Here is a 55,976-nt window from a genome sequence, read left to right as displayed (position 1 = left end):
CCAGGAAGGCCGCCAGCCCCAGGTAAGGCGCTTTCACCAGCCTGGCTTTCCTCGCCCAGGCGTTGGGCCAGAGGCAGGGCCGCAAGCCGCGCCTTCAGGGCCACTGAGCCGCCAAACAGCACCAGGCCGCCAACGAGAGGGGAGAGGCTGCCGCCGAAGTTGTTGGCCACACCCACAATGCTAACCCGGGCCGCCGCGCTGCGTGGCGCGCCAAGCACCGACACGTAAGGGTTGGCCGCTACCTGCAGCAGCGTAATGCCCGCGCCCAGCACCGCCAGCGCCGACAAAAACAACCCGAAGGCCCGCGAATCAGCGGCCGGAATGAAGAGGAGCGCGCCGCCGGCCATCACCAACAGGCCCACCACGATGCCGCGCTGGTAGCCCAATTTTTTCAGGACAAAGCCCGCCGGCAGCGACATCAGGAAATACGCCCCGAAAAAGGCGAACTGCACGGCCGTGGACTGAAAGTCGGTGAGCTGGCAGATGTCCTTGAGGTAGGGCATCAGCACGTCGTTGAAGTTGGTGACGGCGCCGAACAGGAAGAACAGCGTGGTCATCAGCAGCATGGGCCCGGCGTAGGAACGGGTGGGTGCGGCGGTGTTGGTAGGAGTGGTAATGGGGGCGGTGGCCATGTTGGGAGTTTTTGGGTGGCTAAAGGTAGAAATAAGTGGCACTCTGTTTCCGGAGCCCGACCTTTGCCCCCATGCACCTTACCGCCACCACCCAGTTCGGCCTGGAAGAATTGCTCGCCGACGAGCTCTACCACCTCGGGGCCGACATCACGCACATCGGCTCGCGCGCCGTCGAGTTTATCGGCGACCACCGCCTGCTTTACGAAGTGGCTTTGTGGAGCCGGCTGTCCATGCGCCTGCTGCGTCCGTTCGCCGCCTTCCACGCCCCCGACGAAAAAGGCCTGTACCGCGAAGTGAGCCGCATCGATTGGGCTGATTTTATCGGTCCCGGTCAAACCTTCGCCATCACGGCGGTGGTGAACCGCTCAACTTTTGAGCACTCGCTGTTCGTGGCCCAGCTCACCAAAGACGCCATCGTGGACCAGTTCCGGGAGCGCACCGGCAGCCGGCCCGACGTGGACACCCGCAATCCCGACATCCGCCTGCACCTGCGCATGTCGGAAAACGAAGTCATCCTCAGCCTCGACGCGGCCGGCGACTCGCTGCACCGCCGCGGCTACCGCCAGCACACCAACGAAGCGCCCCTGAACGAAGTGCTGGCCGCCGGCCTGGTCCTGCTCTCGGGCTGGGATGGCAAAAGCCCCTCATCGACCCCATGTGCGGCTCGGCCACCATCCTCACCGAAGCCGGCCTGCTGGCCCAGCGCATCGCCCCCGGGCTGTTTCACCAAGGCAAGTTTGGGTTTGAAAACTGGTACGACTTCGACTCCGAGCTCTGGACCCAGGTGCGCGAAGAAGCCAAGGCCCAGCGCCTCGAAGAGCCCCAGGCCTACATCGCCGGCTCCGACCTCGACCCCAAGGTCATCGACATGGCCGCCTCCAACATCACCGCCGCCGGCCTGGAAGACTGCATCCGCCTCTCGGTGCGCGACGTGAAGGACGCCACGCCCCCAAAAACCAGGAGCCCGGCATCGTCATCACCAACCCGCCCTACGGCGAGCGAATAGGGGAGGAGGCCGAAATGGCCGCGCTCTACAAAACCATCGGCGATGCGCTGAAGGCAAACTTCCAGGGCTACGATGCCTTCGTGTTCACCGGAAATCTGGAAGCAGCCAAGAGCATTGGGCTCAAAACAGCCCGCCGCACGCCGCTCTACAACGGGCCGATTGACTGCCGCTTGCTGAAGTACGAGCTGTACCGCGGGTCGCGGCGGGAGCCGAAGGCGGTGTAAGCGCCGGGCCGGGGAACCTCACCCCGGCCCCTCTCCAAAAGAGAGGGGAGCCTAACGTAGGTGCATAGCCGGTGCCCCCTCTTTATTGGAGAGGGGTCAGGGGTGAGGTTCCCACGCGCTTCCTAACTTTCCCATATGGAAGAGCCCACCCGCAAGCTCGGCGGCCCACAAGAGCACATCTTCACTACTACCGTTCGCACTTGGGACAAAGCCAAAGCTTACGCCCGCGAAAACCGAAAGCAGCCTACGCCAGCCGAGCAAAAGCTTTGGCAATACCTACGGGCCTCCAAGTTGGGCGCTAAGTTCCGACGCCAGCATGCCATCAACTTTTTTATTGTTGATTTCATCTGTCTTGAAGCTAAGCTAATCATTGAGTTAGACGGTGAAATACATGCTACCCCAGACCAGTCTGAATACGATGTCGGCCGTACCTTCACGCTAAAGGAATTAGGCTACCGCGAACTGCGTTTCACCAACCAGCAAGTGCTAAATCAATTGGATGAAGTGCTTGCCACCATTGCCGAAAATCTGAAAGTCAACACACTAGAATACCCGCTTGGCTCCCCCTCTTTTTGGAGAGGGGGCCGGGGGTGAGGTTCCCCAGAATACCATGTCCGACACCCTTACTACCGCCACGCCCGACCTGCTGCCCGCTGCCCGCCAGGCCCTAAAACGGTATTACGGCTACGACAACTTCCGCCCCATGCAGGGCGAAATCATCCAGCATATTCTGGCCGGCAAGGACACCGTAGTGCTCATGCCCACCGGCGGCGGTAAGTCGGTCTGCTTTCAGATACCAGCGGTGGTGTCGGAGGGCACGTGCATCGTGGTGTCGCCCCTCATCGCCCTGATGAAGGACCAGGTGGAGGCGCTGAAGGCCAACGGCATTGCGGCAGCTTACATCAACAGCAGCGTGGGGCAAGCCGAGGCCAACGACATTGCGCGGGCCGCCGTAGGAGGCTACTTGAAGCTTCTGTACGTCAGCCCCGAAAAGCTACTGTCGGATGGCTTTCTGCAGTTTCTAAACCGGGTTAATATCAGCCTTTTTGCTATTGACGAGGCGCACTGTATTTCGAGCCTGGGGCCACGATTTCCGGCCCGAATACACGCAGCTCGGCGCCCTGCGCACGCACTTCCCTAGCACGCCCATTGTGGCCCTCACCGCTACGGCCGACCGCCTCACGCAGCGCGACATCAAAACCCAGCTCAACCTGCACGAGCCCAAGGTGTTCTTGTCCAGCTTCGACCGGCCCAACATCAACCTATTGGTGCGGCCGGGCCAAGACCGGGTGGGCTCGGTGCTCGACTACATTGCCCGCCACCCGCAGGACCCCGGCATTATCTACTGCCTCTCGCGCAAGACCTGCGAAACCATCTCGCAGAAGCTGCAGGCCAAGGGCGTGAAGGCCGCGCATTACCACGCCGGCCTCACGCCGCTGCAGCGGGGCAAGGCTCAGGAGGCTTTCTTGCAGGATGATATTCAGGTGATTGTGGCTACCATCGCCTTCGGCATGGGCATCGACAAGAGCAACGTGCGCTGGGTGATGCACTACAACCTGCCCAAAAACATCGAGGGCTATTACCAGGAAATCGGCCGCGCCGGCCGCGACGGCGCCCCCAGCACGGCCATCCTGTTCTACAGCTTTGCCGATGTGATGCAGATGCGCGAGATGGTGACCAAGGACGTGCCCGCGCGCCAGGCCCAGCTCAACACGGCCAAACTCGAGCGCATGCAGCAGTTTGCCGAAGCCGCCTCCTGCCGCCGCAAAATCCTGCTCAACTACTTCTCCGAAACGCTGGGCGAAGACTGCGGCAACTGCGACATCTGCCGCAACCCGCCCACCACGTTCGACGGCACACTGATTGCCCAAAAGGCCCTGTCGGCGGTGTTCCGCAGCCGCGAGCGGGTGGCCATCAACCTGCTCATCGACATCCTGCGCGGCATGCGCAACCAGGCCGTACTGCAGGGCGGCTACGACCAGATTAAGACCTACGGCGCGGGCCGCGACCTGCCGTACCTCGACTGGTACAGCTACATCCACCAGATGCTGAACGACGGCCTGTTCTACATCGCCTACGAGGAAGGCTACGCCCTGAAAATCACCGAGCGCGGCCACCAGGTGCTGAAAGGCCAGCTCAACTTGCCGCTCCGCAAATTCCAGCCCGCCGAGAAAGCCGAGAAGCCCACCCGCGCCGGCAAGAAGGCCGCCGTCACGGCCACCATCGGCACGCCCGAGGCCCAGCTGTTTGACAAGCTGCGTAAGCTCCGCAAAGCCATTGCCGACGAGCAGGGCGTGCCGCCCTACGTGGTGTTTTCCGACGCTACGTTGCAGGAAATGGCCGCCGAGCGGCCCATCAGCCGCGTGGGCATGCTCGGCATTTCGGGCGTGGGCATGAAGAAATTTGAGACCTACGGCGAGGCCTTCATCAAGCTGATTCTGGAGCACGGCGGCGGGCAGTACGTGCCTTCCGATTCGGACAGCATGTTCAACGAGCCGCGCCCGCGCGTAGCCGTGGCCGCTGCGGATAAGCCCGTGAGCGACTCCGAAGACGCCACCATTCAGTTTCACCAGATGGGGCTCACGCCCGAGGATATTGCCGAGCGCCGCGGCCTGGCCCTGAGCACCGTGAAAACGCACCTCTACAACGCCTACGCCAAAGGCCGCGAGCTGCGCATTCACGATTTTGTGAGCGACGCTGAAATGGCCGAAATATTTACCGCCCGGGCCCAACTCGGTGGTGAGCCCACGCTGCGCGACTTGTTTGACCACTTGCGCGAGAAGTACGACTACTTCCAGCTGCGTATGGCCGCGCTGTACCACAAGCGCTTACGGGGGCAATAGGCGGTTTTTGGCGGGTTTGAAAGGCTGATGCGTTTGCGGCAGAATTAAGCTGGAAATTGAGCTGTTCTGGGCTGCCGCCCGGCGAACAAGGCGCAGGGAAGGCGGCAGGCAGCAAAAAGTTTTGCAAATACCTCAACGCTAAAGTGGTGGGCAGAAAAATATTAGCTAAGTGAATTAGTAACTTCGCGGTTACGTTGCTAACTTCACCAGCCGAATCTGCGTTGAGACCAACGCCATTCCCGGCTGCTGCCCTTCCCGATGATTAATACCAACCTCAAGTTTTGCCGGCGTGAATTGGCCCTCACGCAGGCCCAGATGGCCGACAAGCTCGGCATCAAACGTTCCCTGGTGGGCGCCTACGAAGAAGGCCGCGCCGAGCCCAGGCTCGCCACGCTCGTCAACATGTCGCGCCTGTTCGGCATCACGCTCGACCAGCTGGTGACCACCGACTTTAGCAAACGCAAGAACGCTAAGGCCATTGGGGCCATGCGCGCGCAGGAGCCCGCCACGGCCAGCAACGGCGAAGACGACACCGACCCGCCCACGTCGCCCGCCGGTGGCAAGCTCCGCATCCTGGCCCTGACCGTGGACAAGGACCAGAACGAAAACATTGAGCCTGGTGCCCCAGAAGGCCGCTGCCGGCTACCTCAACGGCTACGCCGACCCCGAATACCTCGAGGTGCTGCCCAAGTTCCGCCTGCCCATGCTCTCGCAGTCGGGCACGTACCGGGCCTTCGAAATCGCTGGCGATTCCATGCTGCCCATATCAAGCGGCACCGTGATTGTGGGGCGCTACGTCGAAGATTGGGCCACCATCAAGGACGGCACGCCGTGCATCGTGGTGAGCAGCAAAGACGGCATTGTGTTCAAGCGCGTCTTCAACAAACTGCGCTCGAACGCCATGTTCGTGCTGCACTCCGACAACCCGAACTTCTCGCCCTACGACATCAACGTGGACGACGTGCTCGAAATCTGGGAAGCCAAGAGCTACATCAGCAGCACGTTCCCCATCGCCGAGCTCTCGCTCGAGCGCGTGGCCAGCCTCGTGCTCGACTTGCAGCAGCAAGTGGCGCTGCTCAAGAAGGCTTAGTAAGAGTGCGCAGCCGGGGGTGAGGTTCCCCAACTGCGCACTTCATTACGTTCTTCGCATCGTTCTTTTTTCTGTTATGCAAGCCCTTCCGTACCCGCGGAAGGGCTTTGCTGTTTGCGGGCCTTAACTAAGACGGGCGCTGGCGCGTATGCCATTCACGCCAACCACGTTGTTTCTGCTCTATGCTTAAGTATATCTCCGCCGCCGACCGCCACCACGCCGCCCCAGCCAATTGGCTCAACAGCTATTTCCTGTTTTCGTTTGCCGACTATTTCGACCGCGACAACCTGCAATTTGGCCCGCTGCGGGTGTTCAACGACGACAGCGTAGGGCCGCAGTCGGGCTTTCCGCAGCACCCGCACTCGGAGATGGAAATCGTGACGCTGGTGCTCGACGGCGAAATCCAGCACCAGGACACGATGGGCAACAAAACGACCATCAAAGCCGGCGAAGTGCAGCGCATGACCGCCGGCACTGGCATGGCCCACTCCGAGTTCAACCGCCAGGACAAGCCCCTGCACCTGTACCAGCTCTGGTTTATTCCCGGTCAGAAAGGCCTGGCCCCCAGTTACGAGCAGAAAGACCTGGGTTTTTTGAGCGGCAACAAGAACGAGCCTGGTGCCCCTCGTGACCGGCCAGAAAGTGCTCGAAGACGTGGTGTACATGAACTCGAACAGCACCGTTTACTGGTCGAACCTGAACGAAGACAACGAAATCGAATTCAAGACTTTCCCCATTCGCCTCACCTTCATTTACGTGAAGGAAGGCAGCATTTTCGTGAATGGCACCGAACTAGGGCCCAACGACCAGGCCCGGATGACCGACGACCACGTGGTGCACATCCGGGCAGCCAAAGATTCTCAGTTCATTCTAATTGACCTGCCCGCCAGCGAGTCTAACTACTAGCGAGTACTACAAAGAAAAAGTCCAGCCGGGCGAGATGTTGTCTCGCCCGGCTGGACTTTTTCTTTGCCTGGTAAGCCTGAAAATTTAGCTGATTACATGGTGTATTTCCGGCCTTTGTTCTGGGCTTTCAGGTAGGTCATCAGCGGCTGGAAGTAGTCGACCATGGAGCGAGCTGACAGGTCTTCGCCGGTTTTCTCCTTCAGCACCACGCGCCAGTCGCGGCTGGAGCCGGGGCGCATGATATCGCGCAGGAAGTTGCCCACTTCTTTGTTGCCGTAGTAGTTGGTGGCGTGCGGGTCCTGCTTGAGAATGTTCTTGGCGATGTGGTCGTGCAGCTGGAACAGGATAACGTAGCTCAGGGCGTAGTCGTAGTACTGCGCGGGGTCGTCGTTGATGTGCGTTTTGGTAGCGGGGTCGAGGTAGTTTTCGCCGCGCGTGGTGGGCGGCACCATGCCCTGGTACTGCTTGCACAGGGCCCACCACCGGGCGTTGAGCTGGTCGGCCGAAAGGTTGTCGGCATAAAAGCTGTTTTCCCACTCGCTCATCACGCCCGAGGCAAACGGGATGAACACCACGTAGCTCAACGCTTCTTTGAGCAGCTCCTGGGTCTGGTCGGTTTTTGTTTTGGGGTCAATCAAACCCAGGCCGGCCAAGAAGGGCTTTTGCTTCGCGGCCAGGCCCATCATTGAGCCAATGGCTTCGTGGTAGGCGCGGTTGGCACCCTGGCGGAGCAGCGGCGGCACGTCGGGGTTGGAGTAGGTTTGGTAGTAGAAAATGTGGCCCAGGCTCGTGGTGGGCGGTTTCGTACCACTCGGTGTTGGGCTCCACGCTCATCAGGCTGCGCAGGTCCTGGTTCAGGTCCATGTGCCAGGCCGAGGCGTGGTTGTTCTTCTTATAGCCCGCATCCTTGGGCAGCGGGTAGAGGCTGCTCTTCTCGTAGAACGACGCGGGCAGGGCCGGAAAGCCCAGGCTCTGGTAGAACCGCTCGCCCTGCTTCACCTGCCACTCGGCGCCTTTCTTGGCCAGCGTGGCGTCGAGGTTCAGGCCTTTCACGTCCACCATCGAGCCCCAATCCTGGCCCCAGCGGTTGGGCAGCCAGTGGGCGGGCAGGTAGTCGGGCACTTGCTTCACCTTATACTTTTTGGCCAGGCTCGTAGCGGGCGTAGGTGTGCAGCTCGCGGTAGAGCGGGCGCAGTTCGGTGTTGATTTTGCGCACCAGGGCCATCATTTCGTCCCTGGTCAGGCCGTAGTCGCTGGCCTGGTACGTGAAGTAATCGGGGTAGCCGAGGGCCTGCACGGTCTGGTTGCGCAGGTCGCGCAGTTTGAGCAGGCCTTCTTTCAAGGTGGGGCCGATGGCTTTGCTGGTTTCCCACACGGCCTGGCGCTTCGCCGGGTTGGTTTCCTTGCGCAGCAGCTCGTCAAGGTCGTTGGTGGTGACGGACTTGCCGGCGTACTTGTAATCGAAACCGTAGAGCTTTTCCGTCTGGGCCGCTTCGGCCTGAATACGGCGCTTCACTACCTCGGCCACCGTTTGCGGGTTGTTGGCGGCGTTGTAGAGCGCGGTTTCCAGCTGCTTGGTCTGGATGTCGGTGAGGTCGGCTTTGTGGGAAAGCAGCTCGCGCAACTGCCGGATATTTTCGATGCTGCCGGTGAAGGCGGCCATGCGCTGGTTGGCGCGGGTAGTGGCGCCAGCGTTGCTGGTGTCGCCGGGTACAATGTGCGTATTCGAACGCCATTCGGCTTCGGTGGAAGCGGTGTAAAGCCGCACGTACTCGGCATTATAGGCCGTCAGGAACTGCTCGGCCTGAGCACGATAGTCGGGCAGAGCGGGGGCGGCGGGAGCGGCAGTGGTTTCCGGGGCGGTGGCCACGGGGGCTTTGGCGGTGGGAGCGCAGGCGGCCAGGAGGCGGCCGCCAGAATGGAAAGCAAGGGCGTTTTCATGCCGCAAGATTACTGCATTTTGGCCTTATGATAAATTGCGCTCATGCAGAGCTGGAGAACCTCACCCCGGCCCCTCTCCAAAAGAGAGGGGAGCCAGCCGATAGTAGCGCGGACTTTGTAGTCCGCGTGTCGTGGGCTCGGACGCGGACTACAAAGTCCGCGCTACGTGCGCGCCGCCGTGGCTCCCCTCTCTTTTGGAGAGGGGCCGGGGGTGAGGTTCAGAGGCAAGAAGGCTCCGCCTTGCATAACCAGCGCTACGCCCGTGCATACACCGCGCTACGCCGCCTGCGCCTGGCTCAAGTGGCAGTCTTTGTACTTCTTGCCGCTGCCGCAGGGACACGGGTCGTTGCGGCCAAACTTGCGGCGGCTGCGCAGGGTCTTGAGCCACTCGCGCGGGTCGGTGGCGAAGCGCAGGAAGCGCTTTTGGGGTTTTGGCGGAAGGCGCGGCCCAGCAGGCTCGTACAGCTCGGGGTGGTTTTCCTGGAGCTTCTCGGGCTTCTCGAAAAAGTACTCCGTGACGACGGCGAAGAACTCGGCTTCGTTGGTGGCGGCGTAGGGGTTGATATCCGACTTGCCTGCCTCGATGGCTTCAATTTCGCGCTTCATCACGGCCGCCCAGGGCTGGAGCAGCTCGGGTGGCAGGGCGGCTTTGGGCACGCCGTCAATCACGCCGTCGGCTTCGTCCAGCATGTGCGCAAACTCGTGGATGCCCACGTTCTGGCGGTCCAGGCTGTCGCGGAAGCCCTGCTCCAGCGAGGCTTTGGACAAGCGCATATAGTGCTGGTTCTGGAAGCCCTGCACCGACCCGAGCAAAGCGCCCTCAAGCGGTTTTACTTCCTTATCGGGGTCACCTTCCAGCTTCCAGGCATCGGGCACGATGAGAACTTCGCCCAGGTTGGCGTACTCCCATTCGGGAAAGCCAAATACCGGAATCAGGGCCGAGGCCGCCACGAGCAGGCGCGTGGTGTCGTCTACTTCCGTCTGCACGCCGGTGATGCGCGTGCTGGCCAGAAACACCTGCACCTGCTTCTCAAACCTGACCTTCTCGTTCTTGGTCAGGGAGAGGTAGAAGGCCACCCGCTCGGCCAGAATCTGCCGCCAGGCCGCCGGAAACTCCTGGGCCAGCGCCTCGGCGCGAAGGCGGGAGTCGGCAGTTACGTAGCGGTAAAAAGCGTAGAGAATGGCCGCCAGCACGACCAGGGAAATGAGGTAGGGCATGGGCCGCTTAAACGGTGCCACGCCCGAGAAGTTGAGCTAGCGGGTGGCCGCCGGCCGGGGCTTGGCATCGTCGGGGTGGCGGCCCAGACGGTAAGCCACGCCCAGGCGCGCGGCGAAGTTGGTACCGAAGAACAGCGCGCCGGCGAACTGGCTGGCGCTGGTCATGGTGCTGCTACGGGAATTGGTATCGGTCATGTCGCTGCTGAAATAGAGCTGGCCGTCGAGGCTCAGGGTGAGCCGCTGGCGGCGCCAGCCCACGCCGAAGTTGGGCAGCAGTGTGGGGGAGGCAAAGTAGAGTTCTTCCCGACTGGGCGTGGCCGTTGGCCCGCTGGTGGTGGTTACCTGCGGGCGCATCACAAAGTTGAGCTCGTAGCCCGCGCCGAACAGCAGTTGTTGCTCGTGCGGCAGCGAGGCAAAGTAGCGCACCCCCAGGCGGACCGTGCTCAGCCACGCGCGGTAGTTGAAAGCGTTAAACTCCTCTTCGCCCATTGCATTGTAGCCCAAGCGTTGCGCCCCTTTGCTTTGAAACCGGCTCAAGCTCCATTCGCCGTAGAGGGCCACGGTGCGGCCGGGCTGAAACAGCTCGCCGTAGAGCCCGGCAAACGGGCGAACCTGGCAGTCCACACATTCTCCTTTGTAGCGCAGCGAGAAGCTCTCGATGCGGTTGTAGCGGGCGCCGGCCAGCACGCCGCCCACTAAAGCTACCCGGCGGCGCGGGGCAGCCAGCTCCAACAAGTTGCGGCCGGGTTTGCCGGTGGGCCCGCACGCTTCATTGTAGGCCTGCACTACATCGGATAGGCCTTTGGCGGTGAACGGCGCCTTCTGCGACGCGCTGTAGGCGGCCGGGCACTGCCCAAAGTACACCGCCAGCCTGGCCGCGGTAGTTGTTGCCATCGGTGAGCAGCCAGGCATGGTCCACCGTCTGGCGCAGGTATTTCCGCTCGCTCAGGTCGAGGGGCGGCCGGCCGGGGGCCAGCAACAGGTAATGTACGGGCCGCTCCGGGTAGGCCACCTGCACCAGCGAAAGGGCGCCGTGGACCAGCACCTCGGCCAGCACCGAATCCATCTGCACATCGGGGCGGTTCTCGTACGGCAGGTTGCCAACTTTCGACCGGGTCGCGTGGTCGATGGGCAGGCCTTCGTAGCGAAAAGCGCGCCCCCGGTGAAGCTGACGGCCCGCAGCTGCCGCGGCTTAAAAGCTCACCGGGAGTCTGCGGGTTGGGACGGTACCGAATGAACGTGGGCGGCTCCACCCAGAAGCCGTTTTCAATTTCGCCCCGCAGCGTGTCGCCGTTGCTGCGCACCAAAAAGCCCGGCTCATATGCCTGAGCCAGGGCGTGAAACGAGCAACAAGAAAATCCGATTAAAACAATGAGTAAGCGTAGAAGCATAGAAGTACAGTTAAACCAGTCGCGAATTTATGATAAATGCGTTGCAAGCTTCGGCTCCGGCGCATTTGCCATACATTGACTGTCTCCGAACCCGTATTTATCTCTATTGTGGAGCACCACCATGCGCTTTCCCGCTATCGCATCCGCGAACTTCTCGCGCCGCTTAAGCAACCGGAGAAAACAGGTAGCGCATGGCTCGCTCAATTAGCCAATAGTCCCAGAGGTTGAGCTAACGGCTGGCCGCAGGCCGGGGCTTGACGTCGTCGGGGTTGCGGCCCAGGCGGTAGGACGTGCCAAGTCGAATGCCAACGCCTGTCCCAATGACGCTCCTATCTAAAGCATCATTGGACTGGTACAACTGACCATCCAGGCTGATAGTCAGGCGGCGGCTACGCCAGCCCACGCCCAGATTGGGGAGCAGCGTAGGGGCAGGGAATGTCAAGTCAGCTTCGTTGCGAACTACCGGCGGTCCCGAGGTGGTGATAACCGTGGGCCGCCACACGATATTCCGCTCGAAGCCAATGCCAAAAAGGAGTTTCTGTTCATTGGGCAGCGATACAAAGCGTCGAATTCCTATTCGGGCGGTGCCCAGCAACCCTTTGTAATCGTAATAGCTATTCGGAAAAATTCCCGAAATCAGCGCCCCGCGGTTGCGGAAACTGCTCAGGCTAAGCTCGCCGTAAACCGCTGTGGAACGGCCGGGGAGGAATAAGTCGGCATAGAGGCCTCCGAACGGATGAACCTGGCAGTCGGAACAGTCGGAGCCAGGGCCGCCTGTTGGGCTTTCGATGATGTTATAGCGCCCGCCCAACAGGACGCCGCCTTGCAGGGAAACAGCGCGGCCGGGCGCTGCCTGGTTCAGCCAATTGCGGCCGGGCTGATGCGATGAGTCGCATTGCTGGTTGTATGCCTGTACTACTGCAACCAGCGCTTGGGGAGTAAAACCTGATGTTTCGGCCACCTTGCCCGCGGCCGGGCAATCGAGAAAATAAAGCGCCAGCTGGCTGCGGTAGTTGTTGCCATCGGCCACGGAGGTAAAACCATTCGCGCCAGTAGAAAGATACTTTCGCTCACTCAGGTCGAGCACAGCCTTGCCTGGGCGTGACAGCAGGAAATGAGTGGTGCCGAGCGTAGCCACGCGAAACAAAGTACAAGGACCTTCGACCAGCACCTCGGCTAAGAGCGATTCTGTCTTAATGTTAACAGCATTACCCAGGGGCAGCCGCTTAAGCTGCGTTTCGGCTGCTTGGTCGATGGGCAGGGTTTCATAGCGAAAATACCGGCCTCCTAGCAAGCTAAACGCCCGCACCTGGCTCGGTTCAAATACTTGGCTGGCGCTACCCGGCGCAGGGCGGAAGCGTACCAGGGTGGGCGGCTCATTCCAGAAGCCATTCTCAATTTCGCCTCGCAAGGTGTCGCCATTGCTGCGCACCAGCATGCCCGGCTCATAGACTTGCGCGGAGACCTGGCGGGCAGAAAAAGCAAAAATCGGTAGAAAAAGGAGTAGGTGTTTGAGCATGGAAAGGTGAAAGAATGTATGCGCTGCTATTATTGAATAGCTAAAGTAATGACCGATGCTCCGCAAGCTTATGCTGCAGCAATGCCACCAATTGGCTGTCTCCAGACCTGTACTTATCCGGAATGCGGAGCACCACCACGCGCTTGCCGCCAAGCTCCTCCCCAAACTTCTCGCGCAGCCTATCGGCGTGCCGCCGCTCCATCACAAAGATAAAGTCGGCCCAACCCAGGTGGCCGGCCGTCACGCGCACCCGAGCGCCCGGCTCGGTACCGGCCGAGCGCGCTTCGTAGTGCGGATGATTATCGAAAATGCGCTCGGCCGTGGGGCTGCGCCACCGGTTCAGGCTGCAGATAAACAGCAGCTTCTCAGGCTCAGGAGAGGCTTCCGGCACTAACGAATCAGGGCCACTTTCACTTTTTTGCCCTTCACTTTGGCGCCCTGCATCTTCTCGAGTACTTCCTCGGCTACGGCCTCGGGCACGGCCACGAAGCTGTGGTGGTCGAATACTTCGATGCGGCCCACGGCCTCGCGCTCGATGCCGCCTACGCTCACGAAGGCGCCAACGAGGTCGCCGGCACTGATTTTCTCACGCTTGCCCGCCGAGATGTGCAGGGTCACGGTGCTGGGCCGGGGGCTTTGGGCAGGGCGTTGGGCAAGGACGGCGGGCGCAGGCCGGCCCACTGCACCGAACTGGCCGAGGGCCAGTTCTGTAGTTTCTGCTGCTCGTAGGGCGTCACGATGAGGTGCGCGGTGCCCACAGCGCCGGCGCGGGCCGTGCGGCCGGCCCGATGCTGGAAGGTCTCGGCCTCGTGGGGCGGGTCGAACTGCACCACGGTGTCGAGCTCGTTCACGTCGAGGCCGCGGGCGGCTACGTCGGTGGCCACCAGCACGGTGGCCGAGCCGTTGCGCAGCTTCATCATGGACTTGTCGCGCTCGGGCTGCAGCATTTTGCCGTGCAGCGCCTCGGCGGCCAGGCCGCGGCCTTTCAGGAAGCGGGTCAGCTCCTCGACCCGGTCGCGGGTGTTGGCGAAGACGAGCGAGCGGCCCGCGTTTGGCTGGGTGATGATGTGAAACAGGGCGGCGGGCTTCTGGTCGGCGGCGTTCACCACGTGGCCGCGCAGCACCAGGCTCTCGGGCAGGGTGGTGGCGTTGGAGCCGCCCACGTTCATCACGCGGGGCTTGGTGAGGTATTCGCGCACGAGGGTCAGCACCTTATCCGGCATGGTGGCCGAGAACAGCAACGTCTGCCGGCGCACCGGCAGACGGCTGATGATGGTGGCCATTTCTTCCTGGAAACCCAGCTCAAGGAGCTTGTCGGCTTCGTCGAGCACCAACACTTTCAGGCGGTTGGGGATGATGGTGCGGCGCTCCAGGTGGTCGAGCATGCGGCCGGGAGTGGCCACCACCACGTGGGGCATCTGCTGCATGCCTTTCACTTCTTCGCGCATGGCGTGGCCGCCGTAGTAGCCGGCCACGCGCAGGTTGGGCATGTGTTTGCCCAGGCTCTTGAGGGCGTCGCGTACCTGCAGCACCAGGCTCGCGGGCGGGCACCAGAACCACGGCCTGCACCGTGGCCGAGGTGGGGTCAACCTGCTGCAGCACAGCGAGGCCGTACGCAGCGGTTTTGCCGGAGCCCGTGGGCGCCTGGCCGGCCACGTCCTGCCCATCGAGGGCAGGGGCCAGCACCAGCGCTGCACGGCAGTGGGCTGGGTAAAGTTTAGTTCGGCCACGCCCGCCAGCAGGGCGGGAGAGAGGGCGAAGTCGGCGAATTGAAGGGCGGCTTTGGTTGCGGTGGGGGCCTGGGGGGCGCCAGCAGCGGAGGTATCAGGAGTTTGCACCGCACAAAGGTAAACGGTGCGCTGCGCGCAATTAGGAATGAAGGTTTAGCTGAATGAGGAATGAGGAATGGGCGGACAACTCCCCTCCTCAGTTGAGGAGGGGACGCTCAACTGCCAAGTTGGTGGGGTGGTTGCCCTCGTTGAACGACACCCGAACAACTGGCGGCAGAACGACTCCAGCTCAACTCGTTCGGGTGTCGTTCAACGAATGCAACCACCCCCGTTCGAGCTAAAGCTCGAACATCCCCTCCTTAACTAAGGAGGGGAGTTGTCCGCCATTCCTGGCCCAATTCTTCATTCCTCATTCCTAATTAAGCGCAAGCGTCAGTACCCGGCTTCGCCCTCGGCCACGTTCACCAGGCGGTAGCGCACGGCGGTTTTCTTGGGCCGAATATCCAGCCCAATTCGGTGGGCATATGCCTTGGTGAAGGCGGCGCCGAAGTAGAAAATCATGGCCGAGTAGAACACGAACAGCAGCACCAGCACCAGGCTGGAAGCCGGGCCGTACACCGGGCCCAGGTCGCGGGCCACCAGTAGCTTGCCCAAAACCAGGCTCGCCCAGGCTGATGAGCACGGCCGTGAGCGCCGCCCCGCGTGTGACGGCCCGCCAGGGCACTTTGGCCAGGCTCAGGGTGCGAAAGGTGGCGGCAAACCACGCCGCCAGAATTATCCAGCCCACCAGGGCATTCAGGCCGCGCACGAGGTAGTACACGAAGGTCGCGTCGAAATCGTGGATGGCAGTGGCGAAGAGGCCCAGGGCGGCATCGGCGGCAAAGGCCAGCAGGGACAGAAACGCCGTGGCCACCAAAATCCCCGCTGAGCGCAGCCGCTCCCGCAGCGCCTGCGAGAACTGGCCCGAGTCGCGCCGCGGCCGGATTTGCCACAGCTGATTCAGCGAATGCTGAATAATGGTGAACAGCGTGGTGGCTACAAACAGCAAAAACACGAAGCCGACCCACGTCACGAGGCGGCTGCGCTCGGGGTCGGCCACGTTTTGCACAATCTGGGTCACCAGCCCGGCCGCCGATGCGCCCAGCAAGTCGCTGATTTTGGCCAGCAGCATCACGCGCACCAGCGAGGCGGGGTAGAGCGAGCTGAGCGCCTCGATGAGGATGATGAGGATGGGCGGCAGCGCAAACGAGGTGAAAAACGCCGTGGCCGCCCCCAGGCGGAGCGGGTCGTTGGCGCCCAGGCTCGCGGCCGGCGCGGTGCAGCAGGATGGGGAGTTCGCGCCACCAGGGTCCGGGCAACTCAGCGGGCGGGGTTACTTTTGTCATCAGCAAAAAAGCCGGGGCGGCCACTTAGAGCATTGTGCTTGTCGCAGGCCGCGCCCGGCGAAGATACGGGGCGCCGGCTCCGGCCTCCACTATGCCCACGTCGCCCCTCCCGCCCGTTTCCGAAACCACCGAGGTCGTACCAGCGCCGGCCAGTTGGCTGCGCCGCCGTGTGCTCGGCCCGCTGCTGGGCATGCTGCGCCAGGGGTTGTCGCCGCAGCAGCTGGCGCTCACCGTGGCGTTGGGCGTGGTCATTGGCGCCATTCCGCTGATGGGGGCCATTACCACGGTGGCGGCGCTGGCGGCCGTGCGCCTGCGGCTCAACGTGGCGGCCCTTCGCCTGGTGAGCCACCTGATGACGCCGCTGCAGCTGCTCATCATCATTCCGTTGCTGCGGCAAGGCGCCCGTCTTATGGGCAACACCCAGGAAAACGAGCTGACCATAGCCCACATCCGGCACCTGTTTGCCAGCGACTGGCGGGGCGCCCTGCAGCTGCTGTGGCGCGCCGAAGTGGGCGCCATGACCATCTGGCTGCTCGGCTCCATTCCGGTGGTGGCGGTGCTGTACTTTCTGCTCAAGCCCATGTTCCGGCGCATGGCCGCCCGCAACGCAGCAGCCCAGCCCAACGCATAGCCTTGCAGGAAAGCGCGGGTTGCTTTGCTGAAAAGCTGTTTCCGTCAGTATTTACAGGAACCAGAATGAGGTAGAGACGCAATATCTTGCGTCTCGTCGTGGGCTCCGTTCGGGTGTCGTAGGGCCGTCATCGTTCAACGACGAGACGCAAAATATTGCGTCTCTACTCTGTTCAGCCATCCGGATAAATAACGTAAACAGCTTTTTAGTAGCGGGCAAAGATTCTCTTAGAAGCTGTTTGAGTTAAACGGGGCATTTTAGCTTTGTTTGATGCAAACAAAGCGTTACAGCTCGGATTTAACGGAGCGACAATGGCAGCGGTTAGCGCCGCTGTTGGTGGTGCGGCGCACGAGTAAGTGGCCGTTGCAGGCAGTGGTCAATGGCATTTTCTACGTGCTCAAGAACGGGAGCGTGTGGCGGGACGTGCCCGCCGATTTGCCGCCCTGGCCGACGGTGTACTACTATTTCACCAAGTGGACGGCCGACGGCACGTGGGCGCGGGTCAGCGGCTGCCTGACGATTGCCGCCCGGGAGCGCGAAAAAAGCGCGCAGCCCACGGCGGCGGTCCTTGACAGCCAGAGCGTGAAGAACACGGCCACCAGCACGGAGCGCGTGGGCTACGACGCGGGCAAGCGCGTTAAAGGCCGCAAACGCTTCTTTTTGGTCGATACGGCGGGCAACCTGCTGGCCAGTTGGGTCGTCGCGGCGGCCTGCCACGACGGGGCCACGGCCGCCCGGCTATGGGACGCGCTGGCGCTGGGCAACGAACTGCTCGACCGGCTGCGGACCGTGTTCGTGGACGGTGGGTTTGGCGCCGGCTTCCGCCGGCACTTGGGCCGCCGGGGCGTGCAGGCCCTAGTGCCCACGGGCGTGGTGGCCGAGAAAGGCCGCTTTTTCATCCACGCCAAGCGCTGGGTGGTCGAGCGCAGCATCGCCTGGGCCGGCACCAACCGTCGCTTGGCCAAAGACTACGAGCGCAAAACCACCCACGCCAACGCTTGGCTCTACCTCGCCAACATTCGCCGACTTGCCCGATTAACTTAAACAGCCTCTTAGCTCAACAAATTGAGCTAAAAGGCGAGCAAAGCTTCGGCTTGCTCTTGCAGGAGCTGGCGGGAAAGGTCGTTGTTCAGCCCGTCATCCTGGTTTAAATCCTGGTTGATGAAGGGCAGGCGCACGCGCTGGGGCAGCACGGCCGTGCCGAGGTACATCAGGATGTCGGTGAGGTGGGTCATGGCCAGCAGGCCGCCCTGGCCGCCGTTGCTCAGCCCAATAAGAGCCGCCTTCTTGCCCCGAATGCCGCCCGGATACGGGAGGCCGTCGATAAAGGCCTTGAGCACGCCGGGGAAAGAGGCGTTGTATTCCGGGGTGATGATGACCAGCTTGCTGCCCGCATCCAGCATGCGAGCCAGGCTGTTGAAAGCCGGGTTGGTGCCCACGTTCTCGTAGAGGGCCGACACGATAAAATCGACGGGCAACTCGGCAAGGTCCAGGATTTGGCTCTCGGCGCCTAGGTCGGTCAGAAGCGTGCTGTAGTAATTGGCAATGCGGCGGGCGCGCGAGTTGGGCCGGTTCGTGCCGACGAGGAGGGTTATCAAAGCAGGGAGCGGTAATTAGAAGCTAGGGTACAACTCAGAATGTACGGCGAGGTTTTCGGGCCGGTTAGTGCGCGCTTTGCTCCGCTGCCGGTACGGCGTGCTCCCGGCGCGCGGCCAGCCACGCCACCGCCGCCAGGCACAGCGCAAACCACGCCCACGGCAGCCGCAAATCCAGCACTGACAGGCCCCCGAAAACTACGGCCGTGGCGAAACTCGCCAACGCCTGAAAGGCCTGGTTGAGCCCGAATATCTCGCCGCGGTCGGCCTCGGTGGTGCGGCGAGCCAGCCGGCCCTCCAGCAACCCCTGAATCAGCGAAAGGGTGAGGCAGTCCAGCGTGAGCAGCACATAAAACGCCGTTTTAGACGTGCCCACCAAGCCGTAGCCAAGGAGCACCGGCGTGCCCAGTGCCGCCAGCCACACGATGGCGCGGCGCTGGTTGAGCCGGTCGGCCAGGTAAGTGTAGAACCCGTAGTTGAGCACAATGCTCAGCCCACCGAAGTACATGAACAGGTAGGAAATCTGGCGGGCATCGAGCTGCAATTCGCCCAAGCTCACAAACGGCACAAAATAGAAATAATAGCCCGTGCTCAGCGTAAGGGCCACCTGCGTGAGCACAATGCGCCGGACGCCGGGGTTGCTGGCGTTTTTTGCTTGCAGCCGGGCCCAGAGCGTGAGCGGGTTGATGGCCAGCCCGAGCTCGGCGCGCAGCTCGGCGCCGCGCACACCGTTGCGCTGCCGGTGGGTTTCGGGCAGCCAGAAGCTCAGCAGCACGTTGAGGGCGGCCAGGGCTACGGCCAAGCCAATAACGTAGCCCGCTTGCTGCTGTGCCGGCACCTGCACCACCAGCAGCAACACCCCGGCCGCCATGGGCCCCAGCACGAAGCCCAGCGAAATAATGGCCCCCTCGATGCCGAGGTTTCGAAACAGGCGCTCGGGCGGCGACATATCGGTGATGGCCGAGCGGGCCGTGGCGTACATGCCGTTGGTGAGGCCGTCGGACACGCGGTTGGCGAAGTACAGCCCGGCGCGCACCGGCAGCAGCAGGCAGTTGGCTACCAGCGTGCCCACGGCCGACAGTATGAAGATGGGCCGCCGCCCGTAGCCGTCGCTGAGCCGCCCCAGCAGCGGCGAGGAGAAGAGCTGCATGCCCAGAAACACCCCCGTGCCCACCGACAGCCACAGCTGCGGCTGGGGCAGCCCCCGCACAAATTCCGGCAACACCGGCCCAACGGCCGCGCCCACCACCACATCGAGCAGGATAATGGCGTAGAGCAGCGGCAGCGTACGTCGGGGCAGGGGAGGCATGAGACAAAATAAGGCGCTATTCCGGCGCCGTCCGTCAGTTCTTAGCGCCACAATACGGGAGCGAGGGTAACCAGAGCGGCCTGCTATTCGTCTAACCGACCTTTTATATCCAGGCAGGAAATTCTATTAGGCTTCCTGCTGTGTCCATATCGAGCATTAGCTGGCCCAATTACTGGGCCCAATTTTTCGGCCGTCGGGTAACCGGGCCTGCCGTATTCTATGAGTCAAGTATTGGTTGCTCCCCGCGTGCCTCCTACCCGGGCGCGCATTGCGATTGCGCTGTTTTTCTTCGTTTCGGGGTTTGGCTTCGCTACCTGGGCCTCGCGCATTCCCACCATTCAGCACCGGCTGGGGCTCAACGAAGCTCAGCTTGGGGCCGTGCTCCTGGCCCTTCCTGCCGGCCTCATGCTTACCCTGACCGTCACGGGTAAGCTGTTGCAGCGCTTCAGCAGCCGGCAGGTAATGATGGCGGGGGCGGTGCTCTACAACCTGGCGCTGGGCTTGCTGGGCTTTGCCGAGCACACCTGGCAGCTGGCGGTGCTCCTGTTTTGCTTCGGCTGCTCGCGCAACCTGCTCAACCTGTCTGTCAATGCCCAATCGGTAGGCCTGCAGGCACTGTACGACCGTTCCATCATCGCCACGTTTCACGGTATCTGGAGCGTGGCGGGCTTTGCCGCGGCCGGGCTGGGCGGTCTGCTCATCCGAAACGACGTGCCCATCAGCTTTCACTTTGTGAGCGTATCGGTGGTGCTCACCGGCTTGGCGCTGGCGTTCTTTCCGGGCAGCCTGGCCCTGCCGCCGGCGCCAGCGGCCAAGTCGCCGTTTTCCTGGCCCGACAAAACCGTGCTCAAGTTCGGCCTTATCACATTCGCGTCGATGGCCTGCGAGGGCACGTTCTACGACTGGAGCGGCGTGTACTTTGCCCAGGCCGTGCACGCGCCCAAATCCATTGCTCCGCTCGGCTTCCCGCTGTTTATGGTGGCCATGACCACCGGCCGCTTCCTCGGCGACTGGCTGGTGGGCCGCTTCGGCATCAAGCCCATTCTGCTGGCCAGCGGCGTGCTGATGAGCACCGGCCTGCTACTGGCGGCCGCTTTTCCAACGCCGCTGTGGGCGGGGCTGGGCTTTGTGTTAGGAGGCTTTGGGGTGTCGTGCGTGGTGCCGTTGGTGTTCAGCCTCGTTGGCAAAGCCAATCCCTTAGGCGCTGGGGCGGCCATTGCCTCGGTTTCCACAGTGAGCTATTTCGGCTTTCTGCTGGTGCCGCCGCTAGTAGGTTTTGTGGCCAAAGCCGCAAGCCTGCGCTGGTCGTTTGCCCTGGTGGCATTGCTGGGCGGCCTGGTCATTTGGCTGGTTCCCAAGCTGCGGGAGGAAGCTAAAGAAGCGTAACCAGCTGAACCTCACCAGACCGGGGGCTCACCCCGGCCCCGGTTCGCTTGAGGCGCGAAGCCAAAGAGAGGGGAGCCACGGCACAAGAATCAGCTCAACCCGTAAAATGAAAAGGCCCGGCTCAATTGAGCCGGGCCTTTCTTTTGGTTAACGTCAGGCTCCCCTCTCCGCGGGCTTCGCGCCTCAAGCGAACCGGGGCCGGGGGTGAGGTTCCCTTTACCGAGCTTACTCACCGCACAAAAAAAGCGCGACGGTTGCCCATCGCGCTTTCTCTTTCAATGAACTTCCAGCCCTATGCCAGGTTGTTCGAAGTAGCCTTGGCCACCAGGAACTCGCGGTTGAGCATGGCAATGTTCTCGAGCGAAATGCCCACGGGGCACTCGGCAGCGCAGGAGCCGATATTGGAGCAGGCGCCGAAGCCTTCCTTGTCCATCTGGGCCACCATGTTTTCCACGCGGGTCTTGCGCTCGGCGTGGCCCTGGGGTAGCAGCGCGAGCCTGCGACACCTTGGCCGACACGAACAGCATGGCCGAGGCATTCTTGCAGGCTGCTACGCAGGCGCCGCAGGCAATGCAGGTAGCAGACTCAAAAGCGCGGTCGGCAATTTCCTTGGGGATGGCAATTTCGTTGCCATCGGGCACGCCGCCGGTGTTCACGCTCACGTAGCCACCGGCCTGAATGATGCGGTCGAAGGCCGAGCGGTCCACGCTCAGGTCTTTGTTTACCGGGAAGGCGTTGGCGCGCCAGGGCTCGATGGTGATGGTGTCGCCATCCGAGAACTTGCGCATGTGCAGCTGGCAGGTGGTGGTGCCCTTCTCCGGACCGTGGCTACGGCCGTTGATGAACAAGTCGCACGAGCCGCAGATGCCTTCGCGGCAGTCGTGGTCGAACGCCACTGGGTCCTGGCCGGCGTGCAGCAGGTCTTCGTTAAGCACGTCGAGCATTTCCAGGAACGACATCTCGGGCGAAATGTCCTTCACTTTGTACTCCACAATTTTCCCTGCGGTGTTGCGGTTGGGTTGCCGCCACACGTTCAGGGTCAGGTTCATCGGTTTAGCGTTGGGGTTGGAACCGGCCATTGGTTGTTAGCTATTAGCTGTTAGCTGATAGCTGTTAGCTTTTAACTCTGCGAACTATTAGAACAATGCTAACAGCTAACAGCTAATGGCTAACAGCTCATAAAATTTACTTATAGCTGCGCTGGGTCAGCTTCACGTTTTCAAAGGCGAGCTCCTCTTTGTTGAGCTTCTCGGGCTGGTTGTCGCCCTGGTATTCCCAGGCCGCCACGTAGGCAAAGTTCTCGTCGTCGCGCAGGGCCTCGCCCTCGGGGGTCTGGTACTCCTCGCGGAAGTGGCCGCCGCAGCTTTCGTTGCGGTTCAGGGCGTCGTCCACCATCAGCTCACCGAGCTCCAGGAAGTCGGCTACGCGGCCGGCCGTTTCCAGCGACTGGTTCATTTCTTCGCCAGTGCCCGTGATTTTCACGTCCTGCCAGAACTCGTTGCGCAGCTTGCGAATCTCGCCTTTGGCGTGGGTGAGGCCTTCGGCCGTGCGGGCCATGCCGCAGTACTCCCACATGATGTGGCCCAGGGCCTTGTGGAACTCATTCGGCGTGCGGTTGCCGTTGATGCTGAGCAACCGCTCGGTACGGGCCTGCACAAACGCCTTGGACTCGGCAAAGGCGGGGTGGTTGACGTCAACCGGCTTGGGAGCCGTTTGCGCCAGGTAGTCGCCAATGGTGTAGGGAATCACGAAGTAGCCATCGGCCAGGCCCTGCATCAGGGCCGAAGCCCCGAGGCGGTTGGCGCCGTGGTCCGAGAAGTTGCATTCGCCCATGGCGTACAAGCCCGGAATGGTGGTTTGCAGGTTGTAGTCAACCCACAGGCCGCCCATGGTGTAGTGCACCGCCGGGTAGATGCGCATGGGCATCTTGTAGGGGTCTTCGTCGGTGATTTTCTCGTACATGGCAAACAGGTTGCCGTACTTCTGGCTCACGCCATCGGCCCCGATGCGCTGAATGATTTCGGCAAAGTCGAGGTACACGGCCAGGCCGGTGGTACCCACGCCACGGCCTTCGTCGCACATCTGCTTGGCGTTGCGCGAGGCCACGTCGCGCGGCACCAGGTTGCCAAAGGCCGGGTACTTGCGCTCGAGGAAGTAGTCGCGGTCGCCTTCGGCGATGTCCTGCGGCTTGACTTCACCTTTGCGCACCCGCTCGGCCAGCTCCACGGTTTTTGGCACCCACACCCGGCCGTCGTTACGCAACGACTCCGACATCAGCGTGAGCTTGGACTGGTAGTCGCCGCTCACGGGAATGCAGGTGGGGTGAATCTGCGTGAAGCAGGGGTTGGCGAAGTAAGCGCCCTTTTTGTGGGCCCGCCAGGCGGCGGTGGTGTTGCAGTACTTGGCGTTGGTGCTCAGGAAGAATACGTTGCCGTAGCCCCCGGTGGCTAGCACGACGGCGTGGGCCGCGTGCGTCTCAATCTCACCGGTAATCAGGTGGCGGGTCACAATACCGCGCGCCTGGCCATCTACGACCACCAGGTCGAGCATTTCGGAGCGGGTGTACAGCTTCACTTTGCCGTAGGCCACCTGCCGGCTCAGGGCCGAGTAGGCGCCCAGCAAGAGCTGCTGTCCGGTCTGGCCGCGGGCGTAGAACGTACGGCTTACCTGGGCGCCACCGAAGGAGCGGTTGGCCAGCAGGCCACCGTATTCGCGGGCAAAGGGCACGCCCTGGGCCACGCACTGGTCGATGATGTTGACCGATACCTGGGCCAGGCGGTACACGTTGGCTTCGCGGGCGCGGTAGTCGCCGCCCTTGATGGTGTCGTAGAACAGGCGGAACACGGAGTCGCCGTCGTTCTGGTAGTTTTTAGCGGCGTTGATGCCGCCCTGCGCGGCGATGGAGTGTGCGCGGCGGGGCGAGTCGTGGTAGGTAAAGGCCTTTACGTTGTAGCCCAGGCTCGGCGAGCGAGGCGGCGGCCGAGGAGCCGGCCAGGCCCGTGCCGACCACAATCACGTCGTATTTCCGCTTGTTGGCGGGGTTCACAAGCTTGACGTTGAACTTGTGCTTGTCCCATTTTTCGGCAAGGGGGCCTTCGGGGATTTTGGAATCCAACAGCATAGAGTAACGGAGTGATGGAGTGACTAGTGACCAGTAGAACAGCAAAGAGTGGCAGGTGTTGCCGGCTAGGCCATTATTCTACCGTGCGTAATCCAAAGAATTAGAACGCCGAAGCTACCGATTGGAGCAGCGCGGGCGCGTTAGAAGCCAGTTCGCCCTGGTCGTTGGTGAACAGGAAGAAGTACAGCGGCATGGCAGCAAAACCGGCCGACACCACCACGGCGAAGATGTAGCCGGCGTATTTGATAAGCGGCATGTACTTGCGGTGGTTCAGGCCCAGGGTTTGGAAGCCCGAACGGAAGCCGTGCCACAAGTGGTAGCCCAGGCTAATCTGCGCGGCTACGTACAGCAGCACGTACCACCAGATGTGGAACGACGATACCACGGCCATATACAGGTTGTCGTAGTCGCGGTATTCGGGGTTGTCGCCGCCCATTTTCTCCAAGCCACCGAAGCGGGCGCGCCAGAAGAAGTTGTAGAGGTGCACAATCAGAAAAATCAGGATGATGGAGCCCAGGATGCCCATGTTGCGGGACGTCCACTCGCTGTTCTGCTCGGCTTTCCACTGGGCGTAGCCGTGGCCGCGGGCGGCCTTGTTGCGGCGGGTGAGGGCAAAAGCTTCGTAAATGTGGAAGCCAAAACCCAGCACCAGGCCCCACTCAATGGTGCGGATGACGGGGTTCGTGCCCATGAAGTGCGAGTAGGCATTGAAGGCCGCGCCCCCGTCGTGCTTGAATAACTGCAGGTTCCCGACCAGGTGAACCACCAGGAACGTGCACAGAAACAGGCCCGTAAGCGACATGATTATCTTCCGGCCGATGCTGCTGGTTAAAGTTTTTGTTATCCAACTCATAAAGTAACCAAACTGGGGAAGTGAAGAGGTGTGTTATATAGTGCCCAAAGGTAGGCCCCGCCCGCTAACCGAACAAAGGAGAACCTTGATTCCTGCGGGTTTGGCCGGGTGCCATGGCAGGGGCCAGGAAAAACTGCCGGAGCGTGGTGAATCTATCATCGGCGCGCATCGTTTTCTCGCACGGGCGCGTTATGTTTATATAACCCGGCAGGCATGGTGAATGTTGGGACGTAAAGGCGTCCGATTCGCTGCTGCCAGCGCATTCACTGTTGTTGTTTTTCCTCCTCATTACGTTGGTATGGAATACTTTACTCTGCCTCGGGTTAGGACAATGGCGCGGGCAGCGCTGCTGTTAGTGGTGCTGGCACTGGGGGTGGGCTTTGGACCGCAGGAAGTGTGGGCCACGCACATCCGCGCCGGCGACATTCAGGCCAAAGTCGACACCACAGTGGGCGCGGGTTTCAACCCCCGCCGGGTCTTTTTCAAGATGGTGCTGTACACCGACAACGGCTCGCAGGTAAAACAGCCGGCGGCCACCATCTTCTACGGCGACGGTACTTCGAGTACGCTTCGACGGGGTGCCGCGCGTGGGCGGCGAGCGGCCCATTCCGGGCAGCCCCGACACCAGCATCAACGTTTACCTGTTTGAGCACGTCTTTCCCTCGGCCGGCACCTTCACCATCAGCTTCATCGGCGAAAACCGCAACCGGGGCGTGCTGAACATGGACCGGTCCGATGACCAGTCGTTCTACATCAGCACCACCATCACGCTAGACCCCGCGCTGGGCCGCAACCGCTCGCCCATTCTCACGGCCCCGGCCGTGGACAAGGCCGGGGTGGGGCAGGTGTTCCTGCACAACCCCGCCGCCTTCGATGCCGACGGCGACTCCCTTGCCTTTGAGCCTGCGCGAAAGCCAGCGGGTGGCCCTGGCCATCCAGAACGTGGTGGGCCCGCCCTGCACGGGCACCGGCAACAACACGCCCGCCCCGCAGGTAGTCCCCAACTTCCGCTACCCCAACAACCCCAGCGTGACACCCGGCCGCCCGCCCGTGCAGGTGTTTTATGCCGGCGACCCCGCCGGGGTGCCCGGCGACCCGGCCATCTTCGTGCAGGACGTCCGGACCGGCCAAATCACCTGGAACGCCCCGGTGGCGGTGGGCATCTACAACGTGGCGTTTGCGGTGAAGGAGTACCGGCGCACGCCGTTGGGCCGGCGCCTGATAGGGGAGGTGATTCGCGACATGCAGATTATCGTTGCCGGCACCAACAACCTGCGCCCTACCATCACCATCCCGCCCGACATCTGCGTGATTGCCGGCCAGACCGTGAGGGGTGAGGTCTCGGCCGTGGACGGCGTTTCGCCGACCAGCACGGCGCAGTCGCCCATTGATTTGTTTGCCTACTCGGGTATTATTCCGCCGGCTACGTTCCGGCAAACCACAAAAGGCCCGCCGGTGGCCCAGGGCACGTTTACCTGGCAAACCGAGTGCAACAATGTGGCTCAACTGCCTTACCTGGTGGTGTTCAAGGCCCAGGACAACCCCTCGCCGATTAGCCCCACCAACCCGCCGCTGATTGACGAGAAGACCTGGCGCATCACTGTGGTGGGGCCGGCACCCCAGAACCTGCGCGCCACGCCCACTGTGGGAACGGGCACCGACCCCAACCGCGTCCAACTCGACTGGAACCTGTACCAGTGCGCCAACGCCTCGCGCATCCTCATCTACCGGAAGGTGAACCCCTCGAGCTTTGTGCCGGGACCCTGCGAAACGGGCATTCCGGCTTCGGCGGGCTACACCTTTGTGAGCTCGGTGCCGGCCAGCGCCACCACCTTCACCGACAGCAACGTGAGCGCCAACGGCACGGTGCTGGGCCTCGACCGCGGCCAGACCTACTGCTACCGCATCTACGCCGAGTTTCCGCTGCCGGCGGGAGGTGCCAGCATTGCTTCGCAGGAAGTGTGCACGTCGTTCCCGGGCAGCCCACTCCGCCTCGTGAAGGTCGATGTGGAGAACACCGGCGTCGCCACTGGCCAGATGCAGGTGTGCTGGACCCGGCCGCGCCAGGCCCCCGGCACCACTTTCGAAGGCACGCCCAGCTACGTGCTTTCGCGCGGCCAGGGCCTGACGCCCGCCACGTTTACCACCATTGCCACAATTAACACCCTGGCCGATACCTGCTTCACCGATACCAACATCAACACGCAGGACCTGCAGTTTACCTACAAAGTGGAGTTTGTGCGCACGTTCCCGCCGGGCGACAACCGTGCGCCCATCCGGGAAGCGGCGCCCACGGCCAGCAGCGTGCGCGTGCTGGCGGTGCCCGCCAACCCCCAGGCCACGGCCATCAGCGTGAGCTGGACCTACAGCGTGCCCTGGGACAACACGAAGCAGCCGGCGGTAATCTTTCGGCGCACCGGCAACACCGGGCCGTTTGTCCGGCTCAACACCGCGCCCACCACGGGCACCGGAGGCACGTACCTGGACAGCGACCCCGCACTGCGCAAAGGCGAAACCTACTGCTACTACGTGCAGACCGAGGGGCAGTACCCCGGCGTCAGCTACCTCAGGCTCGCTGCTAAACCGCAGCCAGATACAGTGCACAGCGCTCATTCCGCCGCCGTGCATTCCGGTGCTGACCCTGCAGCCCACCAACTGCGACAGCCTGGCCTCGCTGCAGGAGTTCCCGCGCCTCGACCAGCGCTACGCCAACCGGTTGAGCTGGACGGTGGGCAATTTGCCCACGGGCTGCGACGCCACCATCACCAGTTACCGGGTGTACTACCGGCCCACGCCCACCGGGGCCTTCACCCTCATCGGCACCACCACCCAGACCAGTTTTGTGCACTCCGACCTGGAGTTTTCGGGTGGGTGCTATGCCGTGCAGGCTGTGGCCCCGAGCAACGTGCTGAGCGACACAAGCAACGTGGCGTGTAAAGACAACTGCGTGTTTTTCAAGCTGCCCAACATCTTTACACCCAACGGCGACAACCAGAACGCGGTGTTCCGGCCCAAGAACTACAGCCCCATCCGGCGCATCCACTTCCAGGCCTTCAACCGCTGGGGGTGAAGGTATTTGAGAACACCACCACGGCCTCCGACCGGGTGCTCATCAACTGGGATGCCGGCGGGCCGGTGGGCGAGTCGGGCAATGGCAATGCCACCCGGGTGAGCGACGGCGTGTACTACTACCTGGCCGAGGTGGAGTTTGCCGATTTTGCCAACACCAAACGCACCTACAAAGGCTGGGTGGAGGTAAAACGCTAGCATCCGCTTTCGCCCTTTGTGCAAGAAACCAAAAAGGCCACTCCCGCGGGAGTGGCCTTTTTTGGGGTTGTTTTGTGTGGGGCTGCAACCCTGGCGCGCCAAGCAGGTTTAACCGCAGCGGTAGGCTGCCCACGGTTCTGTTCGGCGGCGTTCCGGTTTCCTTCCAAGCTTCTCTTGCCATCCTCATTACTGCTGTCCCGGCAAAGCTGCTATATTGCTGTGCTGGGATAGCTGCCGGGAAGGCATTTCCCGTTATCACATCTATATGAGTAAAACTTCACTACTTCAATTTAAGCTGGGGACTTTGCTGCGGGCCGCGCTGCTGCTCTTGGTGCTGGCCGTGGGGCTGGGGAGCGGGCCGCAGGCGGCGCGGGCTTCGCACATCCGGGCCGGCGACATTCAGGCCAGGGTCGACACCACCGTGGGGCCCGGCTTCAACCCCCGGCGCGTCTTTTTTAAGATGGTGCTGTATGTGGTGGAAGGACCTAATGTGGTGGACGAGGACAAGGTGACCATCTTTTTCGGGGATGGCACCTCGAGCCGCTACCGGGGCATTGACCGCATTCCGGGGGGCGCCGCGCCGTGCCGGGCGCTCCCGATACCGGCCAGAACGTCTACTTATTCGAGCACGTCTTTCCCTCGGCCGGCAGCTTTACGGTGAGCTACACCGGCGAGAATCGCAACGCCGGGGTGCTGAACATGGACAACTCGATTAACCAGTCGTTTTACATCAGCACCCGCGTCACGCTGGACCCCGCCCTGGGCCGCAACCGCTCGCCCGTGCTCACGGCCCCGGCCGTGGACAAGGCCGGCGTGAACCAGGTATTTCTGCACAACCCCGCCGCCTTCGATGCCGACGGCGACTCGCTCGCGTTCAAGCTGCGGCCCAGCCAGAAAGTGACCTTGCCGGCCGAGAATATTGTCGGCGCGCCGTGCCTCGGGGCCACCGGCAACAACACGCCGGTAGCCCAGATAGTCCCCAACTTCCGCTACCCCAACGACCCCGGCCTTTCGTTGACCCCGCCCTTGCAGGTGCCCTATTCGGGCGTGCCCGTGGGGCGGCCCGGCGACCCGGCCATCTTTGTGCAGGACGTCCAGACCGGGCAAATTACCTGGAATGCCCCGGCCCGCACCGGCATCTACAACGTGGCCATGGTGATAGAAGAGTGGCGCCGCACGCCGCTGGGCCGCCGCCTGATAGGGGAGGTGATTCGCGACATGCAGATTATCGTCTCGGGCACCACCAACCTGCGGCCCACCATCACCATTCCGCCCGATATCTGCGTGATTGCCGGCCAGACGGTTAATGGAATCGTGACGGCAGTGGACGGCGTCTCGCCGACGAGCCCGCAAACGCCGGTGACGCTGTTTGCCTATTCGGGCATCATCCCGCCGGCCACGTTCCGCCAGACGCTAACGGGCCCGCCGCTGGCTCAGGGCACTTTTAATTGGCAAACCGACTGCAGCAACGTAGCTCAACTGCCTTACCTGGTGGTGTTCAAAGCCCAGGACAATCCCGCCAATCCTACCGCGGCCAACCCGCCGCTGATTGATGAGGAAACCTGGCGAATTACGGTGGTGGGGCCGCCGCCCCAAAACCTGCGCGCGGTGCCCGTGACCAGCGGCATCAACTCGACCCAACTCACCTGGAACAAGTACATCTGCACCAACGCCTCGTTCATTCACATCTACCGCAAGGAGAACCCGGCCAACTGGATGCCGGGCGACTGCGAAACCGGCATTCCGGCCTCGACGGGCTACGTGCGCATCGGCACCGTGGCGGCCAGCGAAACGACGTTCACCGACGGCAACCGCTCGGCCGGCGGCACCAACCTCGGCCTGGACCGGGGCAAAACCTACTGCTACCGCATCTACGCCGAGTTTCCGCTGCCGGCGGGCGGCAACAGCATCGCCTCCCTGGAAACCTGCGTGACCTTCTCCGGCCGGCCGGCTCCAAGAACGTGGACGTGGAAGAAACCAGCACCACTGCCGGCCGCATTGCCGTGCGCTGGACCCAGCCCCGCGCCGCAGCCGGCGCCACCCTAGACGGCGCGCCCAGCTTTGTGCTTTCGCGCGGCGAAGGTCTGGCCCCCACCACGTTCACCACGGTGCGCACCTTCACCTCCATCAACGATACGGCTTTCGTCGACACCAACCTGAACACCCAGGACCGGCAGTACACCTACAAGCTCGAGTTCATCCGCACGTTCAGCGATGGGCGCCAGCCCGAGAAGGAAACCGCCCCCACGGCCAGCAGCGTGCGGGTGACGGCCCTGCCCAACAACCCGCCCACCGCCATCACCGTGAGTTGGACCTACAACGTGCCCTGGGATAACACGGCCAAGCCCGTGACCATCTACCGCCGCACGGGCACCACCGGCGCCTTCGCCCAGATTGCCACGGCGCCCACCACGGCCACCGGCGGCACGTACCTGGATAAGGACCCTGCTTTGGTGAAGGGCCAGACCTACTGCTACTACGTGCAGACGGAAGGCCGCTACGCGCCCACGGGCTACCTCAGTTCCCTGCTCAACAAGAGCCAGCAGCAGTGCACTGCCCTGATTCCGCCGCCCTGCATCCCCGTGCTCACCCTGCAGCCCACCAACTGCGACAGCCTGGCCTCGCTGCAGGAATTCCCCAGGGATAATCAGCGATACAGCAACCGGTTGAGCTGGAAAGCCGGGAGCCTGCCCGCGGGCTGCGATGCCGCTGTGGCCAGCTACCGGGTGTATTACCGGCCCGCGCCCACGGGCGCTTTCGCCCTCATCGGCACCACCACCCAGACCAGCTTCGTGCATCCCAACCTCGAGTTTTCGGGCGGGTGCTACGCGGTGCAGGCCGTGGCCCCAAGCGGCGCCGTGAGCGACACGAGTAATGTGGCTTGCCAGGACAACTGCGTGTTCTTCAAACTGCCCAACATCTTCACGCCCACGGGCGACGGGGTGAACGACGTGTTCCGGCCCAAGAACTACAGCCCCATCCGGCGCATCCACTTCCAGGCCTTCAACCGTTGGGGTGTGAAGGTCTTCGAGAACACCACCACGGCCTCCGACCGCGTGCTCATCAACTGGGACGGCGGCGGGCCGGTGGCCGAAAAAGCGTCCGGCACCAAAGTCTCCGACGGTATTTACTACTACCTAGCCGAGGTGGAGTTTGCCGACTTTGCCAACACCAAACGCACGTACAAAGGCTGGGTGGAGGTGGTGCGCTAGCGCCGCTCGGCTCAACTTTCAGTCAGCAAAAAGGCCGCTCCGGTTGGGGTGGCCTTTTTGCTGGAATTTGTAGGGGCGGCCGGTTTTGTGCAGCTTGCAGCCCCATTCGCTGCGGCGGTGGGCCGGTGCTTGCGCCGCCAAACGGCATTTCCATTTAATTTCCCCGTCTTCTCGTGAATCCCACTCCTTCTTCCGAATCCACCAAAACCGCCGTCATCTTTCCGGGCCAGGGCAGCCAGTTTCCGGGCATGGCCCGCGAGCTGTTCGACCAAAACCTGGAAGCCCGCGCCCTGCTCACCCAGGCCAACGACATCCTGGGGTTTAGCCTGACGGACATCATGTTCAGCGGCTCGGACGAAGACCTGCGCCGCACCGACGTGACGCAACCAGCCATTTTTGTGCATTCCGTAGCTCAATTTCTGGCCCGCCCCGAGCTGCGTCCCGCCATGACCGCCGGCCACTCGCTGGGCGAGTTCTCGGCGCTGGTGGCAGCCGGCGTGCTCCGCTTCGAAGACGCGCTGGCGCTGGTGGCGCGCCGGGCCGCGGCCATGCAGGCCGCTTGCCTGGAGCACCCCGGCACCATGGCCGCCATTCTGGGCCTCGACGATGCCACCGTGGAGCGCATCTGCCAGGAGATTTCCCAGGCCGGCGACGTGGTAGTGGCTGCCAACTACAACTGCCCCGGCCAGGCTGGTTATCTCTGGCTCAACTCATGGCATTAACAAGGCTTGCGAAGCCCTGAAAGCCGCCGGCGCCAAGCGCGCGCTGCCGCTGCCCGTGGGTGGCGCCTTCCACTCGCCCCTGATGGAGAGTGCCGCCGCCGCCCTGGCCGAAGCCATCGAAAAAACCACCTTCAGCGAAGCCCGCTGCCCCGTGTACCAGAACGTGGACGCGCGGCCCCACTCGGCCCCGGCCGAAATCAAGGCCAACCTGCTGCGCCAGCTCACCGCCCCGGTGCGCTGGACCCAGTCGGTGCAGCAAATGGCCGCCGACGGCGCTACCGAGTTTGTGGAGTGCGGCCCCGGCAAGGTGCTGCAAGGGCTAGTGAAGAAGATTGTGCCCACCGCTGCCATCGGGTAGGGGTGCTTAGCTCAACGGTGCCGGAGGGCGGGCGGCGGTGGTTTGGGTGGTCGGTTGGGCTGGCGGTGCTGGCGCAGCTGGCCCTGTTTGCCTGGGCTACCGCGCCAGGCCTGGCCGGCACCGCCGACTCGGGCTTTTACCTGCACGCAGCCGGTACACTGCGCACCGCGGGCCGCCTGCTCCACCCGGACGGCACGGCTTACCGCTACTGGCCGCCGCTGTACCCGGTGCTGGTGGCGCTAGCGGGGAGCCTGGGCGCGTTGCGCCTAGTGCACGCCGTGGCACTGGCCCTGAGCGTCGTAGCCTGGAGCAAACTAGGCCGGCGACTGTTGCCGCTACGTGCGTCTTTGGTGCTGCCTTGGGCCTTGGCCCTGAGCACACCGTGGCTGGTGGTGAGCAAGTTTGTGTGGGGCGAAGCCGTCTTTCTGGTCCTGGTGGCAGGCTACGTGCTGGCCTTATTTCAAGGACTGCACACCTGGCGTGGCTCGTGGTGGGCCTTGGCTACGGCCGTGGGATTTTTGCTCCCATTGCAGCGTACAGCCGGCTTTTTCCTATTGGCGGGCTTGGCGGTGGGCCTATTGCTGCAGCACAAGCAGTTGGGTTTGAAGCAGCGAATGTTCGTGGCCGGGCACTTCGCCCTCACCGGGTTGGGAGGCGTGGTGTGGCACTTTTATGCCTTGCTACTCGCCGCGCCGAGCGTGTACAAACTGAATAGGGGATGGGCGCAGTTTTTAGCTCAACTGCTGATTATGGGTTTGTATTGAGCCGCTGGCTGCTGCCCGTACGGGCGGCGTGGCGGCTCGAATGGGCAGCTGTTTGGGCGCTGGCGCTGGTGGGGCTGCTGACGTGGCTGTGGCCCCGGCTCCAAGCTTCCGAGGAGCAGCGGCCCACTCCGAAGGCGTTATCTCCGTGGCCTAATTATTTCCCCTCTGTGTTGTGGGTGGCCACGGCCGTTTTCCTGCTGCTGCTGATAATTTCCACCACGTTCACCCGCAGCGCATCCGGGCTCTACGATGCCGAACGGTACGCCAGCGTACTTTTCGGAACAGTTGTCTTATTAGCTTTCCGCAGAGTGGGGAGCTGGTTTGAAGCCCCGCTGGGACGCAGAAGCTGGTCTTCCTGGCTCGTGGTCGGTGTCGTGGGAATTTGGTTGGCGTATTCCGCGGGCCGCACCATCAGCAACGCAGTGGCCTTGCGCCAGCTGCCGCCTTTGGAGTGGACTTCGCCGCATTAACTGCCGCTAACCGTGCCCTACCAGAATCGGTTAGTGCAGACTATCTGGGCTTTTTCTTGATGCGCAAGCCCAGCAGTACTTCGTGGCTGCCGCCGTGGTAGCCGGCCAGTTGTGAAAGCCCCGCATCGTAGGAATAACCCAGCGTGTACTGCTCGTAGCTCAGGCCCACCATCGCTACGGCCGAGTCAAAGGCGCGCCACGAGGCCCCGAGCCACAGCAGGTCCTGGTACTTGAGCTTGGCGTTGAGGTCGACCGACACCGGGGCCGGGTTCACGGCCTTGACCAGCACCGACGGCACCAGCGACCAGTCGTCGTTAATCGGCACCCGCGCCCCGGCCGTGGCGAAGTAGTGCCGCTTCAGCGTGTTGCCGGGGGCGCCCTCGCCGGTCTGGTCGGGCCCGTAGGAGAAGTTGAGCTGATTGCCGAGCAGCTGGGCACCCGATACGCCCACGTAGAACTTGGAGCTGTACAGCCACAGGCCCACCGACCCATCCAGCACCCGCGAGGCGGCGCTGGCGGCCCGGGTCGTGGGGTCGAAGAATCGCGGCTGCTGCCCATCCACGGCAAACTGCTGCATGCCGGCCGACATGCCCAGCGCCAACCGCAGGTCGGGCGTCAGGACCATATTGTAGGCGTAGGAAAGGTAGGCGCCCGTCCGGCTGGTGGGCCCGGTCTCGTCTTTGTACACGAGGCCGCCTATTGCGTGAAACGGCCGGCGCCGGTCGCGGATGGTGCGCTTGGGGGTGCTGCGCCACTTGCCCAGCGAGGAGCTGGCGCTGGCGTAGTAGGTTTTGGGTGCTCCCTCCAGGCCCGTCCACTGGGTGCGGTAGCTGAACTTAACGTCGATGTAATCCTCCACGCCCGTGGTGCCCGGGTTGAGGATGTAGTTGTTGTTCATGTACTGGCTGTACTGCGCCTGCTGCTGGGCCCGGGCCGGCGCGCTGGCCAAGACGAGCAGCAGCGGGAGCAGTAGTACGGTTAGAACTCTTTTCATAGCAGTAATTGCCTTGTTTTCTAACTGAAAAAGAGCGTCTTGCTTTAGTAACTTGAGCAGGACGTTTTCTTAATACAAAATCGTAATCGACCCGCTGTACGACTTGCCCAACGGCCCCCTCGTAACCACCACGTAGTAGTAGGTGCCCACCGGCGCGGGCTGGCCGTTGATGTCGCCGCGCCACTCGTTGGCCCGGCTGTAGTTTTCGGCCGAGAAAATCCGGTTGCCCCAGCGGTTGAACACGCTCACTGTATTGTCGGGGAACTGCTCAATGAACTCAATCTGCCAAGTGTCGTCGCGGCCGTCATTGTTGGGCGTGAAGGCATTGGGGATGCGGATGGGCGGGCGCACGGTCACGGTCACTTGGTCAGAGTCGGCGCAGCCACCGTCCCCGGCCGAGAGCGTATAGGTGGTGGTAACCGTGGGCGAGGCCACGGGATGCAGCTGGTCGTTGCCCGGAAAAGCCAGCCCCACCGTCGGCGTCCACCTCACGGGGTAATTGCCATCGGCACGGCCTTCCAGCCGCACCGAGGTGCCGGCCAGAATCTCCTTGTCGGGGCCGGCATCCACGTCCACCGGCGGGAGTATGCGCACCGTCACGCCATTGGAAACGGCCGAGACGGGCTGTGCGCACACGTTGGTCGTGTTCAGGCGCAGCGTCACGGTCTGGCCATCGCGCAGCGTGGTGCTGGTGAAGACCGGGCCGGTGGCACCCGCCACGTCGTTCCCGTTCACCTGCCACTGATAGGCGGGGGCCGGGCCGGCCTCGGTCACACTCGCGATGCTGAACGTGAGCGGCGCGCCCGGGCAAACCGGCCCACCCGGCTGCACCGTAATGGCGAGCGTGGGAAGCGGCGTGGGTGTACGCGTTACCGTGACCGAAGTTGCGGCCACCCCCGTACTGCATAGCCCCGCCGTGGGCGTTACCTCCACGCGAACCACGTCGCCCGTTACCAGCGTGCTGCTGGTGAACGTGGGCCCGCTAGCGACGGCCACATTGTTGACGAGCCAGCGGAACGTAGGCGCGGTGCCCGCGTTGGTGGGCACGGCCGTGAAGGTGAGGGGCGTGCCAGGGCACTGCACGGGCGGGGTCGCCAGGGTTACGCTGGTCGTTACAACCGGCTGCACCCGAACCGCCACCACGTTTGAAACCCCTGTCGAGCAAGTGCCAGTGCCCGAAGTCACCCGGCGCCGGAAAAAGGTGTTGGCCGAGAGCGGGCCGGGCGCAAAAGTTGAGCCAGTGGCACCACCTATCACGGTCCAGTTTGTGCTATCGGCCGAGAACTCCCACTGGTAGGCAAACGTGCCTGTGCCGCCGCCGGCGTCACCAGTGCTGGTGAGGAGTGGGCGTAGCGCCTGCACAGATGGTTTGGTTGGCCGCAATGCTGCCGGCAGTCAGCACCGGAAGCACCGTTATGGTAACGGAGGCCGAGAACTCGGGTCCGCAAGCTCCCGACGTTACCCGACGGCGGAAGAAAGTGGTGGTCGTGAGCGGGCCCGCCGCGAACGTTGAGCCAGTGGCGCCCGGAATGGCAGTCCAGTTGCTGTTGTTCGGCGAAGATTCCCACTGGTAGCTGAAGCTGCCCGTGCCGCCGGTGGCCAGCGCCGTGCTCGTCAGCGGGGCAGGGGTAACGCCAATACATATCGCTTGGTCGGCGGCGATGGTGCCGGCCGTCAGTGCCGGGAGAACGGTGATGGTGACGACATTGGATGAGAACGGCCCGCAAGCTCCCGAAGTCACCCGCCGCCGGAAGTAGGTGGTGGCCGTGAGCGGGCCCGGCGCAAAAGTTGAGCCGGTAGCGCCAGCGATGGCCGACCAGTTTGCGTTATCCGGCGAAGACTCCCACTGGTACGCAAACGTCCCGGTGCCGCCGCTCGCCCCGGCCGTACTGGTGAGCGGCGCGGGGGTAGCACCCGGGCACACGGTTTGGTCAGCAGCGATGCTGCCGGCCGTTACCACTGGCAGCACTGTTATGGTAACGGAGGCCGAGAACTCGGGCCCGCAGGCTCCCGACGTCACCCGGCGGCGGAAGGAAGTGGTGGCTGTGAGGGGACCCGGCGCGAAGCTGTCACCGGTGGCGCCAGCGATGGCCGTCCAAGTGGTATTGTCCGGCGATGACTCCCATTGATACGCAAACGTGCCCGTGCCGCCGCTGGGCGCGCTGGCACTGGTGAGCGGCGCGGGCGTGGCCCCGGCACAGATGGTTTGGGAGGCCGCAATGCTGCCGGCAGTCAGCGCCGGCAGTACCGTCAGGGCGACGGAAGGCGAATACACCGGTCCGCAAGGCCCCGACGTCACTTGACGCCGGAAGTAAGTGGTAGTGGTGAGCGACCCAGGGGCAAAAGTTGGGCTGGTAGCGCCGGCAATGGGCGTCCAGTTTGCGTTATTCCCGGAAGATTCCCACTGGTACGCAAACGTGCCAGTACCGCCCGTGGCCGGCGCCGTGCTGGTGAGCGGGGTGGGGGTGGCGCCCGGGCACAGAGTCTGATCGGCGGCGATGGTGCCCGCGGTCAGCGCCGGGTTCACATTGATAGTGACGACATTGGACAAAGCCGGAGCGCAAGCGGTACCCGAATTCGCCCGACGCCGGAAATAAGTAGTCGTATTCAGCTGGCCCGGCGCATAGGTTGGGCCGCTGGCCCCAGCGATGGGCGTCCAGGTCACGTTATCCGCCGATGACTCCCACTGATAGGCGATAGTGCCCGTGCCGCCGGTGGCTGGAGTTTCGCTGGTGAGGGGAGTAGCGGTGCCGCCGGCGCAGAGGTTTTGGTCGGCGGCAATGGTCCCGGCTGTCAGGGCCGGCACCACGGTCAAGGTCACCACATTGGAAGGGGGCGCGGTGCAGACGCCGGAGCGTACCTGGCGGCGGTAGTAAGTGGTGGCCGTGAGTGGGCCCGGCGCAAAGGTGTCGCCATTAGCGCCAGGAATGGCCGTGAAGGTGGTATTATCTAACGAAGATTCCCACTGGTAGGAAAACGTGCCCGTGCCGCCGCTGGCCGGCGCGGTGCTCGTGAGCGGGGCAGCGGGGCTGCCGGCACACACGGTTTGGTCGGCGGCGATGCTGCCAGTCGTGAGTGCCGGCTGAACCGTGATGGCTACCGAAGCGGTAGTGCGGGATTCGCAGTAAGGGCCCGACCCGTTAGGTAGAAGCAGCGCACGCGCCGCCGGAAATAAGTGATGCCAACCGGTAGCGTACTCGATGGCTGGTAGGTGAGACCAGTAGCGCCACCAATAGCCGTGAAATTGGTGTTATCCGTCGACGATTCCCACTGGTAAGTGAGCGGCAGGTCCGCGTCGCTGGCAGCACCGGCGGTGCTGGTGAGAGCGGCCGGGGTGTTCCAGCGCATAGCGTCTGAGGGCCCGCAATGCTACCCGGTACCGGCAAATCCGGCACCTGAATGATGCCCGAGCTTTCGCGGCAAAAGCACGCGGTCGTGATGCGTAGCGTCACGGTGTAGTTGCCGGGCGTAGCGTACGTATGAACGGGATTCTCAAGGGTTGAGGTGGCACCGTCGCCAAACTGCCAAGCGTAGGTCTTCCCCTCAAAGTCAATGGGCGGAGCCCTGAAACTAATTTGCCGACAACTCGTTATCTCGGCGCTAGGCCCCACGCGCAGCAGGGAGCTTTGGTTGAAGTTGACCAGGCCCAGGCCGCTCAGGCGGCCGCCCAATTTCAGGCTATCGTCGGCGTAGCCAACCTTGGCCCCGAGTGAGTCCGGGAAGGGGATGAAGCCCAGCGCGGGCTGGTTGTCACGGGCCACGTAAATCTTGCCATCGGGCGCGGCCTGCATCGAGCCCAGGTCGGCCGGGACCTTCTGCTTGAGCGGAATGTCCTCCTTCGTAACGGGTCCGTTGCCGCTGATATCAAATTGCAGCAGCTTGGCCGGGTTGCGCACCGTGGCGTAGAGGTAGCTGCCAGGCGAAAACCCCACCCCGTAGTATTTCCCTGCGCCACGGTCGATGATGTAAGGAACCTGCGGGTTGACGCTAACCTGGCCCGTGCCGGTATCAAACCCAAACAGTTCGACGGTGCTGCTGCTGTCGCCTAATACTTCGCTGTAGCGGGCCAGGGCTAGCCGCTGGCCATCGGGAGTCACCTTCATCTGGCCTTTGTAGCCCAGGGCCGCCACGCTCGGCGCGTGCAGGCTGCCTACAGTGGAAGGAATCGGTGCGTCGATGAGGACCGGACCTACATAGCCGGCTGCTTGCCGCACGCGGTAGGCCAGAAAGGCGTCGCCCCGGTTGTCATTGCCGGACTTGGCAGCGCCCCAGCCGTGCGTGATAACCCAGATGTCGCAGCCGTTTTTATGGAATACGCCCGTTAGCTTCTCCGCCGTGCCGCGGGCCAGGGGCGTGTTTTTGGTAGCGGGAACGACGGTGCCCGGCCCACCACCCGCGGGAATGTCTATTTCCGAGTAGCTCAGGCCCACGGTGCTATTCAGGGTGAAGAGCAGGTAGCGCGTCGGTTGGCCCGCCGGAGGTATGCCCGGCATCCTAATGGGCAGGGGGCCGTCGGTGGTGGTGCTGTCGCCAGCCAGCCCCCTGCCGTTGGTCATCACGGTGCCGTCGCCGTTCCAAACGGTTTTGCCGTTGCTGTAAAAGAGAATTTTGCCGTCTTTATCCGACATCACCCCCGAGCCGGCGGGAGCATCCATCGCCCCATTCGTGAGCACCTTCGGAAGGGAGTCATTAGATGCCTGATTGAAGTCCAGACCCGCCTTAAAGCCGAAGTACCAAGTGTTGGCAAACTTCTCATCAGCCGCGCACTCCGGGGGCGGCGCGCCCTGGCCCAGCGCCGTGATGGACGCGCCGCTCAGCAGCAAGAGCAGCAGCATTAGCAGCCAAGTCACTGGGCGCACCCGCCCGGCCGGGCCCGGGCTACTGTCGCCGGCTGACTGGCCGGCCTCAGATACAGGAAGGCCGAAAGCGCTGGTACTGGATGGGGCAGGATGCGACAGCACTGCGGGCATAGTAGGGCGGGTAAGTGGGCGGACAGGTAAGCGGATGCTCAGCAAGAAAAACGCCGCCCGCCGCTCATAAGAAACGGAGCCTGACGGCCAGCTAAGCCATTGTTATAAAGCACTGCCAGCCGGTGCCGGTAAATCTACACACTGGCCGTCAGCTTTGTACAAGGCGATGACCGAATAGTGATGGAGGCCAACGCCAGCCGTCCATATTGGTACAACCTGACCTGGCCAGCATAATAAGCGGCTCGCTATACTTCTTGTTTTTCCTGCCTATCCGGCGGGTGGCCCCGCCCTTAATTATTGCCCGGCCAGAGCTGCACGGGCAGCGGGTCGGGGCATTGGGCCAGAAGCTCAGCCACACTTAAGCCCAACTGCGGATGCCGTAAATGCGGCGCGATTTCGGCCAGCGGCACCAGCGCAAAGCGGCGCTCGGCCAGCCGGGAGTGCGGCACACTCAGCCCGGGCTGCTCAATAACTTCATCCCCGTACATGAGAATGTCCACGTCGAGGGTGCGGCTGCCCCATAGCTCGCGCCGCTCGCGGCCGGCCTGGAGCTCAGCCGCCAGGCACTGTTCCAAGAGCGCGGCAGGGGGCAAGGTGGTGCGCAGAGCCAGGGCCTGGTTGAGGAAATTGGGCTGGTCTTCGCGGCCCCAGGCGGCGGTTTCGTACAGGGCGGAGGCCGCCAGGACCTCGCCGGCGAAGGCGGCCAGGTATGCCTTGGCGGCGTGCAGCAGCGCGGCCCGTTCGCCGAGGTTGCCGCCCAGCAGCAGGTACGCGGTTACTGCGGTGCTCACGCCAGGTGCTGGAAAAACTCGGCGGTGCGCTCGGCCACAATGCGGGCGGGCTCGGGCAACGCGGTTTCGGGCCAGGGGTGCGCGCCGCCAAACATGTGGCCGGCGCCCGGCACTATCAGCAGCTCGGCGTCGGGCTTGAGCCTGGTGCAGGGTGCGGGCGGCTTCCAGGGGCACGGTCTCGTCGTCGTCGCCGTGCACCACCAGCAGGGGCTGGCGCACGCGGCGGCGCACGTTGTGCGGGATGTCGAGGCGCGGGCGATTGGCGAGGTAGTCTTCCAGAATCTGGTAGTGCAGCGGGAGCTGCTGGCCGGTGCGCGAGTTGGGCACGTGCAGCACGCCGGCTCGCCGCCACTCGTCCAGCACGGCCTGGGGCCAGCGCTGGTCTATATCGGCAATAGCAGCCCAGGTGGCCACGGCCTGCACGCGGCGGTCTTCGGCGGCTTTCAGCAGCACCAGGCCGCCGCCCCGGCTGTGGCCCACCAGGTAGAGCCGGCTCAGGTCCATTTCGGCGGCGGGGATGGGTGTGGCCCCGGGCGTGAAAAGCGCGTCGATTACCTGGCCGATGTCGTTTAGCTCAATGCTGAAATTATTGCGCCCAAAAGCGTCCAAATCCTCTAAGTCACCGGTGCCGCCCACCACGATGCCGTTGTGCGAGAGGTTGAGCTTGACGAAGACAAAGCCGCGCTCGGCAAAGAAATCGGCCAGCAGCGGGAAGTGCCCCCAGTCCTTAAACCCCTTGAACCCGTGCACGAAAACCACCACGGGTTTGGGGTGGCCATCGGCCTGGTAGGTGGCGTCGGCTTCGAAGGCACGTCCGTGGTGCGTGCCGGTGAGCAGGAAAGGCGAATGGGTGAGCATGGGGCGAAGGTAGGGGCCTGGAACAGCCAAACAGTCGGCATTCCGGTTACAATCGGCAACTACGCCAAAAAGTTGGGGGCCGGCGGGCGGGCCCTCCAAGGTTCTGCCGTATCATTGTCGCCGCAATGCCCCACAATCCTACTTTCTCACTCGACCAGATTCAGGCGCCCATCGCAGCCGAAATGGAAGAGTTCGAGCACAAGTTTCGTCAGTCGATGCGCACCAAGGTGCTGCTGCTCGATAAGATAATGGGCTACATCGTGAAGCGCAAAGGCAAGCAAATCCGGCCGATGTTTGTGTTTCTCACGGCCCGGGCCACCCGCCTCGAGCCCGCCGTGGGCGACCCGCTGCCCGAAGCCTCGTTCCGAGGCGCGGCGCTGATTGAGCTATTGCACACGGCCACCCTCGTGCACGACGACGTGGTGGACGAGAGCAACTACCGCCGCGGCTTTTTTCCATCAATGCGCTGTGGAAAAATAAAATTGCCGTGCTCGTGGGCGATTACCTGCTCTCGCGCGGCCTGCTGCTGGCGCTGGAAAACGACGACTACGACCTGCTGAAAATCGTGAGCAACGCCGTGCGCGAGCTGAGCGAAGGCGAGTTGCTGCAAATTGAAAAAGCCCGCAAGCTCGACATCACGGAAGACGTTTATTTCGACATCATCCGCCAGAAAACCGCCTCGCTGATTGCGTCCTGCACGGCCGTGGGCGCGGCTTCGGTGGGGGCCGACAAGGAAGTGATTGAGCGGGCCCGCCTGTTTGGCGAGAAAGTCGGCATTGCCTTCCAGATAAAAGACGACCTGTTCGACTACGGCACCGCCGAAATCGGCAAGCCTGTGGGCATCGACATCAAGGAGAAAAAATGACGCTGCCGCTCATCTACGCCCTGCAGCAGGCCAGGCTGGCTGGAAAAGCGCCGCGTAATTTTCAACGTGAAAAACAACGACGGCCACCGCGACCGAGTGCAGCAGGTCATTGAATTCGTGAAGAAATCAGGTGGGCTGGATTACGCCGTCGCCACCATGAAGCGCTACCGCGACGAGGCCCTCACCATTCTGCACACCTTCCCCGAGTCGCCCAGCCGCACATCGCTCGAGCAATTAATTAACTACACAATAGAGCGCGAAAAATAAATCACTGATTTTTCGGATTTAAACGGATTTCACGGATTTTGTAGTCGGCGCAAAATGCGTGTTTCTGATAAAGGAAAAGGCTTGCCGAGTGGCAAGCCTTTTTGATTTTTCTGCGAGGATTAATCGTCTACAAAATCCGTCAAATCCGTTTAAATCCGAAAAATCAGTGATTTATTCGGTTACCTGGTAGCTCAATTCCTTGGCGTCGCTTACTTTAAACGTCACGCCATCGAACGAGCTGTCTACCTCCAGTTGATGGGTCATTTGGCAACCCGGGCACTTTATCTCTTCTATTTCGTGGTTGTTGGCGTGTTCCGGCGAGTCGGCGTTGCCATTTGGAGCGGGCACCCCGATGAGGTCGGTGAAGACTTCCGTCTGGCACTTGGAGCACTTAAACTTGAGCCCGACGGTGCGGCCCTGCAGGTCGGCGAGTGGGGCGGGCGAGCTGTCTTTTTGCTGAATCCACATAAGGTGAAAGGGGTTGTTTAAGGAAAGGAAGGAAATGTGGCGGGCCACGGCCCGGTTGGCTTTACGCGGCTGCTTTGAAAAAGATGAACCAGCCCCGGGCAGCCGTTATTTTTGGGAGCCGCATCTGCTTGCGGCCACCGGCTATGGGCGACTTAGAAAACTCGGAAAAGACGGCGGCGTTCTCCTTGCCGCGGGTGCCGCGCTGGCGCTCGCTGCTGCGCTCGTTTGCGCTGGCCAAAGACCCGCTGCCGGTGCTCGACGCCACCCTGGCCCGGTACGGTGACACCGTGGAGCTATTCATCGGCGGGGTGGAGAAAAGCATCCTCACCCGTGACGCGGGCCTGACGCAGCACGTGCTGCAAAAGAACAGCCGCAACTACGCTAAGTCGAAGTTTACGCAGGGGTTTTCGCGCTACGTGGGCCACGGCCTGCTCACCAACGAGGGGCCCGACTGGCTGCGCCAGCGCCGGCTCATTCAGCCCGGGTTTCACCGGCAGCGGGTGGCCGGCCTTACGGGGCTGATGCAGGAAATTACGGCCGAAACGCTGGCGCCGCTGGCCGCCCAGGCGGCTGGCGGGGAGGCGCGGTGGCCGTGCCCGTGCACGATTTGATGACGCGGCTCACCTTTCGCATCATTGCCCGGTCGGTGTTCAGCACCAACTTTCCGGAAGCGGAGCTCGACCGCCTGGCCGACCTCATCACCGAGATTCAGGCATTTTTTGTGCGCTCCATCCGGCAGCCCTACCTCAAGCCCTGGTTCCAGGCCTGCGGGGCCGGTTCCGGTACCACGACGCCCTCTCGGCCGAGCTGCGCGCCCTGCTGGGCCGCTACATCGCGCAGCGCCAGCACGCCAACGCCCAGCCCCACGCCACCCCGCCCGACGACTTGCTGCAGATGCTGCTCGACGCCCGCTACGAAGACACCGGCGAGCCCATGACGCCCGAGCGAGTGCTCGACGAAGCCCTGATTCTACTCATTGCCGGCCACGAAACCAGCGCCAACGCCCTCACCTGGCTGCTCTACCTGCTGGCCCACCACCCCGAGGAGGCCACCCGCATCCGCACCGAAATGGACGCCGTGCTCGCCGGCCGCAGCCCAACTTTCGAGGACCTGCCACGCCTGGGCCAGGCCCTGTACGCCGTGCAGGAAACCATGCGACTTTTCCCGCCCGCCTGGATGGTAGACCGCGTGGCGCTAGCCGACGACCAGTACAACGGCCTGCACATCCCCAAAGGCACGCTGTTCTCGCTCTACTTCTACGGCCTGCACCACGATGAGAAATATTGGGCTAACCCGCAGGAGTTTCGGCCCGCCCGCTTTGCGCCTGGTCAGGCGCGCCCTGTGCATCCCTTCGCCTACGTGCCCTTTGGCGGCGGGCCGCGCCTGTGCATTGGCATGCAGTTCGCCCTCACCGAAATGCAGCTCGTCACCCTGGAGCTGCTTCGCCAGTTTGAGGTAGAATGGGTGAGCGGCCAGGCACCCGTGACCATGCAGCCGCTCATCACGCTGAGGCCCAAGCATGATTTCCGGGTGCAATTGCGCCTGCGCTAAAAGCCGAAGCTACTTGAGCCGGCGGGTAGCTCAATATGATGCAAAGCAGCGGTTAGCCTGGGCAACCAAGCGCTGGCGAGCTTACTGAAAATGATATGTGAGCACGGGCGGGTAGGCGTGCGTGGCCACGTTTTCGGCGGTGCTGGTGTGCAGCAGGCCGGCCAGCAGGGAGTGGGTGTGGGTGGGCATTACCACCAGGTCGGCCTGCACTTGCTGGGCGTACTGCTCGATGCCGGTGCTGGCGCGGCCGGCACCCAGGGCCGTGGCCTTGTAGTTGTTGAGCCTGGTGCTGTTGGGCAAAGGCCAGCATCTGCTGCTCGGCCGCTATTTTGTCGCGCCCCGATATCACGTGCAGCAGGTGCACCGTGGCTTCGGGAAAGACTTCCTGCACCTGGCGCAGGCCATTCAGGGCACTGGTCGCCTCGGCCGAAAAGTCGGAGGGAAATACGATGTTGCGCACCTCAAACGGCGTGTGCCGGTGCTTCACCACCATCACCGGGCAGGGCGCCAGCCGAATCATGCGCTCGGTGTTCGACGTCGCAAACAAGTGCTCGACGGCCCCGTGGCCGCGGGCGCCCATCACCACCAGGTCGCTGCCGTAGCGCTCAATGGCGTGCAGGATGCCGTCGCCCACCTGGGCCGCCTTTATTTTCTCCTGCACCGGCACGTCGGGCGCCAGGCGCGCGGCCTGTTCGTGCAGGGTGTACATGCGGCGCCTGGTGGCCTCCATCAGCTTGATGGGGAAGATTTGCTCGATGCTGGCATTGCCGCTCACAGGCCCGCCACTCGTGCTGAAGCCGCCCGCCGCGTCGTCTATGGCCTCGAGCAGGTGCAGCAGCGTCACGTTGCCGCCCGTGTACCGGGCCAGCTGCAGGGCCACTTCGAAGGCGTAGTTGGCTTCGGTCGAAAAATCGGTGGGTACCAGTATGTTTTTCATGGCTGAACAGATGAAACAATGAAGGAAAACCCGCAGCTGCAATCACTCTCAATCCCTAAACGTGTGAGGGCCTGGTTTTGTGATAAGCTCCTGTGTACTGAGGGTTTACCCTTGGTTTATCTGGTCGCCTTCGCGGAGGCTACTCCTTGAGCAGCTTGTCCACTTCCCGGTTGAAGCCGGCAATTTCTTCTTCGTAGTATTTGCCCGTGCCCGGCCCGGCAAACCCGGTGTGAATCTTCCGCACGTTGCCTTTTTTATCTAGGAAAATGGTGGTCGGGAAGGCCAGCACCTTGGCCAGCTGCGGCAGCGACTTGGCCGCCGAATCCTTGTTGGAGACCCCGGCCACGGCCAGGCTCGTAGTTGATGTTGTACCGCTCGCGCAGGTTGCGCAGCCGGGCCGAGGCTTTGGCATATTCGGGGCTACGCTCGTAGCCCAGGCCGATGACCTCGACGCCGCGGCCCTTGTTTTTGTCGTACCACGGGGCCAGGAAGGCAGTTTCGTCCATGCAGTTGGGGCACCACGAGCCCAGCAGCTGAATGACCACCACCTTGCCGCGGTACTTGGGGCCGGTGGGCTCTACCACACCGCCTTCGAAGATGCTGGGAAACTTGAAGTTGAGCCGCGACTCGCCCTTCTTGAGGTAGGTGAGGGTGTCGGCGTCGGGGAGTTTGGCTTTGGGGTCGAGCACGGCCGTCCAGGTTTCGTGGCCGCTTTTGCCACTGTAGAATTCGCCTTTGAGGGTGCCGTTGGGCTGCTTGGCGGCTTGGAACAGGTAGCCGTGGTTGCCGTCGAACGTGGACAGGCCCATGCCCTCGGGCAGCACCGCGCCGGAAAGGTAGCGGTAGTCGCCGGTGGTGGTGAGGAAGGTGCCCGTGAGCGCGGCGCCCTGCTGCTTGAAGACGCCCACCGCGGGGTAGGTGTTGCCGTCGTCTTCCCGGAAGGTAACGCGCCAGGTGCCGGTGTAGTCCGGCGTTTGGGGGCCGGCCGTGGGCAGGGACCGTTGGCCGAAGGTGGCCATCACGGGCAGGCGGTAGGGCTCGGGGTGTCATACTTCACCCAGGCGCCGCTGACCTTGTTCTCGCCATCGGCCCGCACCACCAGCGCCGCGTCGAACACGTGCAGGCGGATGGTGGCCGAGTCGCCGGCCGCCGAGACTTCGTCGCAGCGCAGGCGCTCCTCGCCGTTCAGGCCCTTGTTTATGAGGTAAACCACGGGCTTGCCGTTTTCCATGGCCACGTCGAAAGCGAAGCTGATGGCCTTGTCCTGGGCCTTCACGAAGCCTTCCCAATGGCCCGGCTTGAGGCCGGCGGGAGGGGTGGCACTGGTATCAGCCGGGCTGGTTTCGGCGGTTTCTTTTTTGTTGGAGTCGCAGCTGGCCAGCAGGCTCAGGCCGGCGGCCGTGGTGGCCAGCACGCGGAGGGAGAACGTATTCATAAGTGATGCAAAAGTGCGAACGGAAAGTTGGCAGCGCCAACAGCGCCTCACAACCACTACCGGGGTGCTTAAGTTGGCGGGCATCCTACCGGGCGTTTTTGCCTTTTCAGCTCAAGCCGGCAATTTCTGGAAGCCCGGTTCCTGAGATTCCAAGCCGAAAGAATTGTGTACGAATGCGGTACGCGGGCTGTCGGGTCGCAGTGGGGCTTTCGTTGGGCTGGCCGCTGCCAGCGTTGCCTTTGGGCCTCAGCACTTGGGCCACAGCCCAACGCCACTGCAAATTTTAACGTTAGCCCTGACAGTACTTCGTCAGAATACGCATTCCTCTATTCTAACTAGGTACAACCTGGCACAGGTACTACATTTGCACCAACACACTTTCTTACTACGCATCCTATGGCTTTCGACCTGGAAATGATTCGCGCCGTGTACGCCGGCATGGGTTCCCGCATCGAAGCGGCCCGCGCCGCGGTGGCGCGCCCGCTCACCCTCACCGAGAAAATCCTCTACGCCCACCTCTATGGGGGCGAAGTAAAGCATGCCTACGAGCGCGGCGTTTCCTACGTCGATTTCGCCCCCGACCGGGTGGCCATGCAGGACGCCACCGCCCAGATGGCGCTGCTCCAGTTCATGCAGGCCGGCAAGCCCACGGCCGCCGTGCCCAGCACCGTGCACTGCGACCACCTCATCCAGGCCAAAGACGGCGCCACGCCCGACCTGGCCGAAGCCAACACCGAAAACAAGGAAGTCTACGACTTCCTGGCCTCGGTATCGAATAAGTACGGCATCGGCTTCTGGAAGCCCGGTGCCGGCATTATCCACCAGGTAGTGCTCGAGAACTACGCCTTCCCCGGCGGCATGATGATTGGCACCGACTCGCACACCCCCAACGCAGGCGGCCTGGGCATGATTGCCATTGGCGTAGGCGGCGCCGATGCCGTGGACGTAATGGCCGGCATGGCCTGGGAGCTGAAATTCCCCAAGGTGATTGGCGTGAAGCTGACCGGCAAAATGAACGGCTGGACTTCGGCCAAAGACGTGATTCTGAAGGTGGCCGGCATCCTGACCGTGAAAGGTGGCACCGGCGCCATCGTGGAGTATTTCGGCGATGGTGCCGAAAGCCTCTCGGCTACCGGCAAAGGCACTATTTGCAACATGGGCGCTGAAATCGGGGCCACGACCTCGGTATTCTCCTACGACGAGAAAATGGGCGACTACCTGCGCGGCACCGGCCGCGCCGACATCGCCGAAGCCGCCGCCGCCGTGCGCCAGCACCTGCGCGCCGACGACGAGGTCTACGCTCAGCCCGAGCGCTTCTACGACCAGCTCATCGAAATTGACCTGAACACGCTGGAGCCCTACGTGAACGGCCCGTTCACCCCGGACGCCGCCTGGCCCATCTCGGAGTTTGCCGCCGCCGTGAAAGAGCACGGCTGGCCCGCCAAGCTGGAAGTAGGCCTCATCGGCTCCTGCACCAACTCGAGCTACGAAGACATCACCCGCGCCGCCTCCATCGCCAAGCAGGCCGTGACGAAAGGCCTGACGGTAAACGCCGAGTTCACCATCACGCCCGGCTCGGAGCTGGTGCGCTACACCGTGGCCCGCGACGGCCTCCTCGACACCTTCTCACAGATGGGCGGCGTGGTGCTGGCCAATGCCTGCGGCCCGTGCATCGGCCAGTGGGCCCGCCACACCGACGACCCCAAGCGCAAGAACTCCATCATCACGAGCTTCAACCGCAACTTTGCCAAGCGCAACGACGGCAACCCCAACACCCACGCGTTTGTGGCTTCGCCCGAAATCGTGACGGCCTTCGCCATTGCCGGCGACCTGACCTTCAACCCCCTCACTGACACCTTGCCCGGCACCAACGGCCCCGTGAAGTTCGATGAGCCAGTGGGTGTGGAGATGCCCCCGCGGCTTTGCCGTGGAGGATGCCGGCTTCCAGGCGCCTGCCGCCGATGGCAGCAGCGTGCAGGTGTTGGTTAGCCCAACTTCTGACCGCCTCGAACTGCTCGAGCCCTTCAAGGCGTGGGAAGGCACCGACCTGCTGGGTCTGCGCCTGCTCATCAAGGCCCAGGGCAAGTGCACCACCGACCATATTTCGATGGCCGGCCCGTGGCTGAAATACCGCGGCCACTTGGACAACATCTCCAACAACATGCTCATCGGGGCCACCAACGCCTTCAACGGCAAGGCCAACGAGGTGCGTGACTTCTCGACCCAGGGCGACGGCTACACCACCGTGCCCCAGGCCGCCCGCGGCTACAAGAGCATCGGCATCGGCACGGTCGTGGTGGGCGATGAGAACTACGGCGAAGGCAGCTCGCGCGAGCACGCCGCCATGGAGCCCCGCCACCTCGGCGTGCGCGCCGTGATTGTGAAGAGCTTCGCCCGCATTCACGAAACCAACCTGAAAAAGCAGGGCATGCTGGGCCTCACCTTCGCCAACAAGGCCGACTACGACCTGATTGAGGAAGGCGACACCATCGACATCCTCGGCCTGACCAACTTCACCCCGGTCAGCCCCTGCAGGCCCGCCTGCACCACACCGACGGCGACACCGACCTCATCACCCTCAACCACACCTACAACGAAGGCCAGATTGAGTGGTTCAAAGCCGGCTCGGCCCTGAACCTGATTCGCTTGAAGGAAGCCAGCGGCGCTCAGCTGTCGCAGAAGTAATTCTGCTGCTCTAGCCGCTTAAGTAGCAACGGCCGCCCCAGGATTCTGGGGCGGCCGTTTTGATTGTGTTCGGATAATAATGCTTTTTCAGGGTTGTATTTCGAAAGCTGCTAGCTGGGAATTCATGCCCCCGAACTTGAAAAATTAACCCTTGATTAAGTTTTGTTGACAGGGGAGGTAAAGTGCTGATTCAGCAAAAAAATAAACATTGCCATGGCTGGATACTATGAGCTACGTCTTCCCTCGGACCCCAAAATCATCGGGGTTCGCAACGGTATCATGCAAGTGGAAATCTGCGACGAGGTCTTTTTAAGCGCCATTCGGCCCGTTCTTTTCAATGGAACGGAAGTTCCCTTAAGCGACGAAGCCAAGGCCATGACCATTACCTGTCTCCGCGTCCTGCCCCGCGCCAAGTTGACAGACGTTCTATCATTTGGACCGAGTTTGACGTGGTGTCCTTTTTTGGTGAAGAGAACAACACTGTCCTTGTTATCCACCTTTCACATCCGAATCACGCATGTGTTTCCCGTTGCGCTCGACCCCGACCCGCAGGGATTGAACGAGTACGCGTTGGCATTTATCCAACCACTGTGGATGGACTTTATTGATTTTCCGCGTTCGACGTACTATACGGGCAGTGATATACTAAATAATAAGCAACGATGTGTATTCTCAACCAAAGAAGAGTACATAAAAAGACCTGACCCTCTCGCTTTACCGGAACGCATTGTGCTAGCGCCCCATTTCGACCTAAGCTTGGATTTGTTTTACCTTGTCGGCTGCGGCATATGCGTATCTGAACGATTAAAACAGGCGTTAGAACAGGAAAAAACCAGCGGCGTGAAAATATTCTCAACCATGATTGCAACTGCCGCGGCCAACGGTTAAATGTTTATTGCCGCTTTTACTCTTCTGGAACTTCAAGCTCTTTCGGAGTTGTACTCCGAAAGCCGGACTGCTGGGGACTTGTAGTCCCCAATCGTTGAACGATTTCCGCCAGCCGGGCGGAGTGTAACTCCGCAGCAAGTGGCTTTCGGAGTGCAACTCCGAAAGAGCTTAGCTTACAACTAACTTACTTTCAGCCGAGGAACAACACTTCTAGCAAGCCGCCTTGGTCTGCGTAGTTGGAGGCAGAGCTATACAGGTAATGTTCAGCTTCGGCTACCAGTTCGGCACGCACAGGGTTTTGGTGGAGGTAATTCAGTTTTTGCAGGGTGAAATCCCGACTCATTAATTCTTTGGCCTCACTACCATCCTGCCAGAATTTAAACGTTTCACTTTTTGTGCTGGTACTGGCATTATAAACGAAGCGGTGTAGCATCCACTGGCGACGACTTTCGGGGTCGCACTGGATAGCAGTGGTAATGGCTTTGCTGGTATGGCGCTTGAAATCGCGCAGGATGTCGGAAAGGTGCTTCTCCGGAGGGGAGCTAGCAATTAGGTGCAGATGGTTGCTCATCAAGCACCACGCATAGAGCTCAAGGTCTTTGTGCTGTTGGCAATAGCGTAAGGCATCCACAATGATATGACGATAAGCAGGCCGGGTGAATACATCGACCCAGTCAACCACCGTCAGAGTTAGAAAGTAGACGTGGTCAGGGAAAATTTGATTTTTCAGGCCCATGCTCCCAAGTGCTGGCTTATGTGAATAGAGTCTTTGCTCCCTTATGGCACGTGCGAAGTTATATTCCGAATGCGGCAGATTTTGTGGGGTAGGCGGGGGCTGCAAGCCCCCAGCAGGCAGCTTTCGGAGTGCAACTCCGAAAGAGCTAGGCGAGCTAGCGCACGCCTTCTACACTAGGTAGGCAGCTGCTGCGCATCCTGAGCCGCAAAGTGCCGCATGCGGTAGCAGTTCATGGCCATTTCGCCGAGCTGCTCGATGAGGCGGTAGTTGGCGATGGCGCCCACCGGCGCGCCGATGATGGGCAGCAGTTGAGCCATTTTGGCGATGTCGATGTAGTCGCGGTATTCCTGCTGCAGGGTACGCCAGTCGAACTGGTTCACGTCGGTGGGCAGAGTGTGGCGGTAGGAGTCCCAGGTGGCGAGGTGGTGGTAGGTTTCGTTGCGGGTGTGCTGGCTGCTGAAGGCCAGCTGGAAAATGTGCAGCAGGTACAGCCGCTCGGTGTAGTCGCGCACGTCGTAGCCGTAGAGCGCCGCAATGTCGAAGAGCAGCTTGAGCTTGATGCCCAGCAGCAACGGAAAATCGGCGAGGCCGAGCAGGAAGCCGCCCGCGCCCGTTACGGCGCCCTCGGCCGATGCCGTGTTGCGGTAGTAGCGAATGCGGGTGCGCACGAAGGCTTCCCGCTCGGCGAGCGTGGCATTGGCCAGGGGCTTGCGCGTGGTGTGCGTGGAGCCGAATAGTACGCCGCGCACCATTTGCTTGATGGCCGCCGTGATGGCCTGGTGCACCCGCTCGGGCAGCAAGGCGTTGAGCCGAACCTGCACCCGCCGGGTGAAGCGGTTCATAAACGAAGGCGGCCGCTGCATCTGCTGCTGCCAGGCTTGCATCTCGGCGTAGGCTTGCTGTTCCTCCGAAGTCATGGCGGGGATAATGATGGATGCTCCTAAGCTACGACGGCCGCCCGCGCAACGTTGGTGGGGCGCGATGGCTCAACCCCGTGGCTGCGCCGGCCCGCGCGGCGAGCTACAGTGTGGGCACCTCACCGGCCCGGCTTTCGCGGGGCTTCTGCACCAGGTAGTAGTAGAGCAAAATGCCCAGCCCAATCAGGAACGGCACCAGCGCCAGGTGCTTGCCCGTGACGTGGGGCAGCACCTGCACAGTATCGAACCCGAAAAACTCGCTGGTCATCCAGTAGGAGTTGGCCGTAATCCAGAACACGATGGCCAGGTTGTGGGCCAGCTCCGACTTGTAGGCTCGCGTGCGCCAGGCAATGACCAGAGCAATGCCCAGTGTGGGTACCACCATGAGCATGCCGAGCGGCCGCCAAATCATGCACCAGGCGATGTCCTTCACCAGCCAGAACAGGATGTGGCTGTTCTCCATCTTGCGGTACGAGGCCGGGATGCTGTATACTTCTTCGGGCGCAGGGGCAGGCGTGGGAGCGGACATAAGCCCAAAAATAGGGCGCGGCCTACTTCCCCGGCTCCTCGATGCCCAGGGCCTGCAGCTGCGCTCCGTACTTCTGGTAAATCACCCGCAAATCGGCGTTGTGCTTCGCGGCGTCTACCCCAATGCTCACGTTGCTGGCATGAAAGCGGTGCAGGTGGCTGATGTGCGGACACAACACCGGCAGCTGCCCCGCCAGCAGGAAGCGCACGTACAAATCCAGGTCTTCGGCCATAGCCAGCTCGCCGTCGTAGCCACCCACTTGGTCGATGAAAGCGCGGCTGTAGCACACGTTGCCCTGGATGAAATGCTCGGCCCGGAAGATGGCACGCAGCATATCGGTGGGCGTGTCGAACTGCCAGGCGTAGTAATCTTCGTTGGGTAGGTAGCGGCCGTGCTCGTCTACGCGCAGGAAATCGGCTACAAACCACGGCTGGCCTGGGTGCGCGTTGATTTGAGCGGCGTAGTGGTGTAGGGTGCGCTGCAGCATGATGTCGTCGTCGTCGAGCGGTACCACCCATGCCTCAGGGTCGGCTTCCTGGATGAGCTGGTTGCGGGCCAGGCCCGCGAGCTGCCGGCCCGGGTGGTGCCAGTGGCGCAGCGGCGGGCCGGGCTGGGTGGCGGCATCGCGCAGGTAGGCCGCCGTGCCATCGCGCGAGCCGTTGTCGTAAATCAGGTGTTCGAAGGAGAAGTCGAGCGGGGCGCTGACGCTGGCCCGGACGCTGGCCACGGCTTCGGGCAGCAGGGCCCGGCGCTGGTGGGTGGGGGTGATGATGGCAAAGTGCATGGCCTGCTTGTTCGGCTTATCCGCCCAAAAAGTTGCCGACGGTGGGCAAATTGAGCTGGCCGCCGCTGCTGGCTCAACTGGAAGCCAGGCACGCCGGCAGCAAATTCCCGCGAAATTGAGCTGTTGCTTGCCCCGGTCGCCGCTTGGGCTAGCAGTTGCCAACTGCACCGACCGGGCACAGCCGGCTCGTTACGAGGTTTTTTACGGCGACTTGTCTTACCCACCGGCTCACCTTGACCTAAAAGCGGCGCCACACGTACAGCCGGTGCCTGCTGCCCATGGCAGCGCTTATTTCTCCGATAGCTGCCTTAATTCAATGCCCACCATCCATTTGTTTGCCAAATGCCTTCTCTCATTCGCAAGGTGCTAAAGCCGCTCGGCTACGCGGCTGGTGCCCTCGTTGGCGTGGCGGGCCTGTACTTGTCGGCGGCGTTTGTGCTCTCGCGCATTCCCGTAGAGAAAGCCGACCCCAATGCCTCGCCCGACGTGCTGGTGTACCTGCACACCAACGGCGTGCACACCGACATTGTGGTGCCCGTCAAAAACCCCCAGATGGACTGGAGCCAGCCGCTGCCATACAGTAATATTCCCTCGGGCGACACCACCCTGCGCTACATCGCCTTCGGCTGGGGCGACAAGGGGTTTTACCTCGACACGCCCACCTGGGCCGACCTCAAGGTGAGCACGGCGCTAGTGGCGGCGTTTTGGCTGGGCACCTCGGCCATGCACACCACCTACCTGCACAGCTTGGTGCCCGGCCCCGATACCGTGCCCCTTTACCTGAGCAAGGCCGAGTACGCCCGCCTCATTGCGTACATCAAAGCCAGCTTCCGCTACGACGCGGCCGGCCGCACCCAGCACATCAAGGGCCACAGCTACGGCCGCGACGATGCTTTCTACGAAGCCCACCGCGTCTACAGCTTCATCTACACCTGCAACACCTGGACCAACGACGCTCTCAAAGCCTGCGGCCAAAAGGCCTGCCTTTGGACCCCGTCCGATTCCGGAATTTTTTATCAGTACGGCAAGTAGGAACGCGCCTTGGCGCGTTCGGCGTCTAAACGAAGAACGCCAGACCTTACAACGGTATTGAGCGACAATTGAACGCGCCAAGGCGCGTTCAATTGTCGCTCAATACAGCCCAAAAACAAACCGGCCCCGCCGGCTGCTACGCCAACGGGGCCAAAACGGGTGAAACCATCGTGCCGACGGCCCATAGGGCTTAATTCAGCCACACATCCGCCACTTGCTCAAAGCGGTGGGCGGCAAAAGCACCGTAGGGACGCTCGGCGTAAAAACCAAGGACGTGCACCTGGGGCTGGCCAGTGCGAACGTGCGGCAATACGCGCACGGCGTACACGCGGCCGGCCTCGGGCCAGTCGCCTACGTAGTCGGTCGGGCGTTGCGCATCGTTCACGCAACGGGCAAATTGCTGCAGGGGCAGGGGCGTAGGGAGCTTTACTTTTGACATAACCAAAGTTACAAAACTTGAGCTAAACTAAAAAGATTAGAAATAAAAACTTCTTGTCTTTTTTAGGGAGAATAGATTCAATTGCTTTAATATAACATAACTATCCGGTGGGTTGTTTCGGCATGCGGTGACTAAAAGATGCAGATTCCAAGTGGTCCAGAAAACAATTTACTAAATAAATTGGCAATCGACAACCTTATTGCGTCAGTATAGACGCGGGAACTGCCTTATGCCTGCATCCTTCCACTATTTTATTACGGTCACCCAACTAACCACGCACGAGCCTGCCCTTGTTCAGCTGCTCCATACCCGCGGGGGCGCCGGCCGGACAAGCCCAACTGCGCCTGTCTGCGGGCACTGCCATCGACCAGCAACTCATGAACGCGCCCGATTAGCTAAAAACTCGCTTGGGCCGTCAACTGGTGCGGCTGGCAGCGTCGTCAAAAAGCGAATGGCCAGGCCAAAAAGTCGGCTTGGCCATTCGCTCGGCACTGTATACCATTGGGCCACTGCGGCAGATTTGCTGACCTTAGAGCTTATCCAAATAGGCTCAGCATGACGGCCTATTGGGTTAGCCTAGTTAGCGCACTACGACCGCTCGGGTGAGTACACCGGCCGAGCCTTGGGCCCGCACCGTGTACAGCCCGGCCGCGAGGCCAGCTAAATTCAGGCTGACCAAGCTGCTGCCGGCTTGCTGCAGCACTACCTGGCCCATGGTGTTGATAACCTGCACCTGCCGCAGCCCAAATTGGGCCGGGAGTTCTAACTGCAAAGGACCATTGGTAGGGTTGGGAAACACATTGAAGCCCGCGGCCTTGGCAGCGGCCCGTGTTGGCAGCAGCGTGGCGTAGGCGATGCTCGCGGCTTCGGCAGCCGCCTGCAGCTGTGCCAAGGAGGAAGCCGACATCATGGCGAAGGTCACGACCGTAGAATCGCCGGGGGCCAGTTTGGCCAGACGGGCGCCTACTACCTGCGATACATCGGTGCCGGAGCCCAGGCCCGCGCTTGCCTTGGTAGTGCCACTGCTTAATGTCAGGAATTTTTCAGCCGGAGAGAAGCCATCGCCCAGGCGTACGTCGGTGCCGGCAGGGGCGGCGTTGTCGATGGAATACACGGTAGCGGAGCCGCCGCGCAGCAGTTGCACGCCGGCGTAAATGGCCGGCAAGGGGTGGCAGGCTGCTGCCCAAGGGCATAGCAGTAGCCCAGGTCGTGGGTCGGGTCCCAGTCGGCGCTGTTGCGAGCGGCACCGTCGGGGGT

General features: G+C 62.3%; 56 protein-coding genes and 9 pseudogenes (2 of these 65 running past the window's edge). 30 read left to right on the top strand and 35 right to left on the bottom strand.

The genetic code is table 11. The features are described 5' to 3' along the window. Positions 1 to 632, bottom strand: the 5' end (the start) of a protein-coding gene (locus ACFQT0_RS21895) for a sugar MFS transporter (RefSeq protein WP_380205205.1). 763 nt of this gene lie to the left of the window's left edge; 632 of the gene's 1,395 nt are visible here — the first part of the coding sequence; its start codon is at positions 630 to 632; its stop codon lies beyond the left edge, outside the window. 71 nt (positions 633 to 703) lie between these two features. On the opposite strand from ACFQT0_RS21895, the pseudogene ACFQT0_RS21890 reads away from it, so the two are divergent. The 10 genes and pseudogenes from ACFQT0_RS21890 to ACFQT0_RS21845 all read left to right on the top strand — a co-directional run. Next, positions 704 to 1,099, top strand: a pseudogene (locus ACFQT0_RS21890) (THUMP domain-containing protein); the annotation flags it as partial. 188 nt (positions 1,100 to 1,287) lie between these two features. Then, positions 1,288 to 1,638 carry a hypothetical protein gene (locus ACFQT0_RS21885; RefSeq protein WP_380205204.1) on the top strand — a complete coding sequence of 117 codons (351 nt, stop codon included), beginning with the start codon at positions 1,288 to 1,290 and terminating at the stop codon, positions 1,636 to 1,638. After that, positions 1,539 to 1,862 carry a hypothetical protein gene (locus tag ACFQT0_RS21880; RefSeq protein WP_380206100.1) on the top strand — a complete coding sequence of 108 codons (324 nt, stop codon included), beginning with the start codon at positions 1,539 to 1,541 and terminating at the stop codon, positions 1,860 to 1,862. Before ACFQT0_RS21885 ends, ACFQT0_RS21880 begins: the two co-directional genes overlap by 100 nt. A gap of 135 nt (positions 1,863 to 1,997) precedes the next feature. Further along, a complete protein-coding gene (locus ACFQT0_RS21875) occupies positions 1,998 to 2,456 on the top strand; it encodes an endonuclease domain-containing protein (RefSeq protein ID WP_380205203.1) in 459 nt (152 codons plus the stop codon). 16 nt (positions 2,457 to 2,472) lie between these two features. Further along, a complete protein-coding gene (locus ACFQT0_RS21870) occupies positions 2,473 to 3,003 on the top strand; it encodes a DEAD/DEAH box helicase (protein WP_380205202.1) in 531 nt (176 codons plus the stop codon). Continuing rightward, positions 2,915 to 4,705: a RecQ family ATP-dependent DNA helicase gene (locus ACFQT0_RS21865; protein ID WP_380205201.1), complete on the top strand. Its 1,791-nt coding sequence runs from the start codon at positions 2,915 to 2,917 to the stop codon at positions 4,703 to 4,705. Before ACFQT0_RS21870 ends, ACFQT0_RS21865 begins: the two co-directional genes overlap by 89 nt. Positions 4,706 to 4,963: 258 nt before the next feature. Beyond that, positions 4,964 to 5,089 (top strand): annotated as a pseudogene (locus tag ACFQT0_RS21860) (helix-turn-helix transcriptional regulator); the annotation flags it as partial. 235 nt (positions 5,090 to 5,324) lie between these two features. Next, complete coding sequence (locus tag ACFQT0_RS21855) at positions 5,325 to 5,795, top strand: S24 family peptidase (protein WP_380205200.1); 471 nt, start codon at positions 5,325 to 5,327, stop codon at positions 5,793 to 5,795. 182 nt (positions 5,796 to 5,977) lie between these two features. Beyond that, positions 5,978 to 6,271 (top strand): annotated as a pseudogene (locus ACFQT0_RS21850) (pirin family protein); the annotation flags it as partial. A 187-nt stretch (positions 6,272 to 6,458) separates the two neighbouring features. Continuing rightward, entirely contained in the window at positions 6,459 to 6,701 is a 243-nt protein-coding gene (locus ACFQT0_RS21845) for a pirin family protein (protein WP_380205199.1), read from the top strand. A 92-nt stretch (positions 6,702 to 6,793) separates the two neighbouring features. On the opposite strand, the gene ACFQT0_RS21840 is transcribed toward ACFQT0_RS21845, so the two are convergent. The 12 genes and pseudogenes from ACFQT0_RS21840 to ACFQT0_RS21785 form a co-directional block, all read right to left on the bottom strand. Then, positions 6,794 to 7,444 carry a M2 family metallopeptidase gene (locus tag ACFQT0_RS21840; RefSeq protein ID WP_380205198.1) on the bottom strand — a complete coding sequence of 217 codons (651 nt, stop codon included), beginning with the start codon at positions 7,442 to 7,444 and terminating at the stop codon, positions 6,794 to 6,796. Beyond that, positions 7,332 to 7,832: a M2 family metallopeptidase gene (locus ACFQT0_RS21835; RefSeq protein ID WP_380205197.1), complete on the bottom strand. Its 501-nt coding sequence runs from the start codon at positions 7,830 to 7,832 to the stop codon at positions 7,332 to 7,334. Before ACFQT0_RS21835 ends, ACFQT0_RS21840 begins: the two co-directional genes overlap by 113 nt. A gap of 1 nt (position 7,833) precedes the next feature. Beyond that, entirely contained in the window at positions 7,834 to 8,571 is a 738-nt protein-coding gene (locus ACFQT0_RS21830) for a M2 family metallopeptidase (protein WP_380205196.1), read from the bottom strand. A 347-nt stretch (positions 8,572 to 8,918) separates the two neighbouring features. Further along, positions 8,919 to 9,860: a zinc-dependent peptidase gene (locus ACFQT0_RS21825; RefSeq protein WP_380205195.1), complete on the bottom strand. Its 942-nt coding sequence runs from the start codon at positions 9,858 to 9,860 to the stop codon at positions 8,919 to 8,921. 36 nt (positions 9,861 to 9,896) lie between these two features. Continuing rightward, positions 9,897 to 10,646, bottom strand: a complete 750-nt coding sequence (locus ACFQT0_RS21820; RefSeq protein WP_380205194.1) for a hypothetical protein — start codon at positions 10,644 to 10,646, stop codon at positions 9,897 to 9,899. Further along, positions 10,630 to 10,932 (bottom strand): hypothetical protein, encoded by a 303-nt coding sequence (locus tag ACFQT0_RS21815; protein ID WP_380205193.1) that lies wholly within the window; start codon positions 10,930 to 10,932, stop codon positions 10,630 to 10,632. Before ACFQT0_RS21815 ends, ACFQT0_RS21820 begins: the two co-directional genes overlap by 17 nt. A gap of 548 nt (positions 10,933 to 11,480) precedes the next feature. Then, the gene (locus tag ACFQT0_RS21810) at positions 11,481 to 12,770 is read right to left on the bottom strand and encodes a hypothetical protein (protein ID WP_380205192.1); all 1,290 of its coding nucleotides are present in this window, start codon (positions 12,768 to 12,770) and stop codon (positions 11,481 to 11,483) included. Between the two features lie 40 nt (positions 12,771 to 12,810). Continuing rightward, complete coding sequence (locus ACFQT0_RS21805) at positions 12,811 to 13,161, bottom strand: low molecular weight protein tyrosine phosphatase family protein (RefSeq protein WP_380205191.1); 351 nt, start codon at positions 13,159 to 13,161, stop codon at positions 12,811 to 12,813. Next, a complete protein-coding gene (locus ACFQT0_RS21800; RefSeq protein ID WP_380205190.1) occupies positions 13,161 to 13,388 on the bottom strand; it encodes a DbpA RNA binding domain-containing protein in 228 nt (75 codons plus the stop codon). Before ACFQT0_RS21800 ends, ACFQT0_RS21805 begins: the two co-directional genes overlap by 1 nt. Continuing rightward, entirely contained in the window at positions 13,385 to 14,359 is a 975-nt protein-coding gene (locus ACFQT0_RS21795) for a DEAD/DEAH box helicase (protein WP_380205189.1), read from the bottom strand. The genes ACFQT0_RS21800 and ACFQT0_RS21795 overlap by 4 nt, the downstream gene beginning before the upstream one ends. A 22-nt stretch (positions 14,360 to 14,381) precedes the next feature. Next, positions 14,382 to 14,426, bottom strand: a pseudogene (locus ACFQT0_RS21790) (hypothetical protein); the annotation flags it as partial. 489 nt (positions 14,427 to 14,915) lie between these two features. Beyond that, complete coding sequence (locus ACFQT0_RS21785) at positions 14,916 to 15,776, bottom strand: YihY/virulence factor BrkB family protein (protein ID WP_380206099.1); 861 nt, start codon at positions 15,774 to 15,776, stop codon at positions 14,916 to 14,918. 200 nt (positions 15,777 to 15,976) lie between these two features. On the opposite strand from ACFQT0_RS21785, the gene ACFQT0_RS21780 reads away from it, so the two are divergent. After that, complete coding sequence (locus ACFQT0_RS21780; RefSeq protein WP_380205188.1) at positions 15,977 to 16,516, top strand: DUF2062 domain-containing protein; 540 nt, start codon at positions 15,977 to 15,979, stop codon at positions 16,514 to 16,516. A 270-nt stretch (positions 16,517 to 16,786) separates the two neighbouring features. Then, positions 16,787 to 17,560 (top strand): IS5 family transposase, encoded by a 774-nt coding sequence (locus tag ACFQT0_RS21775; protein ID WP_380205187.1) that lies wholly within the window; start codon positions 16,787 to 16,789, stop codon positions 17,558 to 17,560. Positions 17,561 to 17,586: 26 nt separating this feature from the next. On the opposite strand, the gene ACFQT0_RS21770 is transcribed toward ACFQT0_RS21775, so the two are convergent. Next, entirely contained in the window at positions 17,587 to 18,114 is a 528-nt protein-coding gene (locus tag ACFQT0_RS21770) for an NADPH-dependent FMN reductase (protein WP_380205186.1), read from the bottom strand. Between the two features lie 64 nt (positions 18,115 to 18,178). Further along, the gene (locus tag ACFQT0_RS21765; protein WP_380205185.1) at positions 18,179 to 19,420 is read right to left on the bottom strand and encodes an MFS transporter; all 1,242 of its coding nucleotides are present in this window, start codon (positions 19,418 to 19,420) and stop codon (positions 18,179 to 18,181) included. Between the two features lie 219 nt (positions 19,421 to 19,639). Here ACFQT0_RS21765 and ACFQT0_RS21760 point away from each other — a divergent pair, with 219 nt between their 5' ends. Next, on the top strand, positions 19,640 to 20,806 hold the full coding sequence (locus ACFQT0_RS21760; protein WP_380205184.1) for an MFS transporter: 1,167 nt from the start codon (positions 19,640 to 19,642) through the stop codon (positions 20,804 to 20,806). Positions 20,807 to 21,098: 292 nt separating this feature from the next. Here the strand turns inward: ACFQT0_RS21760 and ACFQT0_RS21755 are convergent. From ACFQT0_RS21755 to ACFQT0_RS21745, 3 genes and pseudogenes are all read right to left on the bottom strand, one after another. Continuing rightward, positions 21,099 to 21,855: pseudogene (locus ACFQT0_RS21755) on the bottom strand (succinate dehydrogenase/fumarate reductase iron-sulfur subunit). A 136-nt stretch (positions 21,856 to 21,991) separates the two neighbouring features. Then, positions 21,992 to 23,927 (bottom strand): annotated as a pseudogene (locus tag ACFQT0_RS21750) (fumarate reductase/succinate dehydrogenase flavoprotein subunit). A gap of 100 nt (positions 23,928 to 24,027) precedes the next feature. Next, the gene (locus tag ACFQT0_RS21745) at positions 24,028 to 24,780 is read right to left on the bottom strand and encodes a succinate dehydrogenase cytochrome b subunit (protein WP_380205183.1); all 753 of its coding nucleotides are present in this window, start codon (positions 24,778 to 24,780) and stop codon (positions 24,028 to 24,030) included. Positions 24,781 to 25,138: 358 nt separating this feature from the next. Here ACFQT0_RS21745 and ACFQT0_RS21740 point away from each other — a divergent pair, with 358 nt between their 5' ends. The 10 genes and pseudogenes from ACFQT0_RS21740 (at position 25,139) to ACFQT0_RS21695 (ending at position 33,573) form a co-directional block, all read left to right on the top strand. Continuing rightward, positions 25,139 to 25,429 carry a hypothetical protein gene (locus tag ACFQT0_RS21740; RefSeq protein ID WP_380205182.1) on the top strand — a complete coding sequence of 97 codons (291 nt, stop codon included), beginning with the start codon at positions 25,139 to 25,141 and terminating at the stop codon, positions 25,427 to 25,429. A gap of 224 nt (positions 25,430 to 25,653) precedes the next feature. Further along, positions 25,654 to 27,717 carry a hypothetical protein gene (locus ACFQT0_RS21735; RefSeq protein ID WP_380205181.1) on the top strand — a complete coding sequence of 688 codons (2,064 nt, stop codon included), beginning with the start codon at positions 25,654 to 25,656 and terminating at the stop codon, positions 27,715 to 27,717. Continuing rightward, positions 27,686 to 27,850 carry a T9SS type B sorting domain-containing protein gene (locus ACFQT0_RS21730; RefSeq protein ID WP_380205180.1) on the top strand — a complete coding sequence of 55 codons (165 nt, stop codon included), beginning with the start codon at positions 27,686 to 27,688 and terminating at the stop codon, positions 27,848 to 27,850. Before ACFQT0_RS21735 ends, ACFQT0_RS21730 begins: the two co-directional genes overlap by 32 nt. Then, a complete protein-coding gene (locus ACFQT0_RS21725; RefSeq protein WP_380205179.1) occupies positions 27,847 to 28,047 on the top strand; it encodes a hypothetical protein in 201 nt (66 codons plus the stop codon). The genes ACFQT0_RS21730 and ACFQT0_RS21725 overlap by 4 nt, the downstream gene beginning before the upstream one ends. Positions 28,048 to 28,312: 265 nt before the next feature. Further along, entirely contained in the window at positions 28,313 to 28,708 is a 396-nt protein-coding gene (locus tag ACFQT0_RS21720) for a hypothetical protein (RefSeq protein ID WP_380205178.1), read from the top strand. Continuing rightward, on the top strand, positions 28,630 to 30,093 hold the full coding sequence (locus tag ACFQT0_RS21715; RefSeq protein WP_380205177.1) for a hypothetical protein: 1,464 nt from the start codon (positions 28,630 to 28,632) through the stop codon (positions 30,091 to 30,093). Before ACFQT0_RS21720 ends, ACFQT0_RS21715 begins: the two co-directional genes overlap by 79 nt. Continuing rightward, the gene (locus ACFQT0_RS21710) at positions 30,009 to 31,259 is read left to right on the top strand and encodes a T9SS type B sorting domain-containing protein (protein ID WP_380205176.1); all 1,251 of its coding nucleotides are present in this window, start codon (positions 30,009 to 30,011) and stop codon (positions 31,257 to 31,259) included. Before ACFQT0_RS21715 ends, ACFQT0_RS21710 begins: the two co-directional genes overlap by 85 nt. A gap of 248 nt (positions 31,260 to 31,507) precedes the next feature. After that, positions 31,508 to 32,339, top strand: a pseudogene (fabD, locus tag ACFQT0_RS21705) (ACP S-malonyltransferase). Positions 32,340 to 32,341: 2 nt separating this feature from the next. Continuing rightward, positions 32,342 to 33,103: a hypothetical protein gene (locus ACFQT0_RS21700; RefSeq protein ID WP_380205175.1), complete on the top strand. Its 762-nt coding sequence runs from the start codon at positions 32,342 to 32,344 to the stop codon at positions 33,101 to 33,103. Between the two features lie 170 nt (positions 33,104 to 33,273). After that, positions 33,274 to 33,573 (top strand): hypothetical protein, encoded by a 300-nt coding sequence (locus ACFQT0_RS21695; protein WP_380205174.1) that lies wholly within the window; start codon positions 33,274 to 33,276, stop codon positions 33,571 to 33,573. Between the two features lie 40 nt (positions 33,574 to 33,613). Here the strand turns inward: ACFQT0_RS21695 and ACFQT0_RS21690 are convergent, their stop codons facing one another. From ACFQT0_RS21690 to folK, 5 genes are all read right to left on the bottom strand, one after another. Next, positions 33,614 to 34,567: a PorP/SprF family type IX secretion system membrane protein gene (locus ACFQT0_RS21690; protein WP_380205173.1), complete on the bottom strand. Its 954-nt coding sequence runs from the start codon at positions 34,565 to 34,567 to the stop codon at positions 33,614 to 33,616. A 69-nt stretch (positions 34,568 to 34,636) separates the two neighbouring features. Beyond that, the gene (locus ACFQT0_RS21685) at positions 34,637 to 35,929 is read right to left on the bottom strand and encodes a gliding motility-associated C-terminal domain-containing protein (protein WP_380205172.1); all 1,293 of its coding nucleotides are present in this window, start codon (positions 35,927 to 35,929) and stop codon (positions 34,637 to 34,639) included. Next, positions 35,892 to 37,610, bottom strand: coding sequence for a hypothetical protein (locus ACFQT0_RS21680; protein WP_380205171.1), 1,719 nt, complete (start codon positions 37,608 to 37,610; stop codon positions 35,892 to 35,894). Before ACFQT0_RS21680 ends, ACFQT0_RS21685 begins: the two co-directional genes overlap by 38 nt. A gap of 97 nt (positions 37,611 to 37,707) precedes the next feature. Beyond that, positions 37,708 to 39,417, bottom strand: a complete 1,710-nt coding sequence (locus tag ACFQT0_RS21675; RefSeq protein WP_380205170.1) for a PKD domain-containing protein — start codon at positions 39,415 to 39,417, stop codon at positions 37,708 to 37,710. 410 nt (positions 39,418 to 39,827) lie between these two features. Continuing rightward, positions 39,828 to 41,186, bottom strand: coding sequence for a 2-amino-4-hydroxy-6-hydroxymethyldihydropteridine diphosphokinase (gene folK / locus ACFQT0_RS21670; RefSeq protein WP_380205169.1), 1,359 nt, complete (start codon positions 41,184 to 41,186; stop codon positions 39,828 to 39,830). Positions 41,187 to 41,311: 125 nt separating this feature from the next. Here folK and ACFQT0_RS21665 point away from each other — a divergent pair. Continuing rightward, positions 41,312 to 42,318, top strand: a pseudogene (locus ACFQT0_RS21665) (polyprenyl synthetase family protein). Between the two features lie 171 nt (positions 42,319 to 42,489). Here ACFQT0_RS21665 and ACFQT0_RS21660 read toward each other — a convergent pair. Then, complete coding sequence (locus ACFQT0_RS21660; protein ID WP_380205168.1) at positions 42,490 to 42,786, bottom strand: hypothetical protein; 297 nt, start codon at positions 42,784 to 42,786, stop codon at positions 42,490 to 42,492. 143 nt (positions 42,787 to 42,929) lie between these two features. Here ACFQT0_RS21660 and ACFQT0_RS21655 point away from each other — a divergent pair, with 143 nt between their 5' ends. From ACFQT0_RS21655 to ACFQT0_RS21645, 3 genes are read left to right on the top strand one after another with little or no spacing between them, the layout of a single operon-like run. Next, the gene (locus tag ACFQT0_RS21655; protein ID WP_380205167.1) at positions 42,930 to 43,397 is read left to right on the top strand and encodes a cytochrome P450; all 468 of its coding nucleotides are present in this window, start codon (positions 42,930 to 42,932) and stop codon (positions 43,395 to 43,397) included. Further along, positions 43,385 to 43,723 carry a hypothetical protein gene (locus ACFQT0_RS21650; protein ID WP_380205166.1) on the top strand — a complete coding sequence of 113 codons (339 nt, stop codon included), beginning with the start codon at positions 43,385 to 43,387 and terminating at the stop codon, positions 43,721 to 43,723. Before ACFQT0_RS21655 ends, ACFQT0_RS21650 begins: the two co-directional genes overlap by 13 nt. After that, positions 43,606 to 44,337 (top strand): cytochrome P450, encoded by a 732-nt coding sequence (locus tag ACFQT0_RS21645; protein WP_380206098.1) that lies wholly within the window; start codon positions 43,606 to 43,608, stop codon positions 44,335 to 44,337. The genes ACFQT0_RS21650 and ACFQT0_RS21645 overlap by 118 nt, the downstream gene beginning before the upstream one ends. Before the next feature lie 52 nt (positions 44,338 to 44,389). Here the strand turns inward: ACFQT0_RS21645 and ACFQT0_RS31720 are convergent, their stop codons facing one another. The 4 genes from ACFQT0_RS31720 to ACFQT0_RS21620 form a co-directional block, all read right to left on the bottom strand. After that, complete coding sequence (locus ACFQT0_RS31720) at positions 44,390 to 45,274, bottom strand: universal stress protein (protein WP_449272079.1); 885 nt, start codon at positions 45,272 to 45,274, stop codon at positions 44,390 to 44,392. A gap of 139 nt (positions 45,275 to 45,413) precedes the next feature. Next, a complete protein-coding gene (locus tag ACFQT0_RS21630) occupies positions 45,414 to 45,563 on the bottom strand; it encodes a hypothetical protein (protein ID WP_380205165.1) in 150 nt (49 codons plus the stop codon). Then, the gene (locus tag ACFQT0_RS21625; RefSeq protein ID WP_380205164.1) at positions 45,529 to 46,293 is read right to left on the bottom strand and encodes a peroxiredoxin family protein; all 765 of its coding nucleotides are present in this window, start codon (positions 46,291 to 46,293) and stop codon (positions 45,529 to 45,531) included. Before ACFQT0_RS21625 ends, ACFQT0_RS21630 begins: the two co-directional genes overlap by 35 nt. Continuing rightward, on the bottom strand, positions 46,293 to 46,709 hold the full coding sequence (locus tag ACFQT0_RS21620) for a hypothetical protein (RefSeq protein ID WP_380205163.1): 417 nt from the start codon (positions 46,707 to 46,709) through the stop codon (positions 46,293 to 46,295). The genes ACFQT0_RS21625 and ACFQT0_RS21620 overlap by 1 nt, the downstream gene beginning before the upstream one ends. A gap of 396 nt (positions 46,710 to 47,105) precedes the next feature. Here ACFQT0_RS21620 and ACFQT0_RS21615 point away from each other — a divergent pair. After that, positions 47,106 to 49,394: pseudogene (locus tag ACFQT0_RS21615) on the top strand (aconitate hydratase). 213 nt (positions 49,395 to 49,607) lie between these two features. Continuing rightward, a complete protein-coding gene (locus ACFQT0_RS21610) occupies positions 49,608 to 50,282 on the top strand; it encodes a hypothetical protein (protein ID WP_380205162.1) in 675 nt (224 codons plus the stop codon). A gap of 190 nt (positions 50,283 to 50,472) precedes the next feature. On the opposite strand, the gene ACFQT0_RS21605 is transcribed toward ACFQT0_RS21610, so the two are convergent. The 4 genes from ACFQT0_RS21605 to ACFQT0_RS21590 form a co-directional block, all read right to left on the bottom strand. Next, entirely contained in the window at positions 50,473 to 51,018 is a 546-nt protein-coding gene (locus ACFQT0_RS21605) for an REP-associated tyrosine transposase (protein ID WP_380205161.1), read from the bottom strand. A gap of 173 nt (positions 51,019 to 51,191) precedes the next feature. Next, a complete protein-coding gene (locus ACFQT0_RS21600; RefSeq protein WP_380205160.1) occupies positions 51,192 to 51,935 on the bottom strand; it encodes an EcsC family protein in 744 nt (247 codons plus the stop codon). A gap of 103 nt (positions 51,936 to 52,038) precedes the next feature. Next, positions 52,039 to 52,464: a hypothetical protein gene (locus ACFQT0_RS21595; RefSeq protein ID WP_380205159.1), complete on the bottom strand. Its 426-nt coding sequence runs from the start codon at positions 52,462 to 52,464 to the stop codon at positions 52,039 to 52,041. Between the two features lie 22 nt (positions 52,465 to 52,486). Then, positions 52,487 to 53,248 carry a glycosyltransferase family 2 protein gene (locus tag ACFQT0_RS21590; protein WP_380205158.1) on the bottom strand — a complete coding sequence of 254 codons (762 nt, stop codon included), beginning with the start codon at positions 53,246 to 53,248 and terminating at the stop codon, positions 52,487 to 52,489. A gap of 342 nt (positions 53,249 to 53,590) precedes the next feature. Between ACFQT0_RS21590 and ACFQT0_RS21585 the strand changes: the two genes are divergently transcribed. Beyond that, positions 53,591 to 54,280, top strand: coding sequence for a TIGR02117 family protein (locus ACFQT0_RS21585; RefSeq protein WP_380205157.1), 690 nt, complete (start codon positions 53,591 to 53,593; stop codon positions 54,278 to 54,280). Positions 54,281 to 54,470: 190 nt separating this feature from the next. Here the strand turns inward: ACFQT0_RS21585 and ACFQT0_RS21580 are convergent, their stop codons facing one another. The 3 genes from ACFQT0_RS21580 to ACFQT0_RS21570 form a co-directional block, all read right to left on the bottom strand. Beyond that, positions 54,471 to 54,719: a hypothetical protein gene (locus ACFQT0_RS21580; RefSeq protein ID WP_380205156.1), complete on the bottom strand. Its 249-nt coding sequence runs from the start codon at positions 54,717 to 54,719 to the stop codon at positions 54,471 to 54,473. A 580-nt stretch (positions 54,720 to 55,299) separates the two neighbouring features. Further along, on the bottom strand, positions 55,300 to 55,833 hold the full coding sequence (locus ACFQT0_RS21575) for a T9SS type A sorting domain-containing protein (protein WP_380205155.1): 534 nt from the start codon (positions 55,831 to 55,833) through the stop codon (positions 55,300 to 55,302). Beyond that, positions 55,752 to 55,976 carry the end of a hypothetical protein gene (locus tag ACFQT0_RS21570; RefSeq protein WP_380205154.1) on the bottom strand. It continues 933 nt past the right edge of the window, so only the last 225 of its 1,158 coding nucleotides appear in the window; its start codon lies beyond the right edge, outside the window; it ends in the stop codon at positions 55,752 to 55,754. Before ACFQT0_RS21570 ends, ACFQT0_RS21575 begins: the two co-directional genes overlap by 82 nt.

The sequence above is a fragment of the Hymenobacter humi genome, assembly GCF_042665855.1.
GTDB lineage: Bacteria > Bacteroidota > Bacteroidia > Cytophagales > Hymenobacteraceae > Hymenobacter > Hymenobacter humi.
This window is presented reverse-complemented; position numbering and strand designations above follow the sequence as displayed.

Coding starts and splice junctions, on each gene's coding strand:
- ACFQT0_RS21885 (WP_380205204.1), top strand. CDS start 1,288: ATGTGCGGCTCGGCCACCATCCTCACCGAAGCCGGCCTGCTGGCCCAG.
- ACFQT0_RS21875 (WP_380205203.1), top strand. CDS start 1,998: ATGGAAGAGCCCACCCGCAAGCTCGGCGGCCCACAAGAGCACATCTTC.
- ACFQT0_RS21870 (WP_380205202.1), top strand. CDS start 2,473: ATGTCCGACACCCTTACTACCGCCACGCCCGACCTGCTGCCCGCTGCC.
- ACFQT0_RS21845 (WP_380205199.1), top strand. CDS start 6,459: ATGAACTCGAACAGCACCGTTTACTGGTCGAACCTGAACGAAGACAAC.
- ACFQT0_RS21825 (WP_380205195.1), bottom strand. CDS start 9,860: ATGCCCTACCTCATTTCCCTGGTCGTGCTGGCGGCCATTCTCTACGCT.
- ACFQT0_RS21810 (WP_380205192.1), bottom strand. CDS start 12,770: ATGCTCAAACACCTACTCCTTTTTCTACCGATTTTTGCTTTTTCTGCC.
- ACFQT0_RS21780 (WP_380205188.1), top strand. CDS start 15,977: ATGCCCACGTCGCCCCTCCCGCCCGTTTCCGAAACCACCGAGGTCGTA.
- ACFQT0_RS21775 (WP_380205187.1), top strand. CDS start 16,787: ATGCAAACAAAGCGTTACAGCTCGGATTTAACGGAGCGACAATGGCAG.
- ACFQT0_RS21765 (WP_380205185.1), bottom strand. CDS start 19,420: ATGCCTCCCCTGCCCCGACGTACGCTGCCGCTGCTCTACGCCATTATC.
- ACFQT0_RS21760 (WP_380205184.1), top strand. CDS start 19,640: ATGAGTCAAGTATTGGTTGCTCCCCGCGTGCCTCCTACCCGGGCGCGC.
- ACFQT0_RS21745 (WP_380205183.1), bottom strand. CDS start 24,780: ATGAGTTGGATAACAAAAACTTTAACCAGCAGCATCGGCCGGAAGATA.
- ACFQT0_RS21735 (WP_380205181.1), top strand. CDS start 25,654: ATGCCGACGGCGACTCCCTTGCCTTTGAGCCTGCGCGAAAGCCAGCGG.
- ACFQT0_RS21720 (WP_380205178.1), top strand. CDS start 28,313: ATGAGTAAAACTTCACTACTTCAATTTAAGCTGGGGACTTTGCTGCGG.
- ACFQT0_RS21690 (WP_380205173.1), bottom strand. CDS start 34,567: ATGAAAAGAGTTCTAACCGTACTACTGCTCCCGCTGCTGCTCGTCTTG.
- folK (WP_380205169.1), bottom strand. CDS start 41,186: ATGCTCACCCATTCGCCTTTCCTGCTCACCGGCACGCACCACGGACGT.
- ACFQT0_RS21660 (WP_380205168.1), bottom strand. CDS start 42,786: ATGTGGATTCAGCAAAAAGACAGCTCGCCCGCCCCACTCGCCGACCTG.
- ACFQT0_RS21655 (WP_380205167.1), top strand. CDS start 42,930: ATGGGCGACTTAGAAAACTCGGAAAAGACGGCGGCGTTCTCCTTGCCG.
- ACFQT0_RS31720 (WP_449272079.1), bottom strand. CDS start 45,274: ATGAAAAACATACTGGTACCCACCGATTTTTCGACCGAAGCCAACTAC.
- ACFQT0_RS21625 (WP_380205164.1), bottom strand. CDS start 46,293: ATGGCCACCTTCGGCCAACGGTCCCTGCCCACGGCCGGCCCCCAAACG.
- ACFQT0_RS21620 (WP_380205163.1), bottom strand. CDS start 46,709: ATGAATACGTTCTCCCTCCGCGTGCTGGCCACCACGGCCGCCGGCCTG.
- ACFQT0_RS21610 (WP_380205162.1), top strand. CDS start 49,608: ATGGCTGGATACTATGAGCTACGTCTTCCCTCGGACCCCAAAATCATC.
- ACFQT0_RS21605 (WP_380205161.1), bottom strand. CDS start 51,018: ATGGGCCTGAAAAATCAAATTTTCCCTGACCACGTCTACTTTCTAACT.
- ACFQT0_RS21600 (WP_380205160.1), bottom strand. CDS start 51,935: ATGACTTCGGAGGAACAGCAAGCCTACGCCGAGATGCAAGCCTGGCAG.
- ACFQT0_RS21595 (WP_380205159.1), bottom strand. CDS start 52,464: ATGTCCGCTCCCACGCCTGCCCCTGCGCCCGAAGAAGTATACAGCATC.
- ACFQT0_RS21590 (WP_380205158.1), bottom strand. CDS start 53,248: ATGCACTTTGCCATCATCACCCCCACCCACCAGCGCCGGGCCCTGCTG.
- ACFQT0_RS21585 (WP_380205157.1), top strand. CDS start 53,591: ATGCCTTCTCTCATTCGCAAGGTGCTAAAGCCGCTCGGCTACGCGGCT.
- ACFQT0_RS21580 (WP_380205156.1), bottom strand. CDS start 54,719: ATGTCAAAAGTAAAGCTCCCTACGCCCCTGCCCCTGCAGCAATTTGCC.